We start from the raw sequence: 54,911 nt of genomic DNA, 5'->3' as shown, positions 1-54,911 counted from the left end.
AGCTATAAAAAAAGCGCCACGAATGGCCATGTTATCAGCTATTCGTGGCGTGTTACTGCTTTGTTGGTGCGCTCTAGTTAGCGTTGCTACGCTTTAATGCTCTAATCACAAAGCGATTAGGGTGAAGCTTGTTGATAATGCTTTGCTCTAGTGGTGATGGTGTATTGGTAATCAGGCTGGCGAGATACGCACCGCTCAACGGCGTTGAGACCAACCCCCGAGAACCATGTCCGATATTGATAAACAAGCCTTCTTGTTCAATGGCCACCTGATGGCATTTCCATTTGGCATTTTTGCTTAGTATGGCGTAATGGCTATGCAACTCTGCAGGCGATGCGATTGGCCCAATCATTGGCGTGTAGTCGGGAATGGCACAGCGAAAGGACACTCGTCCGCCACAATCTTCTTCATTAAGTGTGTTTTCTTTCAGATGCAGGAGGCTTTCTAGAATGCGTAAGTTACGACAATGACCTTCAGTTCTGACGGTTTCATCCTGATCTTTCGCATCGTATGTTGATCCGAAATGTAGGGTGTCCTGCAATGCTGGAGACACATAGCCTTTTTGGCAAAGGACATGCTCAGTCGTTAATTTTGCGCTGTCTTCATTGGCGTTAGAACAGGCTTTCTTGGCCGCCTCTAATGGCAAATACGACACTTGCCCACGAATGGGATAAGCAGGTGTCTTGGGTAAAAAGTCGAGTTCATGGGTATCGTTGGCGGTACAAATCACCACATGAGAGAAACTCTGTTGTTGCGCTTGGGTGCTGGCTTGCCAACTCAGCGGTACGCTTCCCGTTTTTGTTAAGGCGTCTAAACGGGTATTTAATTGGACATCAATGAGCGGATGGTCGAGCAGCTTATGGCACAGATCCGTTAGCACCACCCAGCCCGATAAAGGCAAAAATATACTGCCTTCTTCGCCATGTTTACAGGCGATGGATTCTGGGTAGAGTTTATTTTCTAGTAGGCTAGCAAAGCGCTGTTTTTCCTTTTCACTCGTAGGGCGTTGCTCTAGACCGCATTGCTGCCAAAAAACCGCATCATCATCGAGTTGTGAATACAGTTTGCTCGCGTATAAGTAAGCGCTGAGATAAAAGCGATTAACAGGCGTGTCTTGACTGGCAAGTTTAGGGTAAAGCATCCCCTGTGGGTTACCGGATGCTTTACAAGCAACGGATTCTCCTTGCTCCCACACGGTAACGTTAACGCCTTGCTTGGCGAGCGCGTAGGCGGTGGTGGCGCCTGCAAGCCCAGCGCCAACGACTAATACGTGTTTGTTTTGGTTTTCGTTGTTTGTGGGAAGAGGCGCAGGATTTTGTCGAACATTAAACCAAGCTTCGCCTTGGGACATGCGTTCTGTTAGAGAAAGCGTTTGCTCTGCCAGTTCACCGACGGCCATTTCTCGTTTATGACCAAAGCCTTTGACCTTCCTTACCTCAAAGCCTACTTCTTTTAAGCCTCGGCGAACAATACCTGCGGCGGTAAAGGTCGAAAAGCTTGTGCCTTGATGGCTGAGTCGGTGGATGTGCTTAAACAGCGTCGGTGACCACATCTCCGGATTTTTGCTAGGGGCAAAACCATCTAGAAACCAAGCGTCTACGTCGGCGTTTAAAGCAGAGAAGCCTTCTTCTGCTTCTCCAAACCATAGCGTCAATTGAATACGACCTTGGGCCAATTCTATGCGATGTAGGCCATGGCTCAGCTCTGGATAGTGGGCAATCAGTGCTTGGCTGTATGTCTCTAATGAAGGCCACATTTTCAGCGCATTGGTCAATGCACTCTTACTCAGTGGGAATTTTTCGACTGAAATAAAGTGCAAGGTCGTATCAGAGGGAGCGCTTGCTAAAAATGCCTGCCAAGCGCAGAGGAAATTGAGCCCTGTGCCGAAACCGGTTTCGGCAATTGTGAAATGACTCTTGTTGGATGAGTCTAAACTTTTCCAACGCTCATCGAGTTGGTTATGCTGAAGAAACACATAGCGTGTTTCTTCAAGTCCTGCGTCTTTATCAAAATAAACATCGTCAAATTGGGTTGAATGGGGGGCGCCGTCGTCTCCCCAGTTTAATTGGGGAGACGCTAAACAATAACTAGTTAACACGCTTGATGCTCTCGATCACGATAGGGGTAGAGGGAACGTTTTGGTATGGACCAACAGAATGTGTGGGTTGCTTAGACATGGTGTCGACGACGTCCATTCCTGACACTACTTGTCCAAAAACTGTATAACCTGCTGCGCCACGAGCGCCATCATTTAAGAAACTATTGTCTTTTTCATTGATGAAAAATTGAGACGTTGCGCTGTTAGGGTTTTGTGTTCGAGCCATGGCAATGGTGCCACGATTATTATCTAGCCCATTATCGCCTTCATAGGGAACAGGGGCGTGAGTTGCTTTTTGATTCATGTCGGCGGTAAAGCCACCGCCTTGAACCATAAAGCCTTGAATAACGCGGTGAAAAATGGTGCCGTTATAAAACCCTTCGTCGACATAGGTGAGAAAGTTTTTTACTGTTTTAGGCGCTACATTATCATTTAGGTCAATACGAATGGTGCCTTGGTTGGTGGTAATATCAACTTCTGTTGCATTGGCTTGACTGCAAAGGGCAGCAAACATAAGGCTAATGATGAAGGTTTTACGCATAATAGGCTTTCCTTAAATAATGAGTGCACCAATAATATTGGCAGCGTGGCGGCACGCCAAGTTATTTTGGGTTTTTAGTGGTAATAGTGGAGAGAAAGATGCGAACAGCCGTGATAGAAATTGAATATTGTACATTGTGTCGTTGGATGCTGCGTGCAGCCTGGTTATCTCAAGAATTATTAACCACCTTTGATGACGATGTGAAAAGCGTCACCTTGATTCCCACTCAAGGGGGGATTTTCAAAGTCAGAGTGAATGGCGAAGAAGTGTGGTGTCGTAAAGCGGAAAATGGCTTTCCTGAGGCAAAAGTACTGAAGCAAAGAGTGCGAGATGTGATCGACCCAGAGCGCGATCTTGGGCATTCCGATGTAAAAGAGGTCGATGTAAAAGAGAGTCATTAAAAAAGCCGCTCTGGTGCGGATGACACAGAGCGGCTTCTTGTGTTTGAGTCTTGGTTAGTTTGGAAAGACTTGTTTGAAAGGTTTTACCGTGACGCTGCTGTATACGCCCACTTCCATATATGGATCGGCATCAGCCCAAGCTTGCGCTTCATCCAGTGAAGCGAACTCAGCGACGACAACGCTGCCGGTGAAACCAGCATCGCCTGGGTTATCTGAATCTATGGCAGGGTTAGGGCCTGCTAACACAAGGCGACCTTCATCTAACAGCTGTTGAAGGCGGGCTAAGTGGGCTGGGCGAGCTTGTTGGCGACCCGCTAGGCTGTTTTCTATATCAGTACCAACGATTGAGTAAAGCATGATTATTCCTTGTTCTGAATGTGTGAAGATAGGTAGATGCCTTGCAAAATAATGAAGACAATGGTCATACCCAATAAACCAAACAACTTAAAGTCGACCCAGATGTCTTCACTGAAACTGAAGGCAACGTAAAGGTTTACGGCGCCTGATAACAGGAAGAAGGCCACCCAAGCAAGGTTTAAGGTACGCCAAACTTTGAAGGGAAGCTGAATTTTATCACCCATCATGCGTTCGATGATGTTTCGTTCGCCGATGAACTGGCTACCTAAAAATGCCATGGCAAATAAGCCATTGACGATAGTAGGCTTCCATTTAATGAATTCACCGTCGCCCAATAATACTGTTGCGCCACCTAATAAAACCACCAACACCAAAGACACTAGGTGCATCTTTTCCACTTTTTTGTAGCGTATCCAGTTATAACCTACTTGCAAAACGCTGGCAGGAATCAGCACCGCGGTGGCGAGAATGATGTTCCCTGAAAGCTTATAGACAACGAAAAAGACCAAGATAGGGAGAAAGTCGAATAATATTTTCATATAAAAACCAATTTATGTATGCTGAACCAATGATAACTACCATTCCATTTAAAGAACAGCCTATCTATGCCTGAAAACGCGAGTTACCGCAAAGTTGACCTTCATACCCATTCTACTTTTTCGGATGGTCGATTATCGCCAACGGAGCTGGTGGATTTGGCTGTAGAGCAAGGCGTGACACTTTTTTCCTTAACCGACCATGATACCTTGGATGGCTTGGTAGAGGCGCGCACTCGTGCGGAGTCGCATCAATTGTCTTTCTTAAATGGGGTTGAGCTTTCGACCCAATGGAAGGGCATTCCCCTGCATATGGTGGCACTTAACTTTGACCCAAATAACGCAGCTTTAAACGCTGTGGTAAAGGAGAATCAAGCGATTCGACTCGACAGAGCGCGCCGTATTGCCGACCTGTTAATCAAACAAGGTTTGCCTGATTTGTTTGATGAGGCCGTGGCTCTGGCCGGAAAAAGTCAGCTTGGTCGCCCGCATTTTGCCACCTTAATGATCGAAAAAGGCCTGGTGAAAGACGCGAATAAAGCGTTTGATCGTTACTTGGGAAACAAACGACTGGGCAGTCTTAGAGATGTTTGGCCAGAACTTGAGGTTGTTTTGGGACTGCTAAAGGATCAAGGCATGGCGTTAATTTTGGCACATCCGAAGCGTTACCCATTAACCGTCACCAAATTAAAACGCTTACTGGCAGATTTTAAAGCTTGGGGTGGGACTGGCATGGAAGTGGCTTCTGGTAATGAGCGTCCTGATCATGTTCGCCTTATGGAGCGCTTATCTCAGGAGTTTGCTTTGCATGCCTCGGTTGGAAGTGATTTCCATGGGCCGTTTGGTCCTTGGACACAAGTTGGCCGTTTCACTCAAATCCATGAAAGCGAAGTCGATCTAGTATGGCGTGATTGGGTTTAGCTTTGAGTTGAGTCTAATGGCTTTTATGGTCTAGTATGTGATTGATATGGCGAATTTTTAATCGCCATCATGTTATTAACGGAGTGCGTTTTGAGTCAGTTTTTTCAAATTCATCCAGAAAACCCACAAGCGCGTTTGATTAAACAAGCCGCCCAAGTTATTCGCGACGGTGGAGTGGTGGCGTATCCGACGGATTGTGGTTATTCGTTAGGGTGTTATTTGGGTGATAAAGCGGCGATGGATCGAATTAAAGCGATCCGTCGTTTGGATGATAAACACAACTTTACTTTAGTGTGCCGAGATCTGTCAGAGATATCCACCTATGCGCGCTTTGACAATCACTTATACCGATTGCTGAAGAACAATACACCTGGGCCTTACACCTTTATTTTTCATGCCACGTCGGTCGTACCAAGACGCCTAATGCATCCAAAGCGTAAGACCATAGGTATTCGTATTCCAGATAATCGTATTGTTTCTGCTTTGTTGAATGAGTTATCGGAACCCTTGATGAGTGTGTCGCTTATTTTACCGGGTGAGACCGATCCCATGACAGACCCTTATGACATTCGAGACACCCTAGAGCATGCATTGGATCTGGTGATTGATGGCGGTTTCTGTGGTTTAGAGCCGACGACGGTCGTGATGATGGATTCTGATAAGGTTGAGGTTGTGCGAGTAGGGGCTGGCGATCCAGCGCCTTTTATGTAAAAAGTTAGACATGTCGCTGTCAAGCGTCGCTATGTATGACTATAATGCCCAAAATTTTATGTTTAAAAAAATGGGTTGCTGAGAAGCATTCCCTCTAAGAGGTTCGTAATGGACGAAAAGTTACAAAAAGTATTAGCCAGAGCCGGTCAAGGTTCACGTCGTGAAATGGAAAACCGTATCCGTGAAGGCCGTGTCCTTGTCAACGGTGCTGTGGCGACGTTAGGTGATCGCGTAAGCGTCAGCGATGCTATCGAGTTGGATGGTTATTCTGTAAAAGTGACAGAAGCTGGCGAAGGCCGACGTGTCATTATTTACAATAAACCAGAAGGCGAAGTCTGTACTCGTAAAGACCCAGAAGGTCGACCAACGGTATTTGATAAGCTGCCTAAACTGCGCGGAGAGCGTTGGATTGCGGTCGGTCGTCTAGACATCAATACTTCTGGTCTACTGTTATTCACTACCGATGGTGAGTTAGCCAATCGCTTGATGCACCCTTCAACGGAAATTGATCGTGAATACTTAGTTCGCGTAATGGGTGAAGTGACAGAAGAGAGCATTGCAACACTTAAAAAAGGCGTTAATTTAGAAGATGGACAAGCGAAATTTACCGACATCGTTGATGGTGGTGGTGAAGGTATTAACCGTTGGTTCTATGTGTGTTTGATGGAAGGACGTAACCGAGAAGTGCGTCGTTTGTGGGAATCTCAAGGGGTAAAAGTAAACCGCTTGAAACGGGTTCGATTTGGCCCGATTTTCTTACCATCAAAGGCAAAAGTCGGCCGTTGGGTAGAAATGGAAGAAAGTGATGTGAATTCACTGTGCGCTATGGTGGATTTGAAAGTGTCTGCTATTGCTCAAAAAACTCAGCAGCAAAAGCTGGATGTTAAGCGCACTAAGAATAAGCAGACAGGTGGTGCACGCCGTCCTAAAGGGTTTGATTGGCAGGGCACTGATAAGCCAGAATTTAAACCTAAAAAGCCGGGTAAACGCACCTTTAGATAATAGAAACAGTTGTTAGGAGTCGTAGAAGCATGGTTCGCTGGATAAGCCTTTTTGTTGTTGTTTTAGTAATAGGTTTTTTTGTCTATATCAAGGTGAACAATCAGCCTCCGGAAGGTTTGGGAGTGACAGCTGGCTTATTTAAACCGTGCCCTACTACCCCTAACTGCGTTTCTAGCCAAGCAGAAAAAAGTGATGCTGCGCATTATATTGCGCCAATGATTTACCACGGTAGCCGCAAAGATACGCAACTAAATATAGAGTCGTATTTCTTAAATCAAGGCAACGCGCAAATTGTTGCCAGTGAATTAGGCTATGTACATATTGAAGTAAAAAGCTCGTGGTTTGGCTATATCGATGATGTGGAATTCTACTTGCCAGAAGCCGATAGTGTGATTCATGTGCGCTCAGGGTCGCGAGTAGGCTACTCAGATTTAGATGTTAATCGTCAGCGTATCGAAAAACTTGAAACTCATCTGAAAGGATGAGTTTGAGCGATTATCAATCGATTTATTAGAAAATATTTATCAGGATGAGGGTAAAGCATGAAAACGGATGAGAGCCAAACTATTTTAATAGTGGAAGATGATGAGCGTTTAGCGTCACTTACTCAAGAATACTTAATTAAAAATGGCTTTTTAGTTAATGTTGAATCAGATGGTCGAGCTGCCATTACTCGTATTGTAGAAGAGCAGCCTTCACTTGTTATTTTGGATCTAATGTTACCCGGAGCAGATGGTTTTACCATTTGCCGCAGTGTGCGCAACGACTATAAGGGACCTATCCTTATGTTAACGGCACGCAGTGACGATGTGGATCAAATTTTAGGTCTAGAAATTGGCGCTGATGATTATGTTTCCAAACCTGCTAAACCGCGTGTTTTATTAGCACGAGTTCAATCCTTGTTACGTCGTAGTACACAAGATGTTGATTTGTCAGCTGCACACAGCGCTAAAGCGGAGCAAACCTTGACGTTTGGTCCTTTGGTGATTGATAACTCTCGTCGCGAAGCATGGTTAGCGAGTGATGAAATAGAGCTGACCAGTGCAGAGTTTGATTTACTTTGGCTGTTGGCCAGCAATGCTGGTCGAATCCTCAGTCGAGAAGAAATTTTTGGCGAGTTACGTGGCATTGAATACGACGGTCAAGATCGTTCTGTTGATGTGCGCATTTCTCGAATTCGCTCCAAGATTGGTGATGATCCGATTCACCCTCGTCGTATTAAAACAATACGCAGTAAAGGCTACCTTTTTGTAAAAGAGGTTTAACCGCCTAATGCAAAAAGAAATGTGGCGGTTATATCGACACCTTATTATTGGTTGTCTAATTATATTAATGGGGTGTTATGCCGCGGTAGAGTTTGCCATGTTTCGCATCACTGAAGCGAAACATGAGCAGGTTTTATGTGTGGATGCAGAGCTGAGTCTTGCTTTGCTCGCCACTGGCATAAAACGAACTCTGCCTGAATCTCAATTCAAATGGCAAACGCTTGAAGCACCACAAAGTGTTGCTAACACAACCGCTTTGCTAGCCCAAAAAAAATGGTTACGTTTGCCAAATGGTGATTACCAATTATCTTTTGGCACTGATGCTGGCGCCAGTTTTGTTGGTGTGGCGGCGTCAGAAAGTAAGCGATTCCATCTCGAAGCCTTGCTTAAAGGGCTGCTTCTTTCCCCTCTTTCCTATGCGGATAAACGCTCTTTATTGCAGTCAATTTCCTGTTTAAGTGTAGAACCTGTTTCATCTGAAATGACCGGTTCTGTAGAAGGGGTGACCTTGACGTATGGTGTTCATAATAAGCACGGTTTTTTATGGAAGGGAGACGTAGAGGGCGATGAATATTTCATTTCCATTGATCATGCCGCGCCTTTCTCACTGACTTTTATTGTGGTTATGATTGTCGCCATTGCGATTGTTGCTATGTTGGCATTGATCTGGCGTGAACTGTTTTACTTGGATTTGAAGAGAAAAACGTTCGAGAACCTTACCCGTCAAATTGCCCGTGGACGCAGTGGTTTACCTAAAGAAATACCGGACAGTAGCGGAACGCTTAAAGAGCTTGCTTACTCATTTGACTCTATGTCCTCTCATATTCAGCGCTTGCTTAAAGTACAAAGAGAAATGATTAATGCCATTTCTCATGAGTTGCGCACCCCTATAGCACGACTCCGCTTTGGTCTAGAGGTAGTCAAAGACGAAGTGGATGACTCTGTGGTTCATACTGTGACCGCGTTGGAAGACGATGTCGAAGAGCTCAATACGCTCGTTGATGAAGTGCTAACGTATGGCAAGCTGGAAGAAGGGTCATTAGCGCTCAATTTCCAAGAAACCAGCATTAAGCAATTATTAGGCTCTATCTTGGATAACAATGAACCTTTGCTTAAGCACTTGCAGGTAACGATTGATATTCCAGAGCCAGATACCGTGGTTGCTGATGAACATCATCTTCACAGGGCGTTGCAGAATTTGATTTTAAACGCTTCTAAATACGCCAATAGCAAGATTGCCATTATCTTTTCTTACGATGAAGAGCGTTGGCAGTTGGATATCGAAGACGATGGTCCTGGGATTGCTATAGAAGACAGAGACAAGGTTTTTATTCCTTTTCAGCGATTGGATAATAGCCGGACTCGAGCGTCAGGGGGGTATGGTTTAGGGCTTGCCATTGTTCAGCGTATTGCATTTTGGCATGGTGGCGCTGTGCTGGTGGACGCCAGTGATCTTGGTGGGGCGAAGTTTAGTTTGATTTGGTCTCGTAATCAGCATCAGAACACCTTGTCCTGATGCTGAAAAAATGGTCGCCGGACTGCTATAGGTCTGGCGACAATATGCCTTTTAGATTTTTAAAACATGTCTTAGAGGCGGTATTAATTAAGTCTTCCATGTAAGCGTTTTGGCGCTGATCTTTTCTGATTGCAAGATAGAGCTTACACCAAACGCCTTCTTCCCCTAATGATTTTGTCAGCACGTATTGGCGGTTTGAGTATTCCGTTAATGCCCAGTTTGGAATACAACAAACACCACGTCCGCTGGCCACTAATTGCATCATCATCAAGGTTAATTCGCTGTGACGAATTTTGGCGGGTGCGACGCCCGCTGGGGTTAAGAAGTGCTTGAATATATCCAAGCGCTCTGGCTCAACCGGATAAGTGATGAGCGTTTCTTGGGCAAAATCTTCAGGGCTTAAAAATTCTTTTTTGGCCAGTCTGTGATGTCTTGAAAGTGCGACTTGAGCCTCATACTGAAAAAGTGGAATGTATTCTATATTAGGCAGATCCTGCGGGTCAGATGTGACCACTAAGTCCAGATCTCCTCGTGCCAATGCTGGCAAGGGCATAAAGCTGAACGCGGTCGACAGGTCGAGCTCGACGTCTGGCCAATGTTCCCTGAAATGATCAATGGTTGGCATTAACCACTCGTAGCAGCTGTGGCATTCAATCGCGATGTGTAAGCGACCACTTTCGCCTTCTGCAAAGCGCTGTATGTCTCTTTGTGCTGAGCGAAATGATAGTAGTACATCGTCGGCAAGTTGCAGTAATCGAAGTCCTGCGCTGGTAAAGCGAACGGGTTTAGTTTTGCGAATGAAGAGCGCGCAATCAAGTTTTTCTTCTAGGTCCTTTAGTTGGTGAGACAGTGCCGATTGGGTTAGATGAACCCGTTCAGCTGCTTCGACTAAGCTGCCTGTTTCCCGTAACGCTGTCAGCGTTTTTAAATGCCTAACTTCAATAATACTCATAATAACTTACAGTAAGTGAATGTGATTCAGTGAATAACAGAAAAAAAACCCATGGGCGAAAAACGTCTCATGGGTTTCGGTGTTGTGATTAATTACACAATAGAAATTCGAGTAGGGCTTTTTGAGCATGAAGACGGTTTTCAGCTTCGTCCCACACAACCGAGTCTGGATGATCTAACACTTCAGCAGAGACTTCTTCACCTCGGTGAGCAGGAAGGCAGTGCATGAATAAAGCGTCTTTGTTGGCTAAAGACATAAGATCAGTATTCACTTGGAAACCGTCAAAATCTTTGAGTCTTTGCTCTTGTTCGTCTTCTTGTCCCATAGAGGCGAATACGTCCGTCACAATCAGGTCTGCCCCTTTTGCTGCGTCTTTTGCATCGTGCAATACGGTAACTCGATCTTGGTGCTCTGCGACCAGTTCAGGATTAGGCTCGTAACCTTTAGGACAGGCGATAACCAATTGGAAATCCAGCAGAGACGCGGCATTGATGTAAGAGTTACACATATTGTTGCCATCGCCCACCCAGACAACTTTTTTACCTTCAATTGAGCCACGGTGCTCTTGGTAAGTCTGCATGTCAGCAAGCAGCTGGCAAGGGTGGTAATCGTCTGTTAGTGCGTTTATCACAGGCACAGAAGAATACTGAGCAAAGGTTTCGACAAGGCTGTGCTCAAAAGTACGAATCATCACAGCATCAACCATGCTGGAGATAACACGAGCGCTGTCTTCCACGGGTTCGCCGCGACCTAGTTGTGTGTCTCTGGAGGATAGAAACAAAGCATGTCCACCAAACTGAGCCATACCTGATTCAAATGATACGCGAGTTCGCGTCGAGGACTTTTCGAAAATCATCCCTAATACGCGGTTTTTAAGCGGTTCGTAGAGTGCGCCTTCACGATGAATTTTCTTAAGCTCTGAAGCTCGAGATAGTAGCTGTTTTAACTCTGCAGACGAAAGGTCTTTGAGAGTAAGAAAATGCCTTGGCGACACGCTAAACTCCTTAATTGTCTTTTTAAAAGGGGAATCGTCCAATTTAATACACTCAGGTAGGTGAGTAAAGGGCAATTCGCATTAGAAAGAACAAAGGAAACCACTGTCTTGGGGTTGTAAACACTAGGCGAGTCCCAATAAACTTGGACAAGTTAATGTATTTTGGCGTGATACTGCTTTTGATGGTGTTACGAAGAAACAAGGTGAATGAGGTTTTATAATGAGCAATACAATTGATACGATTAAAGAGCAGATTGAGAGCAACGACATTCTTCTATATATGAAGGGTAATCCTCGTGCACCACAATGTGGTTTTTCATCACAGGCAGTGCAAGCCTTGATGAGCTGTGGTGAGCGTTTTGCGTTTGTTAATATCTTAGACAATCCAGACATTCGCGCGGAATTGCCAAAGTTTGCGAACTGGCCAACATTCCCACAATTATGGGTAAAAGGCGAGTTGGTTGGTGGTTGTGACATCATTGTAGAAATGGCGTCGAATGGTGAATTACAAACTTTGATTAAAGAGGCGGTTGGCTCTACAGAAGAGTAAGCCATAGCCTTGAGTTAGACGCAAAGCACACATCCGTTTCTGATGTGTGCTTTTTTTATGTCTATGGTTTGGCCTGTCTTATTCTATTTCGTACAGTTCTAGCGGTAAGCCATCTGGGTCGGCAAAAAAAGTAAAGCGTCGCCCGGTGAGGTGATCAACGCGAATTTCTTCCACCGCCATCTTGTGTTCTTTAAGATGATTGATACAGGCATCTAGATCGGTAACGGCAAAAGCGAGGTGTCTTAGGCCTTGAGCTTCAGGGCGAGAAGGTCGCTTTGGCGGGTTAGGAAATGAGAAAAGCTCTATTTGTTCGAATTCACTGACTTTTAAATCTAATTTAAAAGACTGGCGCTCTTCTCTATAGGTTTCTCGAAGAATCTCGAAACCTAAAATGTCGTGATAAAAGCGTTTAGAGACCGAGTAGTTGGAGCAAATGATGGCCACGTGATGAAGGTGAGAAACCGAAAACATAGTTGCTTCCATGCTAAATTTGTTTTTTTAATTCATTGGCAAGCTCAATCACTTGTCTTCTGAACCAGATATGGCTGGCGTCATGGTGTAGCAAAGAGCTCCAGATCATTTTGAGTTCTATTTTAGGGATGACAAATGGTGGCTCAATAATCGCAAGGTCTGGATTGTTGCGATTGATCATGGCGACTTTTCTTGGCAAGGTCGCAATCAGGTCTTGCTCAAGGGCAAGGTGCATTGCTGTATGGTAGCTTCTGGTAAACACTCGAATGCTGCGTGTTTTATCAATGCTTTGTAATGCTTCGTCTACCCAGCCTAGTTTTTGTACGTCATTTGGGTCCATCCCGACGCCAACCCCAAACCCTGTTTTACTCACCCAGATATGTTGCGACTGCAAATAACTTTCTAAATTGAAGTTGTGCCTGAGAGGGTTGTCGGAGCTCATCATGCAGACAAAATCGTCTAGCCAAATGCTTTTTTGATGGAATGATTGAGGAAGCTCTTCAAAGCGATTGATGGCCATGTCAATTCTTCCAGCCTCCACATCATGAAAAGTCACATCGCTCGGTGTCATTATGTCTAGGGTGATTCCTGGGGCATTTTCTCGCAATCGATTTAACAGCCTTGGGATAACCGTTGAGGCGGCATAATCGCTGGCCATAATTCGAAACACACGTGTACTGGTGCGCTCGTTAAAGTCGGCTTCTGGCTGTAGTGCTTCTTCGAGCTCAAGCAAGACCTTTCTTACCACAGGTTGCAGGCGAAGTGCTTTTTCAGTGGGTTTCATGCCTTCGCTGGTTCGAACGAGGAGTGGGTCGTTTAGCAAATCTCTCAACCGTTTTAATCCATTGCTCATGGCTGGTTGGGTGATGTTTAATTTGCTTGCAGACCGTGTGACATTGCATTCTCGTAGCAAGACATCTAAATAAATGAGTAGATTCAGATCTATTTTGTTTATATTCATCTTTGTTATGGTAGCCAGCTGTTTTATTGCTTTAGTGAATTGATTGTATTGACCTTGTTACAAAGTACAACCGAGTATTGCTTTTTCTCTGAACTTTTTCACATGACAGTAAAAAGCCAAGGTCGTCGCTTGGTCGGTTTGGCAGCTTCTGGCATAATACAGCGGCTCGATAAGGCCTTAGGAATGCATGCGGTTACTTTACGCTAGATGCTTTTCCTTTCAGCCAGAGTTTCTTGTGTGTCTACATGGCTTTTAATGAGGTAATGATGAAAGCTTCCTGCTTATGTGGTTCTGTTGTGTTCAGAGTGACCTCTCCTTTTATCAGTGCAAGTATTTGTCATTGCACCCAGTGTCGTAAAACGCACGCAGGCACTGGCGCCGCTTACGGCACCTGTTTGAAAAAGGATGTTGAGTGGATATCGACGAAAAAAAGAGTTCGCCGTTTTGCGTCATCTGAACGTGTCAGACGGGGATTCTGCAAAGACTGTGGCAGTCCAATTTATTATTACCATAAAGACTTTCCTAACCACATTGAAATTTCGTTAGGCGTACTGGATGATGAGCCGAATTTAGCGCCAGACCATCACTTGTTTGTTTCGAGTAAACCCGATTGGTACGATATCAGCGACGATCTGTTGCAGTACCCTGCATTAAAATAAGCTGAGATGGGCTAAGCACTCAACGTATGGTTTTTCTTTTTGGCTGCTCTATAAAGAGGGAAGTGCATAGCATTGATCAAAGAAGCCTTGAGCATTTTTGGTGAGGGTGGTGTTCTTTGGGGTCACTATTAAAAGGTTTCGTGTCAACTCAAGAGGCGTCTCATAAAGCCTGATTAGGCCTGAACTTAGTTCCTGAGAAAGCGCCATGCGAGATAAGCAGCCAAGCCCCATTTTATGAATGACCGCTTGTTTAACGGCTTCCATATGGGCCAGTGATAACACCACGTTAAGTTGGGTGATGTTTTTTCCCATTGCTTGCTCAAGTATGTTTCTGGTTCCTGAGCCGACTTCTCGCATTACCCAATCTGCCTTTTGCAGATCATCCCAGGATAAGTTTTCCGGTCGGTTTTCTTGGGTAGAGCCAAACACCACTAATTCATCTTTCAGCCATACCTTGGTCATCAACTCTGCGTGCTGGCAATAGCCTTCAATAAAGCCGACTTCTGCTTTGCCTGTGAGGAGCTGCTGAATGACGTGTTGGGTATTGCCAATGTCGAGGTTGAAGCGAATATTAGGGTGCTTTTGCTTAAACACCGACATCTGTTCAGGAAGTAGATAGTTGCCAACACTGACGCTGGCAGCAATATGGAGTGAACCGCTAAGCTCGTCATCGCTTCCCATGCTTTCTATCTGTTCTATTTGGCTTAACACCGCGCGAGCTTGGGGCAATAAATGCCGAGCTTGGGGAGTAATTTGCAAGCGTTTACCGTGGCGCCGAAAAAGAGGTTGGCCTAGTAAGGCTTCTAATTCTCGTAACGCTTGGCTTGCCGCCGGCTGACTAATGGCAACCATATCGGCAGCGGCGGTGACGGAGCCAGTGTGAACAACGGCTTCAAATATTTGTAATTGTCTTAAGGTGATTCTCATGAGCTCATTGTATCCGCATTTGGATTTTAATGAGTAGCCATTTAAGGATTTAATAATCGTAAGCAGGGTTTTTCTTCTGCATGGGCGATTAGGTTGTCCAATGTTGTGGTGGCGATGTGATCGAGTGCCTCTTGAGTAAAGTAGCCCTGATGACCTGTAACCACCACATTGGGGAAGGTCAGCATGAGCTGAAAAACACTGTCCTGAATAATGTGTGATGACATGTCTTCAAAGAAAATCGAATTTTCTTGCTCGTAGACGTCTAATCCTAAATAGCCGATTTTTCCTGTGTAAAGAGCGTCTATGGCTTCTTGTGCATTGACTAAAGCGCCGCGACTGGTGTTGATGATCATCACCCCATCTTTCATTTTAGATAGGCTGTTTTTATTGATTAGGTGGTGGGTGGACGCGTTGAGAGGGCAGTGCAAGCTAAGAATGTCGCTGTCTGAATACAGGGTTTCTAAATCTGTGTATTCGCATCCAATATCAACAAGATCGTTATTAGGGGAAATGTCGTAGCAGAGGACGCGACAACCAAAGCCCCTCATAATGCGACAAAAAGCTTGGCCTATGCGCCCTGTACCAATGCAGCCTACCGTCCTGCTTTGCACGTTAAACCCCAGTAACCCTTCCAGAGCAAAGTTCCCTTCTTTGACTCTATGGTAAGCGCGATGGGTTTTTCTGTTTAAAGTCATGATGAGAGCGACGGCATGTTCAGCCACGGAAGTGGGGCTGTAATCTGGTACGTGGTAGACCTTTATGTTTGCCGCTTTTGCAGCAGACAGGTCTACGTTATTAAAGCCGGCGCAACGCAAAGCGATCGCTGTAATGCCGTGATCCGCTAAGTATTGGATTACGTGTCGGTCGATATTGTCGTTAACGAAGCAAGAGACAGCATCAAAGCCGTTCGTTAATGTCATGGTTTCTGAGCTGAGTCGGCTTTCGAAATAGCTCAATTCAATCGAAGGGGTTTCAGCAACGGCCTTAGATAGGGTTCTTTGGTCATAAGGTTTGCATGAAAAAACAGCCACTTTCATCATTTCTTGCTCCAATGGTTTATTCTGGTCGTTCAAAAAGCATACTATGGGCCGCGAAGAAAAAACTATTTTGATCGTTGTTTTTATATAGAGTGTTGATTTGACTCAAGATAATTTTTCTTCTTGGCTTTACCAATTAATTTTTATGAAAACTTGATTGACCCGGCGACAAGAAGCAGTCTACAATCAGTTTCGTTTAAAAGAGTTGGCAATATTTATGTCCAGAGTTGCGAATACTACGTCAAGTATGTTCGGTCCTGTTAAGTCATAAGTAATACCGAGTTTTTTTAGCACAACAACGCATGATGATGACATCTGCGTGTAAATTAACTTACCTACAGGAAAAACAGACATGTCTGACGTAGTAACTGGTACAGTAAAGTTCTTCAACGAAACTAAAGGTTTCGGTTTCATTACTCAGGATTCAGGTCCTGATGTTTTTGTTCACTTCTCTGCAATCAACACTTCTGGTTTCAAAACTTTGGCTGAAGGCCAAAAAGTTGAATTCCAAGTAGCTCAAGGCAAAAAAGGCCCTGAAGCTCAAAACGTTACTCCTTTATAAGGAAACGTTGCTGAGGTAACCTCAGCAGTGCGAATGCTAAAAAGCGACTTTTAAGTCGCTTTTTTTGTTTTTATACTAAGTGAAATATCGCCAGCCTATGTTGAGCGGTGATGTATTATTTCGTTTAACCTGGTGCTCAGTAGAGTGCTGAAGATAGAGCAGAGGGTGATCTAATGGCGGCTAAATCATTGCAAGAGCAGCTTTTGGGAGCGGGGCTCGTTGATAAAAAGAAAGCCAAAAAGCTAAAAGCAGAACAGTTGCAGCACAAGCAAAAAGTTAAAAAAGGCAAAGCGGTTGCTGAAGATGACAGTGGACGCCAAGCTGAGCTAAAGGCGCAGCGTGAAGAGAAAATCGCAAAAGACCGTTTGCTTAATTTAGAAAAACAGAAAGAACTTGAGTTAAAAGCGGTGCAAGGGCAGATTCGCCAAATGATCTCCCAGAATAGAGTGCGCAAACAAGATGGTGACATCGCTTATCACTTTACCGATGAGAAAAAGGTTAAGAAGCTCTATGTAAGCTCGGAGATGCACGAGGATCTAACTAAGGGACGCTTGGCTATTGCTAAGCTAGAAGCGGCCTATGAGCTTATCCCTGAGCCTGTTGCGCTCAAGATTATTGAAAGAGATGAGAGTTTTATTCTTGTTTGCAATAGTCGCACTGAAAGAGTGGAGGATGAAGAAGATCCTTACGCAGACTTTCAGATCCCTGATGACCTTATGTGGTAGTCAGTTTTTTTCACGACGCTTGTGGTAAAGAACGCCGCAGCGTCTGTGCCCTATAACGCCCTCTCATTGCCTTTCGACACTACCGCGAGTCTCATGACACAGCTCTTTCCCTCCATTTATGGAAGGCCCATAGTACAAAGCGTCTTTTTTTGCCATCACACTCCTTTCTTATTTTTTGCTAGATCTCCTTGTTAAGTCGAGTTATGCTCCCTATTATTGTGCAAAAAATGATTACAAATAGCTGATTTTTATTGCAATTGTATTAATTCGAGAAAAATCTTTTGTTTTTTTATTAATCATGCATATAATAATTACGAAATAGGGATAAACTGTGCAAGTCGCTGACTTGTTGTTGCCTATTTCGTGAGAATGTTTAGATTGTTTGATTGTTGCTTGCACATATCAAGCGCTCATAAAAAGAACGCAATACATCATCTATAAGGGAAACGAGAATGAAAAAATCAATTGTCGCTCTTGCAGTATCTAGCGCTGCTCTTGCCTCTGTCTCTGCTTATGCTGCAGAAGATACGTCTGTAGACTTCTACGGTAACATTCAATACGCATACTCTAGCTCTACCTCAGATGGCACTAACTTCCAAGATAACGGTTCTACCCTTGGTGTGAAAGGTGAGTCAAAAGTTAATGACGACATCACGGCTTTCTTCAAGTACGAACTAGAATTTAAAGCTGATGAGCAAGCTGACCGTGATAGTACTGGTTATAATGAATCCAAACTTGACCAAGCTTATGTTGGTTTGAAAGGTAATTTTGGTAAAGTAACTGTTGGTACCCACGATACTATTTACAACAACGCTATCCAAGATGGCATTGACCAAATGGAATACCTAGGTATTTCTAGTGCATCTGGTTCATCTCAGGGTGATACCATTACTTATTTCTCGCCTTCTATGAGCGGTTTTGAAGTACAGGTAGCGCTGCAAACTAAAGGAACTGATGATAGTTCAACTGATAATGGTGACTTCACAGGCAATGCAGGTATGGCGGTGTTGAAATACACCAACGACCTTATGTCTGTTGCTGTAGGTTACGATTCTCGTGATAACACAGCAGAAGATGATGCTAAATCCACTTCTGGTATTGCAGTAACCGTTACTCCTATGGATAACCTATCCCTTACAGCAAAATACGAAACAACAGAAGATACTGCAGATTACCTAGGTCTTGCTGCTCGTTACGGTTACGGCATGGGTGATGTATACGGTTCTTACGCTAATGTTAATCCTGATGAGTCTCAGGATGACAATGAAACTTACAATGAGTATGCACTTGGTGTGACTTATAGTATCAATAGCGCTATGTATACTTACTTCGAAATCGGTAACTTCGGTAGCGATGTAAAAGACGAAGGTTCTAGCACTACTTCTGTAGTAGGTGTAACTTACGTTTTCTAAGATCATTTTTACCTAGTTAGGTGATGTGATATCTTATTGCTAATAAGGCTCCTTAGGGGGCCTTATTTATAGATAAGATATAGATGATTTTATAAAAGCATTAGTCTTTACTAATGCTTTTGTTTTTTATGGAATAGTTGTTCTTTCTTGTTTTCCTTTTCTTCACTTTAATTTCTTCTTGGTTAGCCAGTCTTTATTTTTGCTTCTTGCCTTTCCTGTTTTAATACTGACTATTTTTCAAAACACCTTTCATTACTTATAATCTGCTTTACTAATCTGCTTGCTATTCATATCCTCATAAAGGTATTTACTCGTTAACAGTATGAGGAATGAAATGAAGTATATTGTCGAAAAGCAGCCATCTGTCTCCTTGCCAATCAATGATAGTGATGCGTTTTTCCCTGTTGGTCGGGTGTATTGCGTTGGGCGTAACTACGCTGCCCATTCACGAGAAATGGGCGATGACCCTGATCGAGATCCGCCGTTCTTCTTTTGCAAAGATGCGACGTGCGTAACGCCTGTTTCCTATGATACTAATAATGCCATTGCTTACCCTATGGCCACTTCTCAGTTTGAATATGAGGCTGAGTTAGTGGTGGCTATTGGTAAAGGCGGTACGAACTTGTCTCTTGCTCAGGCGAAAGACGCTGTGTTGGGTTATGCCATTGGTTTGGATATGACTCGCCGTGACTTGCAGGGGCAGGCAAAGAAAAAAGGCCGCCCTTGGGAAGTGGGGAAATCCTTCGATCAATCGGCGCCAATAGGCCCGATTACGCTCTACTCCACTGATTTAGCTAACAATATTGCTTCCAGCGACATTTCCCTTTTGGTCAATGGGGAGGTGAAGCAAAGCAGTAATATTGCAAATTTGACTTGGTCTATTGAAGAGGTGATCGTTAAGCTGTCTGAGGTTTTCGAGCTGCGCCCTGGGGATCTTATTATGACGGGTACCCCGGAGAATGTTGGGCCGGTTGTTGTTGGCGATGAAATGCTAGTGAGTATTCCTGCGCTGGGGAATATCACGGTTAAGGTGACAGATTAAAGTCTGTAAAGCGTGCTTGAAGCTTTTTAGTTTGAAGGTCGTTCGCTTCTTTTAGTAGGTGAATGGCCACTTCTGCAGTGCAAAGCCCGGCTTCTTTTTGATTTCTGCGTTTAGTGTAAGCAGAGCTTTCTCCTTGGATTTCATAGTGTGGAAAGCGCGCTAAGTAAGGGGATTGGTTGTACATTTTTCTGGCCTGCTGCCAGGTTCCATCCAGTATGATAATGTTTTGCAGGTGGCAAATTTCTTCTTTTTCTAGGGTTAATGAGGTAGGGCTTTTTAAATACACAATGGCGGTATTTAGAGGGTCGAGTGCTAATAAATCTTGATTAGGTTCTTTTCTCGCCCATATGATTATGTGACATTGATCGGTTAATATTTCCTTTACTAGTTTTCCTGTGCCACTTTCTTTTTTTAATTCTTCATTGTGTGTTAATAGCCAAATTTTCATCAGTTCTTCTTGTGTGATCTATATTGGAGACATGTTTTTTGGTTATAAAAGATAGTCCAAATAGGGCATCTTTTCTGCTTCTGGTCAGTCTATTTTATATTATTTACGTTTTTTAACAAAGATGCTCTTGATGGGCTTCACATTTGTTTTTCTACGACATATTATCGAAGGGTCAGTATGTTTTTAAAACCATATATATGGAAATATATTGAGTACTTCAGAGGACGACTAAAAGAATTTGATCTTTTAGTGTTTTAATCGATTGCTGTATGAATAGCAGTATAAAAAGAAATGAGGTTTGTATGTCAGGTCAATTAGTATCCGGAATTGTGAAATGGTTTAATGATGAAAAAGGTTTTGGTTTCATTGAGCGTGAAGGTGGCCCAGATGTTTTTGTTCATTTTCGTGCAATTAACGGTACTGGTCGTAAAACACTAGCAGAAGGTCAAAAAGTCTCTTTTGAAGTGACTCAAGGTCAAAAAGGCCCTCAAGCCGAAAATGTTACCGTCATCTAAGCAAATTGCTTAAGTGAAAAATGGGTCTTTATGACCTTTAAAAGCCATGCTCTTGCGTGGTTTTTTTATGCCTGTCTTTTGCTGTATATTCAAACCTTAATCTTGTTTATTGGTTTGAGAGTAAGTTTTGTTCCCTATTTTATATTCTTTTCGCCGTTGTCCTTATGCAATAAGGGCGAGATATTGTTTGGCTATTCTCGGTGTGCGAGTGCAGCTAAGAGAAGTGGTGTTAAAAGCAAAACCTAACGCTCTGTTGTCTTTAGGTGGTTCTTCCACTGTGCCCCAGTTGCTCACTCAAAATGGAGAGCGTTTACCACAAAGCCTGGATGTTATATTTTGGTCGCTGGCGCAAACTGAAAATCATTCCTTAGCGGCTTCACTGTGGCCATTACAAAAAACAGCTCAGCAGAAGATAGTATCTTGGTTGAATTACAACGACCGTTTTTTTAAGTATTGGTTGGATCGTTATAAATACGCAGATCGCCATCCTGATTTTCCAGAGCAATATTATCGAATGCGAGGAGAGGTTTTTTTAGCTCGTTTAGAGGCGCGGCTTAGTGCTCGGGCTTTTATAATGGGGGATCAGATGTCTTTGGCGGACATTTGTCTTTTTCCTTTTATACGTCAATTTGCGGCAGTGGATTCAGACTGGTTTAACGCCAGTAAGTACGAAAAAGTTAAGGGGTGGTTATCAGGCTTCTTGATGTCTGAATCTTTTTCTGAAGTGATGAAAAAGTACCCAGCGTGGGAGGAGGGGCAAGAGGTTGTGTATTTTCCGCGTTAATCTAAAGCACCCACAACATGGATTTGCACGCTGTGGGTGTTTGGTTTTTTTAAGTTAGTCGATTAACCCAAAGCTAACCCAGTACCAAAAACTCGGATCGGCGTCGCTTGGCAATGGTAGCGGAATGAAGTCGCCTTCAGCGTTAATATGAGGCGAATCTGGGTAGGTCTTCTGTAATACTGATAGGTTGAGCAGTGCTAAGTTAGTTAGCTTCAGGTCATTGTAAGACTGGATGCTAATGGCAAGCGCTTCTTCAACAGACGTTGAGCTTGGGTAGTGTTCGATTACCGCTTGGCTGCGGCGTAAAGCGGAAAGAGGGGCTTTACGTTTCAAGTAGTATCGAGCAACCTGCAATTCATGACGTGCTATGGTGTTACGCAAGAAAATCATTCTGGCTTTTGCATCTGGTGCATAATCGCTGGTTGGGTAGCGGTATAAGAAATCGCTCATTTCTCTAAAGGCTTTTTGCAGCTCTTTGGAGTCTGTTTTACTTGGGTCAATATCTAGATAGCGTTGAATCAAGCTTTGTGAGCCGACGTAGGTCGATAGCGCTCGCATATAGTATGCATAATCAATGGCATCGTGATCAGGGTGGTTTTTGATAAAGCGCTCTGCAGTGGCGTGAGCAGAAATATAATCGCCCGATTCATATTGCGCATAAATTAGGTCAAGCTCAGCGCGCGTGCTAAATTCACCGAATGGGTAGCGCGTGTCCAAATCTTGTAAGTTTTTTGCGGCGGTAGCCGGCAAACCTTCTGCAAACGCTTGTTGCGCTTTTTCGTAATAAGCATGTTCTGGAAGGTCAGGTTCTTGAACCTGTGAACTTGAACATGCGGCGAGAAGTAAAGAAAAACTGGCGATTCCTGCGAATCGGAGCAGCGAGTGATTAAATCCCATGTATAATCAAAACCTTGAAGTGGTAAATTAGCCTCTATCGGCATTTTGTAGCGTTCTATTGCGAAATCAAAGTAAAAGGCAAGATGCTACACGTTTTTTCACATTCAGATCTTATGATAAAATCACAGGTCTGAAAACAACAGATTAAAGTACATTGTATGGCAGAGCGCATAGTAAAAGAAGCCCAGGTCCCTTTTGATTTAGGTGGTAACCGATTTGACCAAGTAGCTACTGAGCTATTTAGTGATTATTCCCGTTCCAGAATCAAGACATGGATCAAAGAAGGAACCTTGCTCGTTGATGGCAAAATCACCAAGCCAAAAGAAAAGCTGTTTGGTGGCGAAGTGGTGACTCTGAACGTGGTTCTTGAAGCTCAGGCGGATCATGAGGCACAAGAAATGCCGCTGGATATCGTTTATGAAGACGACGATATTATTGTTGTGAATAAGCCAGCAGGCTTAGTGGTTCACCCAGCAGTGGGAAACCGAGATGGCACCTTGATGAATGCTATTTTGCACCATGCACCAGAAACGGCTCATGTCCCTAGAGCAGGTATTGTTCACCGTCTCGATAAAGAGACAACCGGCCTGATGGTGGTTGCAAAAACGTTGGCAGCGCAAACAGACTTAGTGGCTCAGTTGCAAGAGCGCAGCATGGGCCGTGAGTACGAAGCGATTGCGATTGGTGAGATGACAGGCGGTGGTATCGTGGATGAACCAATTGGTCGTCACCCTCATAATCGTCAAAAAATGGCGGTTGAGCCAGTTAATGGTAAGGATGCGGTAACGCATTATCGTTTGGTGAAGCGTTATAAAAACCACACGCATATACGTCTTAAGCTTGAGACTGGGCGAACGCATCAAATCCGTGTTCATATGTCGTTTATTCAATACCCATTGGTAGGGGACCCGCAATACGGTGGGCGCCTTAAAATGCCAAAAGCTTGCTCGCCAGAGTTGCAGGATTCGTTGAGGCATTTTCGTCGTCAAGCATTGCACGCGAAACGATTAGAGCTAGCGCATCCTATTACTGGTGATTGGATGGAGTGGGAAATAGACCTTCCCAAAGACATGCAGTCACTACTGGATGCCTTGAAAAAGGATATGGTAGAGTCAGGCAGTGACGATTCCGAATATTTTTAATAAAGAAGCAGCGAAAGCTGCTTTTTTATTGTCTGTTGATTGTTGGAGGTTAAGTTAGTGGATACATCGACACCAGCCCATATTGTGGCTTCTTGGCCTGCGCCAGCCAATGTGAAGGCATACACTTCAACGCGTCAGGGTGGCGTGAGCCAGGGGGAATTTGCGTCGCTTAATTTAGGTGCGCATGTTGGCGATAGTGAGGCTGATGTGCTGGCGAATCGACGCTTATTCTCTTCTCGTGTTGATATGCCTGATAACTTGGTTTGGTTGAATCAAGTGCACGGTACTCATGTGCTCGCCTTGCCGAGTGTTCAGCCGCTCATAGAAGCAGATGGCGCAGTGACGCAGCAGGAAAACCAGGTGTGTGCGGTATTAACAGCGGATTGCTTGCCGGTTTTTTTCTGTAATAAGCAAGGCTCTCAAGTGGCGGTTGCCCATGCGGGCTGGCGTAGCTTGTGTTTTGGTGTGCTGGAGGAAACGCTCACGCACTTTAATGATTCTGATGAGATTTTAGTCTGGCTAGGACCTGCTATTGGGCCGGCCGCTTTTGAAGTGGGCGGCGAAGTAAGACAAGCATTCATTGAGCAGCAAGCTGAAGCAGAAGCGGCTTTTGTGTCGAAGGGAAATGGAAAGTGGCTAGGAAACCTTTATTTGCTGGCAAAGCAAAGACTGGCGGCTCACGGAGTAACGGAAGTGTATGGTGGGGATTTTTGTACCTATCAAAACGATGACGATTTCTTCTCTTATCGTCGCTCTGGAAAAACGGGAAGAATGGCTTCTGTTATTTGGTTTGAGAAAAGAATTGAAGAGGAGGAAGGGGAGTAGATTGTGGTTTTATTGATGGGTGTCAATAAAATGACACTCGTCCATTGAAAAGGGGATAAGTGGACATATTAAATGAGTAACAAGAGATATTTCCCTTTTTCAAGGAGGTCAAAATGCGAATCGAGCGTTTAACAAGTAAGCTTCAGATGGCTCTGTCTGATGCGCAGTCAATCGCGCTGGGTCAGGATCATTCTTATATCGAGTCCCTTCATTTACTCATGGCTTTGCTGGATCAGCAAGGTGGCAGTACTCGTCCTATTCTACAGCAAGCTGGGGTTCAGGTTGCTAAATTCCGTGACAGTCTAGACGCGCTCTTAGATCGCTTGCCTAAGGTTAATGACCATGATGGTAATGTTCAAATGTCGCCTGAATTAGGGCGCCTAATGAACCTTGCAGATAAAGAAGCGCAAAAGCGTAAAGATCAATTTATTTCATCTGAACTGGTTCTGATGGCCATGTTTGATGGCAAAGACGATGTGGCCAAGACGCTAAAGGCGACGGGTGTTACCAAGGCGGACATCGCTTCTGTGATTGACAGTGTGCGTGGTGGTGAGTCGGTTAATGATCCAAATGCCGAGGAAAATCGACAAGCGTTGGATAAATATACGGTTGATCTGACGACCAAGGCAGCCGAAGGTAAGCTTGATCCTGTGATTGGTCGAGACGATGAAATTCGCCGTACGATTCAAGTTTTACAACGTCGTCGTAAAAATAACCCTGTGTTAATTGGTGAGCCTGGTGTCGGTAAAACCGCCATTGTAGAAGGTTTAGCGCAACGGATTATCAATGGTGAAGTGCCTGAGGGCCTTAAGAATAAGCGAGTGCTTTCGCTTGATATGGGCTCCTTGATTGCTGGCGCTAAATATCGTGGTGAATTTGAAGAGCGCCTCAAGGCGGTGTTGAGTGAATTGTCTAAGCAAGAAGGGCAAATTATTCTGTTTATTGATGAGATCCATACCATGGTAGGGGCGGGCAAGTCTGAAGGCTCTATGGATGCGGGCAACATGCTGAAACCTGCGCTGGCACGTGGTGAGCTTCATTGTGTCGGGGCAACCACATTAGATGAGTATCGTCAGTACATTGAGAAAGACGCTGCATTAGAGCGTCGCTTCCAGAAAGTATTGGTCGAAGAACCTAGTGTGTTGGATTCGATTGCCATATTACGTGGTTTAAAAGAGCGCTACGAGGTCCACCATGGGGTAGATATTACTGATTCGGCCATTATCGCCGCGGCTAAGTTGTCGCAGCGCTATATTACCGATCGTCAATTGCCGGATAAGGCGATTGATTTGATTGATGAGGCAGCCAGTCGTATTCGCATGGAGATGGACTCTAAGCCTGAAAATATGGACCGTCTAGAGCGACGTCTAATTCAGCTCAAAATTGAAAAAGAAGCGCTTAAGAAAGAAACAGATCGAGCATCCAAGGTGCGTTTGGGTGAGCTAGAGAGCGAAATTGACGACTTGCAAAAGCAGTATTCTGATTTCGAGGAAATTTGGAATGCGGAAAAAGCCGCTTTGCAAGGCGCTCAAAAGTTAAAAGAAGAGTTGGAATCGGTTAAGCAAGAGATGGAAGAAGCGCGTCGTAATGGTAATTTAGCCAAAATGTCAGAGTTGCAATATGGGGTCATTCCTATGTTGGAAGCTGAGATTGAAAAAGCGGGTAAAGCGGAAGAAGAAACGCAGATGACGCTGTTAAAGAATCGTGTGACCGAAGAAGAAATAGCGACTGTGGTGGCTCGCTGGACCGGCATTCCAATGGAAAAAATGCTGGAAGGGGATCGCGATCGATTGTTGCGCATGGAAGACGCCTTGCATGAGTCTGTTATTGGTCAAGACGAAGCGGTTCAGGCGGTCTCTAATGCAGTAAGACGCTCTCGTTCAGGGTTGGCTGATCCTAACCGCCCTAATGGCTCATTTCTCTTCTTAGGCCCTACAGGTGTCGGTAAGACTGAGTTGTGTAAGTCATTGGCTAGGTTCTTGTTTGATACCGACCAGGCGATGGTGAGAATCGACATGTCTGAGTTTATGGAGAAGCACTCTGTTGCGCGTTTGATTGGTGCGCCTCCAGGTTATGTTGGCTATGAAGAAGGCGGTTATTTAACGGAAGCGGTTAGACGACGTCCTTACTCTGTGTTGTTGTTGGATGAAATAGAGAAGGCTCACCCTGATGTGTTTAATATTTTGCTGCAAGTGCTTGATGATGGTCGTTTAACCGACGGACAGGGGCGCACAGTCGATTTTAGAAACACTGTGATAGTGATGACCTCAAACCTAGGGTCTGACGTGATACAAGAGTACCGTTCGAACGATCAATACGAAGACATTAAAGCTAAGGTGATGGAAGTGGTGGGTATGCACTTTAGACCTGAGTTTATTAACCGTATTGATGAAACCGTGGTCTTCCACCCATTAATGCAGTCACAAATAAAAGGCATTGCTAAGATCCAGCTTGCGCATTTGAATGATCGTTTGGCTGAGCTTGGCATGACATTGAGCTTGAGTGAGGCCGCATCGGATCAATTGGCTGAGGTGGGTTATGATCCTGTGTATGGGGCGCGCCCATTGAAACGTGCTATACAGCAATGGATTGAAAACCCATTGGCCAATCAGCTGCTGTCCGGTGGTTTTGTGTCGGGCGACAATATTCTTGCTGAGGTGGAGGATGAGCAAATAGTGTTTAAAAAAGCCCTGTGATCTCAGTGCTTGTTGTGGCGTATAAAAAACTCACCCTAGCGGTGAGTTTTTTATAGGGGCTTATTGCTTACTGTAAGGGCGAACGAAAAAAGCCAGTATGACGATGTGTCATACTGGCTTTTTTGTTTTCTTGTTCTCTTAATGGCGAATTAGAAGTCGATAAAGGCACCGACAAACACACCAGAGAAATCACTTTTGATGTCTTTTCCATCAATGTCGTCTAGGTCTAGGTCGATTTTGCGGTAACCGCCTTCAAGACCAACCAAGAAAGGACTTTGGTATTTTACTTTAAGCGTGGTGTCCGTGATGCTGGAGCCATCAAAGCCGCCTGCTTTAACTTCGCCACCAAAAGATAAGCGCGTGCCTGGTACGGTTACGTAGCCAGCGACATAGCCTAATGGGTAGAAGTCAGATAGGTTGGATTTATCACCATCAAGGGATACTGAGCCGTCAAATTTTCGTACGGTAAGACCTGCGTCTAGATCGATCCAAAGTAAGCCATCAAGAAATTCGTAGTAAAGCGTGTAGTCTTGGTGGGAAAGGTCAAGTTTGGCTGATTTTCCATCAGAGCTGCCGTTTGCCTTCAGATCAAGGGTTTGAAAGCGAACATTTGGAATCAGTGGTAATGGGTGCTCAAAAGCAATACCAAAATAGGTGCCGCTCTTACCGTCTAGGTCGGCTGATTTTTTGCTGCTGCCACTGTCTGAAATATAGCTATCATCGGCGCTGGGTGAGTAAGAACCAACCTCGGCAGTCAGGCCTAAAATATCGGCTTGTGCTGTGCCTGCTAATAGGGCGGTGGTAAGAAGTAGGGCTGGCTTCATCATAACGTACATCCATAAATCAGAAATTGACAAATTTCTTCCATTATAGGTCTTCGTGTAACAAAATCCAGAGAAATAAGGAGGAAAATGGATGTAATGTGGCGTGAGATATTGCTGGAAAATGATGGCTGGGGTAGCAGGATTCGAACCTACGCATGACAGGATCAAAACCTGTTGCCTTACCGCTTGGCGATACCCCAAAGAATCATTTTTTTCGAGTGGTGGCTATGACTAGATTCGAACTAGTGACCCCATCATTATGAGTGATGTGCTCTAACCAACTGAGCTACATAGCCTAAATTGTATCTATAACGTGTGACGATGGCTGGGGTAGCAGGATTCGAACCTACGCATGACAGGATCAAAACCTGTTGCCTTACCGCTTGGCGATACCCCATTATCGAGTTGTTGGTGGCTATGACTAGATTCGAACTAGTGACCCCATCATTATGAGTGATGTGCTCTAACCAACTGAGCTACATAGCCGTTGTCTATTGGCTGGGGTAGCAGGATTCGAACCTACGCATGACAGGATCAAAACCTGTTGCCTTACCGCTTGGCGATACCCCAATAGACTGTCACAGAGCCAGTTATCGCAGAACGATCTGCTGTCTCTGTGGCGCGATATTATTCATATAACCCGTTAACGGGTCAAGTGTTTTCTTTAATGTTTTATAAAAAATCAAACATTAAAACGGAAATGCATGACGTCGCCGTCTTTCACAATGTAGTCTTTTCCTTCTAGACGCCATTTCCCAGCTTCTTTTGCGCCACTTTCACCCTGGTATTGAATAAAATCGTCGTAGGCAACAACTTCTGCGCGGATAAAGCCTTTTTCAAAGTCCGTGTGGATCACACCAGCGGCCTGTGGGCCGGTTGCGCCTTGTTTGACTGTCCATGCACGCACTTCTTTTACGCCCGCTGTAAAGTAGGTCTGAAGGCCGAGAAGCTCATAGCCTGCGCGAATGACGCGATCAAGACCTGGCTCTGTCATGCCCATCTCATCAAGGAATTCTTGCATTTCTTCTGCGTCTAGCTCAGAAATTTCTGCTTCAAGCTGATTACAGATAGGCACCACCATGGCGCCTTCTGCCGCGGCGATTTCACGCACTTGATCTAGGTGAGGGTTATTTTCAAAACCGTCTTCTGCCACGTTCGCAATGTACATGGTGGGTTTGGTTGTCAACAGGTGAAAAGATCTGACTTCTTTTTGTTGATCGTCAGACAATTTCATAGCACGCACAGGCAAGCCGTTTTCTAGGTGCTCTTTAATGCTTTCAAGAAAGGCTTTGTGGGCAATGGCGTCTTTGTTGCCGCTTTTGGCGTTTTTCGCGGTGCGGAATAATTGTTTCTCGATGGACTCTATATCAGCAAAGATAAGCTCTAGGTTAATGACTTCGATGTCTGATTTAGGGTCTACTTTATTTGATACATGGATGACGTTTTCGTCTTCAAAGCAACGAACAACATGAGCAATGGCATCTGTTTCGCGAATGTTAGCAAGGAATTTATTGCCCAGTCCTTCGCCTTTTGACGCGCCTTCTACAAGACCTGCAATATCAACGAATTCCATCGTGGTTGCTAGTGTGCGTTCAGGCTTCACGATTGCTGCGAGCGCATCTAAGCGAGGGTCGGGCATAGCAACGACGCCGGCATTGGGCTCGATGGTGCAAAAAGGGAAGTTTTCTGCGCCGATACCAGCTTTGGTAAGGGCGTTAAAAAGAGTGGATTTACCAACGTTAGGTAAGCCTACGATGCCGCAATTAAAACCCATAGTGAGATTCCTGAATGATTAAATGATTATGCTTTGAAGCTGTGTAATTGGTTCATAACAGCGTTTAGGTTGCCGCGTACGATGTCATCAACGTAGCGTAATGATTCGTCGATTGTCTGTTCTATTTTGCTGTAGTCATCTGGCGATGCTTTTTTAAGAACATAATTTGCGACTTGGCTGGCGTGTCCCGGGTGTCCGATACCGATGCGCAAACGACCAAACTCTCGGTTGTTTGCAAGCTTCGCTATGATGTCTTTTAGACCGTTATGGCCACCGTGACCGCCACCTTTTTTAAGTTTGACAGTACCAGGAGGGATGTCCAGTTCGTCATGGATGACAAGAACTTCTTCTGGAGGGATTTTGTAAAACTGACAAACCGCTTGAACGGCTTTGCCACTTAAATTCATATAGGTGGTGGGAATAAGCAAATAGCATTCTTCACCAGCTATAGAAACTTTGCCAAATTGGCCTGAGAACTTCTTTTCAGAACGCAAAAGGCACTGGCTCTGACGAGCCAATGCCTCAACCCATTGGGCGCCTGCATTGTGACGAGTGTTCTCGTATTCGTTACCTGGATTACCCAGACCGACTAATAATTTGAAACCTGCCACAATGCTACCTTCAATGATCTTAACGTTTAGATTTGTCGATACGACCGATTGGTTGGTTGTGATCTTCGCCTTTAAGCAAAGCAATCAACTCAACGCCTTCTGGTAGTGTTGCATCAGATAGGTGGAAGATCTGACCAAGTTGGCCATTGATAGTATCAACGATCAATTCAGCAGGTAGGTTAGCTGGTAGACAGCGAACTTCAGCCAGTTTCGCTTCAACAGTCAAACGACCGCCTTGGCTCTTAACGCCTTCACTTTTCGCAGCGTTGATGAAACTTAAAGGAACACGAGTTGTGATCACAGTGTTTTCAGCGATGCGCAATAGGTCCATGTGCATTACTGCACCAGTTGCTGGGTGGCGTTGAAGTGCTTTAACAAGTACTTTTTCAGCTTGGCCATCAACAGATACTTCAACAACACTAGTTAAGAAACCAGGTGTAGAAACAGCTTTAAGAACTTCGTTATCTTTTAGAGTAACGGATTTTGGTTCAACGTCGCCACCGTAGATGACAGCAGGCACTAGGCCTTCTTTACGAAGGCGGCGGCTCGCACCTTTACCTTCTTCAGTACGTGCAACGGCATTAATTGATAATGTCATGGTATTTTCCTAATTAATAATAAGTGGTGCCCAGAACTGCGACCCGTTCCGAGCGAAAGTGTTTGGCTTAGGCCCCAAACATGGCACTGATAGACTCTTCGTTGCAAACGCGACGAACAGCCTCCGCCATAATGTCAGACATCGACAATTGGCGTATTTGAGGGCAATTTTGCGCCTCTTGTGTCAATGGGATGGTATCAGTCACGACCAACTCATCAAGCACGGAATTTTTTACGTTTTCAATGGCTTTGCCAGAGAGAACAGGGTGTGTGCAATAAGCTAATACTTTTGCCGCGCCGTGTTCTTTTAGTGCTTTTGCCGCGGCACACAATGTACCTCCGGTGTCACACATATCATCGATAAGAACGCAGGTCTTGCCTGCAACATCGCCAATCAAATGCATAATTTGCGCTTCATTAGCGCGTGGACGACGTTTGTCGATGATCGCAAGATCGGCGTCATCTAATAGTTTCGCAAAAGCACGAGCACGGACAACACCACCAACATCTGGAGAAACCACGGCAATGTTTTCATGGCCTTGGCGCTGAAGATCATCCAGTAGTAGTGGGGTGGCATAGACGTTGTCGACTGGAATGTCGAAAAAGCCTTGGATCTGATCCGCGTGAAGGTCAACCGTTAATACTCGGTTAATGCCAACTGCAGAAATCATATCGGCAACCACTTTTGCGGTAATCGGTACGCGAGCAGAACGAACTCGACGGTCTTGGCGAGCGTAACCGAAATATGGAATCACCGCGGTAACTCGGGAAGCGGATGCTCGACGTAGCGCATCTGCCATCACGATTAATTCCATTAAATTATCATTACTAGGGGCGCACGTGGATTGGATAATAAAAACGTCTTTACCGCGGACATTTTCATTGATCTCGACCGCAATTTCTCCGTCGCTAAATTTACCTACGGTTGCATTGCCAATAGGTAGCCCTAAGCGGCGAACCACCCTGCGAGCGAGTTCAGGGTTTGCATTACCGGTAAAAACCATCAACTTGGACACTGTGTATACCCTTTGTATTTTATAACTATGAACATAGGTGGCTGACGTAGTGCGCTAATAACATGCGAATTACGCTTTGTTTTTCTCGATCCACTGATTTAATGCAGTATGAGTCGGGGAAAGGTTACAGCCTTGGCAAACCCAAGCTTGCCATTTTTCAGGTGTAGACGCTCTTAGTCGCTCAGCGTCTTGACGATTATGAAACGTTAAAAAGAGGCAGGCACCGGTCCCGGTCAGTTTGGCGTCACCGTGATTTTTAAGCCACAAATACGCGTCATTTACTTCAGGATTGTGCTTTATTACCACGTTTAAACAATCATTACGCCCGCCCAGCGTTAAGGCGTGCGATATTTTGATGGGAGGGGTGTCTCTTGTCAAATGTTTATCGGTAAATATTTGACCAGTTGAGACGTGGCAATCGGGTTTTATGATTAAAAAATACGGGGTCTCTAGCTCGACGGGTTGGAGTTGCTCACCCACACCTTGAGCAAACGCCGATGTACCCATGACAAAAACAGGCACATCGGCTCCTAACTGAAGCCCTAAATTGGCTAGCGTTTGTAAAGAAAGGCCGCATTGCCATAAGGTGTTTAGGGCGAGTAAAGTCGTGGCCGCGTTGGAGCTTCCTCCGCCAATGCCTCCACCCATAGGTAATTGTTTTTCTAGAACAATATTGACACCATGATAAGCATGTTTGCGATAAGGTTTGAGCAGTTCTGCCGCTTTAAAAATCAGATTGTCAGATGTCGGCAGAGTAGGAATATCAGGTGATATGCTCACACTATCTTGTTCGTTTATATCAAAGGTTAAGGTGTCGCAAAAATCAGTCAGTTGAAAAAGCGTTTGCAGGTCATGGTAGCCGTCACTACGCTGACCGGTAATGTGCAAAAAAAGGTTCAATTTCGCCGGTGAAGGGAGTTTCATAGAATTTACTGAATAGTCCATTGGGTGATTATTAAATTAACACGATAGGGTGGGCGAGAAACTTGCATTTTTTGTGGCAAAGACAAGCCGCGGATGTTGGAAAATTTCTGATAAGAAATGGTCCAGCCATCTTGTGTGATTTCTTCCGGCAATTCACTGTTTTGTGATTTTTTTACTGTGCTTGGGGTGTTGGGGTAGGGTAATCCTCGGATCCAATAGGTTACTTGGCGGACTGGAAATTGCCACCCCAAGCGTTGCTTAAGAAGTTGTTCGGCATCATAACCTTCTGCTTTTTGGTCTTCGTAGGCCAATACCACTTTACCGTCTTTGCTTTTGCTTAATTCTGTACTGCCCTGCCCAAATGGACCGTAAATGCGTAAATCAAATGTGTTAGGGCTGTGCTGCCAGTTAAAATTCCCAGACACGGCATCGTGTTCTGTTCGAATCCCAACACGGCCTTCGGCTTCCCATTGTTTGATGGTGCTAACGCTAGAAGGCGGCGGTGTTTGTACCTGTGGTTGACTGGTACAAGCCGCCAATAGCGTTGTCAGCAATGCCAATAAGGTAACGCGAAAAAACATCATTGATTGTCCTTAATAGTGTTGTCTAGAAGAGAGGGGGAAAGTCTCTTTATGGTTTCTAATAATAAACTGTTCTGAGGGCTTTCTTTAAGCGCTTTTTCCCAGATATAGGCGGCTTGGTTATGGGCCTTTTGTTGCCATAAAACCTCGCCGTAATGGGCTCCGATTTCAGCGTCTTGTAATGTGTTCCATGCTTTTTTTAGATAAAAAGAAGCGCTGGTTAATTTGCCTTGTAAAAATAACCCCCACCCTAAGCTGTCAATAATAGCAGGATCTTCTGGGTCTTGTTGGTAGGCTTCTTCGATATAGTGCATCGCTTCATCGATGTTTTTAGTGCGCGTTAATAGGGTATAACCTAAAGCGTTAAGGTATTGAGCGTCTTGCGGCTTTTTGTCTAATAAATGCTTTAAATCTGTGATGGTGTTTTGCCAATTGCCCATGCTGTCTTCAAGCAGTGCTTTACGATAACGCAAGGCGTCAGAGTGTGGATACGCTGTTAGCGCATCGTTTAACAGCGCTAATGATAAATCATTGTGCTGTTTCTCTTCGTGTAAGCGGCAAATGCTCGTGACGACTTCAGGGATGTGCTCTCTGTGCGTTCGATTGAGCACCATGCTATTGATTTCGTTTTCCCTATGCTCGTCATAAAGCCACAAGGCTATTTGGCTGGTGGCGTGAGTGTTGAGGACGCCAGACACCGTTTTCATTTCTTTAATGGCTTGGGGCTTTTCTCCCATATCAGAAAGGGCGGTTGCGATTAAATAACCGACTTGGTTCTCAAGGCCGTATTTATTTTCCGGTAATGCTCTCAACGTCGTTAAGGCTGTCTTTGGGTGCCCAGTGGCAATGAGTAGGTTGCTAAAGGTAATGCCAGCTTGGGTGTGATCTGAGTGTGTGAGAGCGGTGTTTTGGTAACTTTTTACGGCCTTTTTAATTTCCCCAGAATGTACTAAAAACTCCAATAATGGTGTGAGTAGGCGAGTGCTTCGAGGGAAGTGAGACAATCCTTTTTCCAGCGTGGATATGGCGCTTTTTTGGTTTCCTAATTGATCTTGGCTATAGGCAAGAAGGAGGTATAAAGGCTCTGTGTCGGTTGTTTTTTTGTTGGCTAATAGTGCTTTGGTGGTCTGGATTGTGGCTTTGTAATCGCCAGCACTGAATTGCACCCGTGCATCGCTTGCCTTAACTGAAAGGTTATTGTGGTAGCTGTCTGGCAATTGCGCCAAAGTGCGGGTGACGGTATTGATCAAATCCGTGTTGCGAATGTTTTTATCAATATAAAGAGGTAAAAAATGAGCCGAAACGCCCTTATCAATGATTGAGCTTAGTAGTGCGGTCGCTTCGTCAGGGCGATGAGATTGCAACAGCATCTGTAATTTCAGTGCATAGGCTTGTTCGTTAAAAGGATCAATGGAAATAAGCAAGTTAGTGCTTTTTTCGATGTTTATATTGCTCTGACTGGCGGCTGAAATCTGCATAAGTCGCTCAGCTAGATGTTCATCACGTGTTTTCTTAACGAGCTGATAAAATGGCTGAAACGCTTTGCTTGGTCCCTCTCTTTGCAGTGTGAACTCCGCTTCTAAGAGAGCCTCAATTTGATCGTTTGGGTTCTTTGTTGCGCTTGTGTTTGGTGCTGTTTTTTGTGGTTGGGTTGGGGTGTCTGCGGGTTGAGGTGTTGAACTGCAGCCAAATAAAGCAGCCGAGCTTAAAATAAGGAAAAGTGTGGCGGCCGATCTCATCGTAGGCGATTTTTTGTGTGCATAGGCAAAGGTGTGCAAATAAGATGGCATGTGCTTTCTCGATGCTAAATTCATATAAGCCTTATGATATCGTTAGCAGATAGGTTGTGTCAGTCATAACTATAAACTAATCCTATTACTTTTATTGATCCTATGGGGTGCGAAAATAAGCTAATTCCTCGTATAATGTGTCCTCTTTATGTAAAGGGCTGTACTGGAATGCTTATTCCTCTTACCCATGTCTTGAGATACCGATCCTTGAAAAGAGTTTCTTAATGTCGCTAATTACCGTGGGAGTCAACCACAAAACAGCCCCAGTATCGATTCGTGAGCGCTTAGCCTTTGCCCCAGAAAAAATGGTGGAGGCTCTGTCTTCTTTGGTGTCTGAGAAAAAAGCCAATGAAGCCGTAATTGTCTCTACGTGCAATCGGACTGAGTTATATTGCGCAATTGAAGATGGTCGCGATGTGGATGACGTTATCCGCTGGTTAGGGCATTATCATCAATTGGATTTCGATGATCTTAAGCAATATTGTTATACGCACTTTAATGATGACAGTGTTCGTCATGTGATGCGTGTGGCGTCAGGATTGGATTCTCTTATTTTAGGTGAGCCGCAAATTTTAGGGCAGGTTAAGTCTGCTTATGCGGTTTCTCAAGAAGGCGAGTGCATAGGCCCTGAATTGCGCGCCTTGTTTCAGCGTACCTTCTCGATCGCCAAGCGCGTCCGCACAGACACCGCGATTGGTGAAAACCCTGTCTCGATTGCGTTTGCCGCCGTGAGCTTAGCGCAACGCATTTTTGCCGATATTCGACAAAATACAGCCTTGTTGATTGGCGCAGGGCAAACCATAGAATTGGTTGCTCGTCATTTAAAAGAGCAAGGTGTTAAGCGAATCATAGTGGCCAACAGAACCTTAATGCGTGCAGAAACCTTAGCCAATGATTTAGGCGCCGAAGCCATCATGCTGGGTGATATCGGCGATTATCTTGCTCAGGCAGACATTGTTATTTCATCGACAGCGAGCCAGTTACCTATCATAGGCAAAGGAATGGTTGAGCGTGCAACCTCTAAGCGCCGCCATAATCCTATGTTGCTAATCGACATCGCGGTGCCTAGGGATATTGAACCAGAAGTAGAGGAAGTGAAAGACGCTTACCTTTATACCGTTGACGATTTGCATTCAGTGATTGAAGAAAATGTGCGAGCAAGGCAAGATGCCGCCAAAGCCGCAGAGTTAATTATTGAAGAAGGGGTCGACTCTTATCGTCGCACCCTAGAATCCCGTAAAATGTCTGACCTAATAGTCACTTACCGACATTCTGCAGAAGACATAAAAGACATTGAGTTGGCGAAAGCGATGAAAAGCTTAGAGTCCGGCCAATCCCCTGAGCAAGTGATCAATAAACTCGCGCATGGGCTGATGAATAAATTGATCCACGCTCCCACTCGTTATCTCAGAGAGGCGGGTGCGGATGCGGATCAACACGGATTAACCATTGCCGCAACTGTATTGGGCATTAATGAAGATAAAGATAATTAAAAATGAAAGATTCGATAAAGTTTAAATTAGAGAGTTTGTCTGATCGTTATGATGAATTAGCGGCACAGTTAAGTGAAGCTGAGGTCATCATGGATCAGGATTTATTTCGTGCTTACTCAAAAGAGTACGCAGAATTAGAGCCAGTGGTTAAGTGCTTCAATGAATATCAGCAAGTTGTTGAAAATATCGAAGAAGCCGAGTTGATGATGACGGATTCCGACCCGGATATTAAAGAGATGGGTGTGGAAGAAATGAAAGCAGGTCAGCAGCAACAAGAAGCGCTGCAGCTTGTTTTGCAGAAGCTATTGTTGCCTAAAGACCCTAACGATTCACGTAACGTGTTCTTAGAAGTTCGAGCCGGAACCGGCGGTGATGAAGCGTCTATTTTCTCTGGTGATTTGTTCCGCATGTATTCGCGTTACGCGGAAACTCAACGCTGGAAAGTAGAAATTGTCAGTGCCAGCGATGGCGAACATGGCGGTTACAAAGAAGTCATTGCGCGTATTGTTGGTGAAGGTGCTTATTCTAAGCTTAAGTTTGAATCGGGTGCACACCGCGTGCAACGTGTTCCTGCAACGGAATCTCAAGGCCGTATTCATACCTCGGCTTGTACTGTCGCTGTGATGCCAGAAATGGACGAAGTGGCGGATATTGCGATAAACAAAAGCGATTTACGAGTCGATACTTTCCGTGCCTCTGGGGCGGGTGGTCAGCACGTAAACAAAACCGATTCTGCGATTCGTTTGACGCATATTCCAACCGGTGTTGTGGTTGAGTGTCAGGAAGAGCGTTCACAGCATAAGAACCGCGCGAAAGCGATGTCTTTGCTTGCGTCTCGCTTATTAGCAGCGGAGCAAGATAAAGCCGCTAGCGAGCAATCTGAAGCGCGTAAATCATTGGTGGGTAGTGGTGATCGTTCTGAGCGAATCCGTACTTATAATTACCCGCAAGGCCGTGTAACCGACCACCGTATTAATTTGACCTTATACAAACTGGACGAAATTGTTGCTGGGGATTTAGATGTATTGATCAATCCTCTAGTGAATGAGTTCCAAGCAGAGCAACTTGCAGCGTTGAGTTCAGACAATTAATTTTGTGTAAATGGCTGACATCATAGGGTTATGATCGCATATGCGAATTGACGAATTACTAAAAGGCGCTTACGAGCGCCTTACTTTTGTGTCGGATACGGCTCAGTTGGATGCGCAGCTTTTGTTGGCGCATGTGTTAGGAGTAACAACGGCGTATTTTTATACCTGGCCGGATAAAATATTAGAGCACTCATCGATTGCTGAGTTTGAGGCGCTGCTCCAGAGGCGTGAGCAAGGTGAACCGATCGCTTATATTATCCGCCATCAGGCTTTTTGGACGCTGGAGCTGGAGGTGGCGGAATGCACCTTGATTCCCCGTGCAGACACTGAGCGTTTGGTTGAGGTGGCTTTGGCGTTAATTGATCCAATGGCCGCCAATTGTGTGCTGGACTTAGGGACTGGCACTGGCGCCATTGCGCTCGCTTTAGCGGCAGAAAGTCCTTCATCCTCTGTGACAGGCATTGATTTTAATGAAGAGGCGGTGACTTTAGCTAGGCGTAATGCAAAGCGAAATCAGCTGGATGTTGAGTTCATACAGAGCAGTTGGTTTGATCAATTAGACGCCTCTAATCAGTTTAATTTGATCGTCTCCAATCCGCCTTATATTGACCCTGATGATGAGCATTTAGCACAAGGTGATGTCCGCTTTGAGCCAAGGAGTGCCTTGGTTGCGGAGCAGCAAGGGTTAGCGGATATTCTGCATATTATTGCTTGTGCGCCGAGCTATTTAAGCGAAGCCGGTTACCTTGTTTTTGAGCATGGTTATGATCAAGGTGCTGCGGTGCGTTCTGCGTTTTTAGCACAAGGTTATACGGACGTGAAAACCCACCAAGATTTGGGCGTTAATGACCGTGTTACTCAAGGTCGTAAGCCTGTAAAGGGGTAAGTTAGCGAGGAATAAAATGCGTGATGCAAAGAGCATCACGCAACCTGAAGGTGTTATTTTTGCGGCTGTGCGCTTTCGGGACGAACAAAAATAGGTTCATTTTTGGTTGAGCGCTCAGCATCATAGCGATAGCCCGCCAAATCAAAGCGTTTTAGCTCTTCTAAGGTTTCGCAGCGATTCTCAATCAGGTAGCGAGACATTAAGCCACGCGCTTTTTTAGCATAAAAACTAATCACTTTGAATTGACCGTTTTTTTCATCTAGGAAATTTGGGCTAATCAATGTGCTCTTGAGGCGCTTGGTATTTACGGCCTTAAAGTATTCATTTGACGCTAGGTTAACCAACAGTTCGCCTTCACTTAATTCACTGTTTAGAGAATCCACAATGGTGTCTCCCCAAAACTGATACAAGTTGCTGCCGTTTGCATTTTCCAGTCTGGTTCCCATTTCTAAGCGGTAGGCTTGCATTAGATCTAGGGGTTTTAGCAGGCCATATAAGCCACTCAAAATTCTTAAATGCCCTTGTGCATAGGCGATATTGTCAGCGCTTAAAGAATAAGCGTCGAGACCCGTATATACATCGCCCATGAAGGTGTAGATCGCAGGGCGACTATTGTGTGTTGAGTGTGATTTTTCCCAGGCGTGATAACGCTCCACATTGAGTGTGGCTAACTTGTCGCTGAGTTTCATTAGTGATGCAATTTGCGCAGGTGTGTACGGCTTTATCGTGTCAATCAGTTGTTGAGACTGTTCTAAGAAGCGCGGTTGACTAAATTCATTTACGCTCGGCGTGGACGTTGTATCCAGTGTTTTTGCTGGTGATATTAAGAATTTCATAAGGCTTCCATCGGCTCAATTGTTGCGTTTGTTAAAGATTATCCATAGAGTGTCGATAGATATCTAGAGGATGCTGCAATAGAGATAGGTTATGAATGATAATCTGATACCTTTTCCGAACATTAAGCGAGTGATAAACGTCCCTTCAGAGGAAGCTGTTTGTAACAGTGAACTTGTTGAATTGAGGGAGGCTTTTGATCGTGCCCGAGCACAGTGGCCGATTGAAATCGCAGAATTGCCCGAAGAAAATAAGATTTACTCCCATAATAAAAAATAATCATGTGACAAGCTTTGTTTAGCGCTTGTCTGCCAAGGATGTCTTTTACATGTTCGCTTTTCTTATTCGCCACTCGTTGTTGTGTATGTTTTTGGCGGCCATTTTAGGTTTTGTGTTCCCTTCATTATCACTTAGTGTGTTTCCTTTTCTTCCCTTAGTGTTGTTTTTCCTGATGACGCTGACCTTGCTTGGTATTAAACAAGCGGAGTTAATCATTAGGCTCCGAAATAGAAAAATTTGGTTGTATTCCAGCTTACATGCGATCTTTTACATGCTTTTTATTGGTCTTATCGGCTGGTTGTTCTCGGCAAATGCCTCATTGCAATTGGCCATGGTGGCTGTGGCTGCAACGGGGTCGCTGTTTGCGACGCCAGCGATTGTAAGAGCGCTAGGGTTTGACAGTGTAGAAGCCATGGCGATGACCATTGCAACAACCTTATTGCTGCCATTGGTGATTTTTGTGACCTTGCTGATTTACCAAGGCGATAGTGTTCACCTTGATCTAGTGGCGTATTTTTTACGATTAATTATTTTTGTCTTTGGTCCGATGGCCTTTTCGTTTCTGGTGCATGCGATTGCGCCACGAGAAGCGCTTGACCGAATGTTGGTGAAAATCTCTCCTTATACGATTTTGTTGGTGTTTGCTTTTCCTTTTGGTTTGATCGGAAGCTTTAGAGTGCTGTTTGATCAGGACCCAATGGCAGCGCTAAACTATTTACTGGTCGCGATGGGCTTATGCGCCCTGTTCTTTAGTGTGTCTTTGCTGGTCTATTGGCGATCAGGAAAAGAAATCGCCTTAACAGCAGCGATAACATCAGGCAACCGAAATGTCTTGTTAACTTACAGTATTGCTGGCGCGCTATTAGGGCCAGCATTCCTTCCCTTGGCAGGCGCGTTGCAATTGCCAACCTCCCTTTTACCGGTGATTACCCGCTGGTTAAACAAAAAACTATAGTGTTTCTTTTTTTGATTGGCTGGCATTCATCACACGCCAATATGGCGCTTTGGTGAGTGGTGCAATCATGTCCAGTGACAGCATCCGAGAGCTGCAAGTTGTCTCGCTAGAATTGCATGAACTTGTGGTGCGTTTTAAATAGCGTTTAAAGACAAAAAAGGCCGTTTACTTGGGAGAGTAAACGGCCTTTTTATTGAGTGAACGTTATTGAATGAACGCGTTAGTGCTCTTGTGGTAAGGGCAGTGCTTTTAGTCTATCGCTGGCTTGGTTAAGGCTAACCATCATAATGTCTTGGCTGGCTTTTATGTCGCCCATGGCTTTGAGTAAACGACTAAGTTCAGCAAGGGCTTCACTTTGGCTGTCCAAGGAGAAAGCGTGTTCGTAATAGTCTTTGGCTTTTCCCCAAAGGCGAAGGGACTGACTCAAGCGGCCACACACCAGTAATAGGTTAGCGCTGTGGGGCTCTTTTTTCAGCCAGCCTTCACAATTGGCTAACAGTTTCTTAGGCGCCAATTCGCGTAGATTGCCGTATTCATAAATCAACGCCTCTGACCACTTGTTGTTTAGGCTGTGGCGAATGAAATGCTCCGCTTTCTCTTCGTCATTAAAACTAATGAGCGTTTGGGCGTAAAGCTGACGCATGTGATCGTCTTGAGATAAAGTGTCCAATTTGTTCCAGAGTGCTTCTACGTCTGCAACCAAGTCTTTGTTGCTTTCCCCTAACTTATTGCGGAAATTGATTTTGTTTAACAGAGCCCAAAAGGCATTACGTTCGATTTCGAGCATGTTGTCGTTATCAAAAATCCCTTCTTTCTTAAGTGTTGGAGTTAGCTCGAACAAGGCGTCCCAATCTTTTAATTTGGTGTAAACCGAAACCAGCATTTTAAGAATCTGTCGGTGTTTCGGCTTGAGCTTTTGCAAACGAAGCAAGGAGGCGAGTGCGCCTTCGTAGTGACCTTGTCTCATTTGTATTTGGCTTTGCGCAAAGCCAATGGCAAATTCGGCTTCAGGCGTTGACTGATGAGCGGTTCTTAGCAGTGTTTTAGAGCGCTCATGTTCGTCTTGCTCACTGGCCGCGTAAGCGGCACCAATGTAGTTAATTAATGGATAAGACACGTTGTTCGCGCTGTTTGTGAGCAGTTTTTCGGCTTTTCGCCAGTTTCCGCCCACCAGTTCGAGCATGCCTCGAATGGTGTTTTTGGTGGCGCGTTTTGTGGCAAGGCTATCGGTGAGTTTAGACAGTGAATTGCTAGGGCGTAATAATACAAAGAGAATACGCTTAACCCAGCTAAGCACAAAGAGGGTGATGATAATGGCGACAACCAAAACCCATAGGCTTGTTTCGAGTGTCACACCATTATAGGCGATCAGGACATAGCCGCTGTCTTGGCGCATCAATAGACCTAATACGCCGCCAATGGCCATCATGATCACCAGTACGAAGAGGAGTTTTCTCATGCTCCTGCTCCTTGCACTGGACTTTCAGTGCTGTTTTGTTCTGTTTCATTAGAAGGCGCAGCAGCCTCGCTCGATTCACTGGGTTGAACTTGCTCTTCTTGATGTTCCGATGTCGGACGAGCATTCCACTCTTTCATCATTTCCTTCATGGCATTCAGTGAGGCTCTTGGCTGTGGTAGCTCAGGCGCTGGGTTAACTTGCTGCAATGAGGTCAGGCTGGTCATAAATGCAATGACGTTTTGAGAGCGTGTATCAAAGTGTGCGGTAATGGCGTCTGCGACTCGAGACAAGGCTTTTTGATAAATTGACGATTCGCCTTTTACTAAAGCCACTTGCGCGACGTCAATTTGTAACTGTAAGCCTGTGACTAACTCTTGATACTCGGCTGGTGGCAGTAAGGTTTTAATGGGTTTGTGGTTGTAGTTAATAACAACCAGTGACTTGATGGAGTCCCATAAGCTTGCCAGTGTGCTAGTGACTTTTGAAGAGGCTTGATCCAGTTTGCCTTGCGGGGCTTCTTGTGTGCTTTCTTGCCATTTTTTAGAAGGTTCTCTTTGTGGCAATTGGCCAACTTGATCGTACAAGGCGCCCAATTGTAGGTAGCGGCCTTCAACGTCAAAATGGCTGGTGGATTTTAGCGCTTGAATGTCTTTTGCAATGGCTTTACGTGCGTTAAAAAAGAGAGGGTCTTCAAGTGCAGAAAGAATATCATCGGCATTGGAAAGCAGTGTTTCTGCCCCTGTAAGGTCGGCCTCTAGTAGGACTCTTTGGTTGGCTAGACGTACTAGGTATTCCGCTTCAGCCAGTTTCCAGTCCTCTTTATTCGCGCTGTTTATTTTACGTACGCGGTTCTCAAGTGCCTGCAGTTGCGTTTGCTGCTTGGTTTGTTGTGCTTGCAATGAGGCGGCTTGTTCGCGAGTGTTTTGCTCTGCTTGGGTGACTTGGTCGGATAATTGTACGAGTTGGCTGTGTGTTTGATTGCGAGCCTTAAACTCTGTATTTACCTTGTCTTGCTGGCTTTTTAAAAGCGCAAGCTGAGCTTGAGTGTTGCTTTGTTGGCTCTGGTAAAACAGCCATCCGCTTGTCCCTAATGCAATAATAGAAATGACCAGAGAGGCGGCTATTAGCGTTCGATGCATAGTGACGGGCGCTTGATTTTGGGTGTTGTGATTGTTTGACGGTTCCGTTGTCATTGTTGGAGAATCTTCGCTATTAGCTACATCGTGTTCTGAAGTGTGCTTATTAGTCTCTATCATTCTGTTGTCCTGTGTGAAGTTCCGTCGCCGTTATTAGACTAGCGTCATCTGCACCGTTTGCGCAAATAGCATTATGCCAGCCCATGGTCTTCGCCAAAGCGTTCACTCGTTCGCTTGGCGTTAGAAGTAATAGTGATTTAAAGCTGGGTTTGAATTGCTCAATGTAGCTGTTAAGGTTTATCAAGCTTTCACCACTGGTTGCCCATATTAAATGAATATCGGGTAATAAGGCGAAAGTTTGGGCGTGGTAAACAGGCTTTTTTCTTTCATAGAGAGAAAGGTACTGTACGTGAGCGCCTCTTTTCTCTAGTTGTTCTCCGAGTTCTGGTCGTCCGCCTTCCCCTCTTACTATGAGTACTTTCTGATGGCGCATTTTTACCGGTTTAAGCCATTCTAATAGCGCTTCCGTAGTGTGCCCTGGATTGGTTATCGCGGGAATGTTTTCAGCTCGCAATGTTTCTGTTGTGCCTTTTCCTATGCCTATCCAATGAGTATTCACGGGTAACATAGGCCAGCAGTCATCCAGCCATTGTGCGGCGGCTCTTGCTGCATTTTTACTGACAAAAATAACATACTGAAATTCATCAATGTTAAAAATTTGTGAGCGAATGGCCGCCACTTTATTTGCTTCACTTATCGGAACAATCTCTAGCATAGGCAGAGACACGCCATGAAATCCTTGTTCAGTTGCGCGTTCACAACTGAGGGTGTTTTCTGGCTCAGGCCGAGTGATTAGTATGTTTAATTTACTCACCGGTGTTATTTGCCTTTCATCGCGTGTGGGTTGTTATTGATAAATAGAAGCAAGAATGCGATCAGCGCCTTGTTGTAACAAGTCGTCAGCGAGTTGAACGCCTAATGATTTAGCGTCGTGTTTGTGTCCTGTGATCTCACTGGTGATCATGGTTTTTCCATCAGGGCTGCCAACCAAGCCACGGACAAATAACTGATCGTCATTGAGCGTTGCAAAACAAGCGATTGGGGCTTGGCATCCGCCATTTAAACGTTCGTTAATGGCGCGTTCAGCCGTCACTCGAATGGCGGTTTCTTCATGTTGCAATGGTGCGAGTAACGCCACTGTGTCCTGGTCGTCAGAGCGACATTCAATACCCATAGCGCCTTGGCCACCGGCTGGCAAGCTGACTGTGTCGGGAATTCTTTGCTGGATGCGGTCTTGCATCTCTAGGCGTATTAGCCCTGCCGTGGCCAAAATAATGGCATCGTATTCGCCTGCGTCTAGTTTTCTTAGGCGAGTGTTTACATTGCCTCTAAGGTCTTTTACGACTATGTCTGGTCTGTGCATACGCAGTTGGCAAGAGCGTCGTAAGCTGGAGGTACCGACAACACTGCCAGCAGGCAAGTCTGCTGCAGAGGCAAAGTGGTTGGAGACAAAAGCATCGGTTGGGTCTTCGCGTTCACAAATAACAGCAAGACCTAAGCCATCTGGAAAAGCCATAGGCACGTCTTTCATGGAGTGCACAGCAATGTCCGCACGGCCATCCAATAACGCCGTTTCTAACTCTTTAACGAAGAGTCCTTTGCCACCAATTTTTGAGAGCGGTGAATCTAAAATTTGATCGCCTTTGGTTGTCATGCCAAGCAATTCGACTTTGAGGTTTGGGTAGAGCGATTCTAATTGAGCTTTTACCGTATTGGCTTGCCATAAAGCGAGTTGGCTTTCGCGGGTAGCGATCACGATTTTATCTTTCACATTATCTCCTAGTAAGGCGTCGGAAGAAAAAGCATTCTTCGTTGAGATTTATGGCCTTAATCATACTCGTTAAGCGGTGGGTCGTCATCCTTCCACGCTTTATAAGTGGCGGCGCTTAAGGTACTCTTGGCAGCTGTTTGAATTTGTGTGGGAACTGATTGAATGACTGATACTACTAAAACCACGAACCAGCAATGGGGTGGTCGCTTTTCCGAACCTGTAGATGCTTTTGTTGCTCGTTTTACAGCGTCTGTTGAGTTTGATCAACGAATGGCGAAACAAGACATCCAAGGCTCTATTGCGCACGGCACCATGCTCGCAAGCGTAGGGGTTTTGACAGACGATGAGCGTGATCAGATTATTCAAGGTTTGACCGAGATAGAAGAAGAAATCGCACGTGGTGAGTTTCAATGGTCGATCGAGCTAGAAGACGTTCATATGAACATCGAAGCGCGTTTGACTCAAAAAATTGGCATTACCGGCAAAAAACTTCATACCGGTCGTTCTCGAAATGATCAAGTGGCGACAGACATTCGTCTTTACATGCGCGATGAAGTGGATTTCTTGCTAGAAGAAGTCACTCGCCTGCAGCAAGGCATTTTGAGTCTTGCTGAAAAAGAAGCGGCGACTATTATGCCTGGCTTTACGCACTTGCAAACGGCTCAGCCAGTTACGTTTGGTCACCACCTAATGGCGTGGTATGAAATGATGCAACGTGATTACGAGCGTTTAGTTGATTGCCGTAAGCGTATTAATATTCTGCCATTGGGTGCTGCGGCACTTGCTGGTACCACGTACCCAATCGATCGTAACATGACGGCAGAATTGCTGGGCTTTGAACGTCCAACTTACAACTCTTTAGACTCTGTTAGTGATCGTGATTTTGCCATCGAATTTACTTCTGCTGCCTCTATTATCATGATGCACATGTCTCGCTGGGCTGAAGAAATGGTGATGTGGGCGTCTGCGCAATTTAACTTCATCTACTTACCTGATCGTTTTTGTACAGGTTCGTCGATTATGCCGCAAAAGAAAAACCCAGATGTACCTGAACTAGTTCGCGGTAAAACGGGTCGTGTTTATGGGCACCTAATGGGGTTGTTAACCCTAATGAAGTCTCAATGTCTGGCATACAACAAAGACAACCAAGAAGACAAAGAGCCCTTATTTGATACGGTCGATACTTTAAAAGGTTCGTTGCGTGCCTTTGCAGACATGATTCCAGCGATCGAATCTCGTAAAGAGCACATGTATGAAGCTGCTCGTCGTGGCTTTTCTACCGCAACAGACTTGGCCGATTATTTGGTTCGCCAAGGCGTGGCGTTTCGTGATGCCCATGAAGTTGTTGGTAAAGCAGTGGGGTATGGCGTTAAAGAAGGTAAGGACTTATCAGAAATGACGCTTGAAGAGTTGCAGTCATTCGGCGACATGATTAAAGCGGACGTATTTGATGTGTTGACCCTAGAAGGCTCCGTTGCTGCGCGTGATCACATTGGTGGTACTGCGCCAGCGCAAGTTCTTAAAGCGGTCGCTCGAGCAAAGCAAGAGTTAGCAGCGCGTTAAGCGATAGAGTAGATAAACCCAATAAAAACGGCGCATTGAATGCGCCGTTTTTTTTATTTCTCTAAGGTAAAAGGAGACTCTGGTCCGAGCAATTCATTGGTGAGCATACTTGGGCTAATATTGAGCTCAAAATGGAAGGATTTATCTTTGAGTCCGCAGCCATCAAATACGATTGCCCAGCTGTCTTTGCTCGGATCTTTCGGCATTCTCCAGCAAACCCCTTTGATGTTTACATAGCGGGTGCCATCAGCGTCTTCTGTTATTGGGTAGCTTATTTCTCGCTTGGTGCCTTTCAAATAGTCTTTTTGAGCTTGCTTAGAAGCGGCGATTTTCTTTTGCAATTCTGCAGAAAAAATTTCTCTGGTCGCGTTAGAGTCTGCCGCAGGGGACAAGGAAAAATGAGACAGATCCAGTAATGAGGATTTGGTCGATATGTCGCCTGTTTTTTCTGTGTCTGCGTCTTGATCTGTTTTGATATCGTCCGCTGACGGGGCGACTTGAGCGGTGATATTTCCTTCGCTATTAATGTGCGGTCGATTCGGGGCCGGGTTTTCGCCTGTCACCTTGTCAGTCGCGTTAGGGTTTGAAGAAGTGGTAGGGACGGTAGGCGCTGTCTCCTTGGCGGTTTCATCTCTCACAGAGGTGTCTTTTTGTGTTGTCTCATCACTTGTCTGGTTTGGTTTGTGGACAAATGTCACTTCAAGTGGCGGCTGAGCAGGCGTTTCTTTGGCTTGCCAGAGGGTGAACCCTCCGTAAATGTTGAGCAAAGTGATGATAATGATATGAAGGGCAAGGGCGCTGACGAGTGCGATCACCCACGGTGGTATGTATGGTTTGCTTTTCATAATCAAAGCGTAAGTTCGCTGACCCTTTAAATAATGAGGTTTATTTAAATCATTACCTATCTACCTTGATGTGATTATCGAAAATTCAAGGTGGGAGGGATTCTTTTATTGGTAAAGAATATTATTTTAAATGCCGCTCTAGGGTTGGGAAACACCTAGCCTACAAGTATACTGTAAGCATCAAAAATTGAAGAGATTAAGACGATGTTTAAATGGTTTTCAGTACTTATTTTGGTTGTGTTCCTAACGGCCTGTGGCAACAAAGGTCCTCTTTACTTGCCAACTGATAAGGCTGCACCACAACAAGAATCGTCTGCTAACTGAGGATCCCCTTTTGGACTTTTTTAACTATAAAAATCAGGTTTTGCAGGCAGAGAACGTTGCTTTAACAGACCTAGCGCAAGAATATGGCACGCCTTGTTATGTTTACTCGCGAGCGACGTTAGAGCGTCATTACTCAGCGTATGCTGATGCCTTTGCTTCTCACCCAACATTAATTTGTTATGCCGTAAAAGCCTGTTCAAACATTGCAATTTTGAATGTGCTTGCGCGCTTAGGGTCTGGCTTCGATATTGTTTCCGTTGGTGAATTGGAGCGCGTACTGAAAGCGGGCGGCGACCCTGCCAAAGTAATGTTTTCAGGGTTAGGCAAGCAAGCGGTAGAGATGCGTAGAGCGCTTGAAGTGGGAATACATTGCTTCAATGTAGAATCTGAAGCGGAATTGTACCGACTTGATCAAGTGGCTGGCGAGATGGGGAAAATTGCCCCTGTGTCGTTACGTGTAAACCCAGACGTGGACGCAAAAACACACCCGTATATTTCGACAGGCTTGAAAGAAAACAAGTTTGGCATTGATATCAAAGACGCCGTTCGCATTTACCAAATAGCGCACAAGCTGCCAAATCTAAATGTGATGGGTGTGGATTGCCATATCGGCTCTCAATTGACAGAGCTAAAACCTTTCCTAGATACCTTCGATCGTTTGATTGGTTTGGTAGACGAGCTTTCTGCTGTTGGCATCGAAATCAAGCACCTTGATTTAGGAGGTGGTTTAGGGGTTCGTTACCGTGATGAAGTGCCGCCAGAACCTGCTGAATACGCTCAACTTGTGTTGGAAAAAGTGAAAGGTCGCAATGTGACGCTGGCATTTGAACCTGGCCGCTCAATTGCCGCTAATGCTGGCCTATTAGTAACTCAAGTTGAGTTTCTAAAGTGCACGGCACACAAAAACTTTGCCATCATTGACGGTGCCATGAACGATTTGATTCGCCCGTCTTTGTACAGTGCTTGGATGGATATTGTGCCAGTGTCATTGGCGCCAACGCCAGAAGGTAGCCGCAGTTATGACTTGGTGGGGCCTATTTGTGAAACAGGAGATTTCCTGGGTAAAGATCGCGAATTAGACATTCAGGCAGGGGATTTATTGGCAGTTCGTTCCGCGGGCGCTTACGGCTTTACTATGTCTTCTAACTACAATAGCCGAAATAGAGCGGCTGAAGTCATGGTGGATGGTGATAAAACGTATCTTATACGCGCTCGTGAAACAATAGAGCATCAATTAGCCGGCGAGCAAGTATTGCCCGACTAAGGAGTCTATTGTGTTATTGAAATTTACTAAAATGCACGGTTTGGGTAACGATTTTATTGTTGTCGATGCGGTGTCACGCAAAGTGTTTTTTAATCAAAAACAAATTCAGCGTTTAAGTGATCGCAACTTTGGTATCGGCTTTGATCAATTATTGATGGTTGAGCCGCCGACAAATCCAGACATGGATTTTCGCTACCGTATTTACAATGCGGACGGCTCTGAAGTTGAGCACTGTGGTAACGGTGCGCGCTGCTTTGCTAAATTTGTATTGGACCGAGAGTTAACCAATAAGCACATTATCAACGTGGAAACGAAAGGTGGCCAAATCCAGCTTCGTGTTGTTGATGGTGGCTTAGTAACGGTCGACATGGGAATGCCAAGCTTCGAGCCTAAGACATTGCCCTTTATCGCAGAGTCCTCTGAGTCATTGTATACGCTTGATGCTGGTGGCCAAGATTATGAGATCACGCCGGTATCGGTTGGCAACCCGCACGCGGTTTTACGTGTTGACGCTTTGCGTGACGAAGAAGTCTCAACAGTTGGTGCCCTGATAGAGTGTCATGAACGTTTCCCACAGAAGGTCAATGTTGGCTTTATGCAGGTGCTAAATAAAGAGGAAATTAATCTTCGTGTTTATGAGCGTGGTGCTGGTGAAACACAAGCGTGTGGCACAGGTGCTTGCGCCGCGGTCGTTGCAGGTATTAAGCAAGGTTGGTTAGGGCCTAAAGTGACCGCGCATTTACGCGGTGGAGACTTACATATTGAATGGCAAGGTGAAGGCCACCCTATTCTTATGACAGGTCCTGCAGAAAAAGTCTTTGAAGGACAGATCTACCTATAGAGGTGTTATGAACGAAGCGGAAGTTATTCAGTATCTATCAGATAAACCGGATTTTTTTGTTAAGAATCCCGAGTTGTTGGAAAGCTTAACGCTTCCGCACCCCGTTCATGGGCGTGTTGTTTCTTTGCTTGAATATCAGGTCGATTTATTAAGAAAATCCACGTCGGATTATCGTCGTGAATTTGATCGCCTGATTGATGTGGCTCGTGAAAATGAAGCCATCATGCAGAAGACACGTCGTTTCATTTTGGCTGGACTAGAATGCCACACATTGGATGAGTTTGCGGTCGTCATCGATGACATGGTACGAGATGACTTTGCGGCGTCTCGGCATGCATTTGTGTTGTTTGGCGATGCTCAAGATTCCGCGATTCGTTGTTGCTCTGCTGAAGAGGTTGTTACTCACCTTGCGACTATCCCAAAAATGAAGCAGTCCGCTTGTGGGGGCTTGTCTAAAAAAGAGCTTGCCTATTTATTTCAAGAAGACGCTTCTGACATCCAGTCTCATGCTGTAATGCCGATTATGTCTATTGATAAGGGGAAAAAGCACGCGATTGGCGTTTTGGTGCTTGGAGCCTCGTCCAAAAATACCTTTGCTAAAAAGAAAGAAAACTTGTTTCTAGAGCACATAGCCGAGTTATTAAATGTCTTAATTCAAAGGCTTTCCTCATGAAAAAAGTCGTCGCGTTTGATCTGGATAACACATTGTGGGATGTCGATCCTGTTATTGTGAGAGCAGAGTATGCAATGGAGTCTTGGTTTGAGGAGCGTTTTCCTGGCTTTGATGCGCGCTACCCTTTTGCGGTGCGACAAGAAATACGCAAAGCGTTAATTGTCGAGCAACCTTCTTTGCTGGCGAATATTTCAGCGGCTCGCTATGAAGTTTATAAGACGGCATTAAAGCAATTTGGTTTGCCAACGGAAGAGGCAGATTCTGTGGCGCAAGCTGCTCTATCGTATTTTTCTGAGTGGCGCCAAAAAGTCGATTTATACCCGCACGTAAAAGAAGTGTTAGAAGGTCTCCAGTCTGATTACTCATTGATCGCGATTACTAACGGCAATGCCGATGTATTTCATCCTTATGTTGGTATTGGGCATTATTTTGATTTTGCGATTCGTGCCGATCAAGTGGGCGTTGCCAAGCCAGACAGCAAGTTGTTTGAACTGGCTGCAGACAAAGCTGGCGTTTCAGTAGAGCGTATTGTGCATATCGGTGACCATCCTATTGATGATGTTGCAGGAGCGGCTAGAGCGGGAATCAAAAGTATTTGGTTTAACCGACATGGGGCTCGACGCTGGGACGATCAGTGGTCTTTGCGCTCTGATATAGAGGTGCATTCTATATTGGAGTTGCCGGAAGCGGTCCGTTTACTGCTTCCATAGTGTTTTTCTATTACCTTAGTAGGTGGAACTCATTTTTACCCAAATAGTTTAGTGTTACACTAGGCTCATTCATTAGTTAAAACTGATTTTAAGGAAAATTTTATGGGTGATAATACTGTTCACATTACCGACGCTCAATTTTCAGAAGAAGTACTGAATTCTGATGTGCCTGTTATTGTTGATTTCTGGGCTCCTTGGTGTGGTCCTTGTAAAATGATTGCGCCAGTGTTGGAAGATGTTGCTGCTGAATTTGCAGGCAGAGTGAAAGTGGTTAAGTTGAACGTTGACGAAAACACTGAAACAGCACCTAAGTACAATGTTCGTGGTATTCCAACTTTATTGGTTGTGAAGGGCGGTGAAGTGGTTGCTACTAAAGTAGGCGCTGTTTCTAAGTCTCAATTGGTTGAATTCGTAAACGGCGCTATCTAATACTAGTTGTTCTGTTTATCTAAAAAAGCAGCCGGATGGCTGCTTTTTTTATGCCTGTTGTTTTTAACGGGCAATGTCTTTTCTTTAGATATGCTCAGTCTTTAAGCAGTGCCAACCTTTGTGAAAACTCGGCAGAATTGGAGTTGGTTAGAGCGGCAACCACACCTTGTGCGTACGGTAAATATTTCTTTAAATCTGCTTTAGGCATAGGATCGTCATTAGGCAGTTTTACGGTCACTGGGTTTTTGTGGACACCATTCACCCTGAATTCGTAATGTAGATGTGGCCCTGTTGCCCAGCCTGTTTGGCCGACATAAGCGATGATGTTCCCTTGCTTTACTTTTTTACCTTTGCGCATGCCACGGGCAAAGCCTCGTAGATGAGCGTACAGTGTCTGGTAACCTTTTCCATGATTGATGATGACGACATTGCCATAGCCTTTTTGCTTGCCTGCAAAAGACACTTTTCCGTCTCCAGCTGCCTTGACTGGGGTGCCACTGGCGGCAGCATAATCTACCCCGCGGTGAGGGCGGCTGGTCTTGAAGATCGGGTGCAGTCGGTTTGGATTGAACTTGGATGAAATTCGAGTGAAGTCAACGGGCGTTCGGATAAAGGCTTTGCGCATCGCTAACCCGTCGGGGGTGTAATAGCTTGCCCCTTTATTTGTCTCATAGCGAATGGCTTGAAAGGTGCGTCCGTTATTGATGAACTGCGCGGCCAGAATGTTGCCATTAGCAATTTTTTCGCCGTCTAAAAACTTCTCTTCATATAGCAGGCTAAAACGATCGCCTTTTCGAATGTCGAGGGCAAAATCAATGTCCCAGCCAAAAATATTCGCCAGCTCAATGAGTAGCGGTTGGTCGATGTTCGCGTTCATTCCGTCTACGAATAATGAGTTATTAATAACCGCTTCTTTGTAGGTTTGAGATATGTCTGGGGTTCTGTTGGTTTCACCGCGTTCGAACTGATCATTTTTACGTTCGAAATCGATGCTTTGTAGTCGATTTAGCACCAGCTTAATGTGTTTGAGTGAACCAGATGGCTGTTCAATTGCAAATTCCAGGTGTTGTCCGGGTCTCATGCGCAATAAGCTTTTTTGCTTCTTGTCAGCGCTGGAGACTTTGTAAATATCGTTCGCAGATACCTGGTAACTGGACAATACCTTGGACAATGAGTCGCCTTCTTTTATTTGTACTGAGTGCTTTTCAATAGTGAACTTGGGTCTAGGATTGGCAGTGAGAGAGGAGGTTGACGGTTTTGCGTTTGAATTATTTGATTGCTCATTTTCTCCTCCTTTATCAATAAGATAAGGCAGGCTATTATGAGTGGCTTGATTGCTAATCACTTGAGTCTTAACGTTATTTAATGAGGAGGATCCACTTTCAAATAATGACAGCTCAGATTCTTTAATAACTTGCGGCGTTATGGTTAAAGAAATGTTTTGTGTGTCTTTTGATGCGCCTGTTGGAAAAGCAAAAAATACAATTGCAAGAAAGGCGCAGACAATGCCGATCAGTAAAAGATGCTTCGCTGGTATAAGTTTAGCCAAAATGAGTACCCAAAATTCTTTATTAAAGCCTTATAATCGTACCAACATTACTTTTATAATTGAATGCTTTAATAAAACTAACTTTCAGGAAATGGATCTAACAAATGACCGTAAGCAGTAACGACCTTTTAAACGACTTGCAAGCTCGTGGGCTTATCGCCCAAATGACGGCAGAAGAAGAGCTTAAATCTCATCTGGCTAGTGGCAGTCGTACGCTTTATTGTGGTTTTGATCCAACCGCGGATAGCCTACATCTAGGTCATCTTGTTCCGTTGCTTGTTTTGAAGCGCTTTCAAGATGCTGGCCACAATCCGATTGCCTTGGTTGGTGGTGCAACCGGGTTGATTGGTGATCCAAGCTTTAAAGCAGCAGAGCGCCAGTTGAATACTTCTGATGTTGTCGCCGATTGGGCAGAGAAGATTCGTGGCCAAGTAAGTCAATTTGTAAAATTTGATGATGTGCCAAACCCTGCGAAGGTTGTTAATAACCTCGACTGGGCAGGCGAAATGAGCATGTTGGATTTCTTGCGAGACATTGGCAAACATTTTTCTGTTAATGCCATGATCAATAAAGAGTCGGTACAACAGCGTCTTAATAGAGAAGGTGCTGGTATTTCATTCACTGAATTCTCATATGCTTTATTACAAGGTATGGACTTCGCTGAGCTTAACCGCACTTATGATTGCACCATCCAAGTGGGGGGCAGTGATCAGTGGGGTAATATAGTCGGAGGTATTGATTTATCTCGTCGTCAAAACCAGTCTCAAGCCTTTGGTTTAACCGTTCCCCTGGTAACAAAATCGGATGGCACGAAATTCGGAAAAACAGAGTCTGGTGCGGTTTGGTTAGACCCTGCTAAAACCAGTCAATATGCTTTTTATCAATTCTGGATGAATACGGCTGACGCTGATGTTTATAAATTTTTGAAATTTTTCACTTTCTTAAGTCTTGAAGAAATTGATGCGATTGAAAAAGCAGACCAAGAAAGTACCAGCAAGCCTGAAGCTCAGTCTATTTTGGCTCGTGAAGCGACTAAATTGGTTCATGGTGAAGAAGGGTTGCAAGCGGCAGAGCGTATTACAAAAGCCTTGTTTAGTGGCCAAGCAGATGATCTAAGTGAGCAAGACCTAGAGCAAATTCAGTTAGATGGTTTACCGAGCAGTTCATTGCAAGGTATTGACCTAGCTGCCACGCCATTAACCTCTTTATTGGCTGATGCGGGATTGGCGGCAAGTGGTAAACAGGTAAAGGACGCATTGCAACGTAATTCTGTTGTGGTAAATGGCAAGGCCCAGGGCTTAGATAACAATATGGACGCGGCTAGTATTTTTGCTGCTGAAGACGGTTACTACAACAAGTACTTCCTAGTGAAATTAGGTAAGAAGAAGCATCACCTGTTCGTTCTGTAAGGTGACAAATGGGTTGTTTGATACAAAGGCGCTTCGGCGCCTTTTTAATTAATTTAAGAAAGTGTTAAAAAGTGCTTGCGCTAATTTTTTCAGAATGTATTATACGCACCCACTGACACGGACAACGACGCAAACAAGAGTTTGCCACTTAGCTTGCTAAGTAAGTCGACCGACATGTCAGACGCTCTTTAAAATAGATAATCAGATAATTTGTGTGGGCGCTCGCTGGAGTCTTCAGAAGATCATCGCCGTTCGGTTTACCGGAAGGTAGTTGAT

Annotated in this window: 59 protein-coding genes and 5 tRNA genes (1 of these 64 running past the window's edge); 32 read left to right on the top strand and 32 right to left on the bottom strand. The window is 44.8% G+C overall.

The features are described 5' to 3' along the window. Positions 1-8, top strand: partial view of a hypothetical protein gene (locus ACIGBN_RS13405; RefSeq protein ID WP_133004133.1) — the 3' end only. Its footprint begins 322 nt before the window's first position; 8 of the gene's 330 nt are visible here — the last part of the coding sequence; its start codon lies beyond the left edge, outside the window; the stop codon is at positions 6-8. A 65-nt stretch (positions 9-73) separates the two neighbouring features. Here the strand turns inward: ACIGBN_RS13405 and mnmC are convergent, their stop codons facing one another. Further along, complete coding sequence (gene mnmC, locus ACIGBN_RS13400; protein WP_396666000.1) at positions 74-2,098, bottom strand: bifunctional tRNA (5-methylaminomethyl-2-thiouridine)(34)-methyltransferase MnmD/FAD-dependent 5-carboxymethylaminomethyl-2-thiouridine(34) oxidoreductase MnmC; 2,025 nt, start codon at positions 2,096-2,098, stop codon at positions 74-76. After that, positions 2,088-2,639, bottom strand: coding sequence for a peptidylprolyl isomerase (locus tag ACIGBN_RS13395; RefSeq protein ID WP_396665998.1), 552 nt, complete (start codon positions 2,637-2,639; stop codon positions 2,088-2,090). The genes mnmC and ACIGBN_RS13395 overlap by 11 nt, the downstream gene beginning before the upstream one ends. Before the next feature lie 98 nt (positions 2,640-2,737). Here ACIGBN_RS13395 and ACIGBN_RS13390 point away from each other — a divergent pair, with 98 nt between their 5' ends. Then, a complete protein-coding gene (locus ACIGBN_RS13390; RefSeq protein WP_133004130.1) occupies positions 2,738-3,040 on the top strand; it encodes a SelT/SelW/SelH family protein in 303 nt (100 codons plus the stop codon). 54 nt (positions 3,041-3,094) lie between these two features. On the opposite strand, the gene ACIGBN_RS13385 is transcribed toward ACIGBN_RS13390, so the two are convergent. Both ACIGBN_RS13385 and ACIGBN_RS13380 read right to left on the bottom strand, forming a co-directional pair. Further along, a complete protein-coding gene (locus tag ACIGBN_RS13385) occupies positions 3,095-3,397 on the bottom strand; it encodes a YciI family protein (RefSeq protein ID WP_133004129.1) in 303 nt (100 codons plus the stop codon). Positions 3,398-3,399: 2 nt separating this feature from the next. Further along, a complete protein-coding gene (locus ACIGBN_RS13380) occupies positions 3,400-3,936 on the bottom strand; it encodes a septation protein A (protein ID WP_133004128.1) in 537 nt (178 codons plus the stop codon). A 66-nt stretch (positions 3,937-4,002) separates the two neighbouring features. Here ACIGBN_RS13380 and ACIGBN_RS13375 point away from each other — a divergent pair, with 66 nt between their 5' ends. From ACIGBN_RS13375 to ACIGBN_RS13350, 6 genes are all read left to right on the top strand, one after another. Continuing rightward, positions 4,003-4,854, top strand: a complete 852-nt coding sequence (locus ACIGBN_RS13375; RefSeq protein WP_396665995.1) for a PHP domain-containing protein — start codon at positions 4,003-4,005, stop codon at positions 4,852-4,854. Positions 4,855-4,944: 90 nt separating this feature from the next. Then, entirely contained in the window at positions 4,945-5,565 is a 621-nt protein-coding gene (locus tag ACIGBN_RS13370) for an L-threonylcarbamoyladenylate synthase (protein WP_133004126.1), read from the top strand. 108 nt (positions 5,566-5,673) lie between these two features. After that, complete coding sequence (rluB, locus tag ACIGBN_RS13365) at positions 5,674-6,567, top strand: 23S rRNA pseudouridine(2605) synthase RluB (protein WP_133004125.1); 894 nt, start codon at positions 5,674-5,676, stop codon at positions 6,565-6,567. Between the two features lie 29 nt (positions 6,568-6,596). Next, entirely contained in the window at positions 6,597-7,052 is a 456-nt protein-coding gene (locus tag ACIGBN_RS13360) for a DUF1499 domain-containing protein (protein WP_396665992.1), read from the top strand. 57 nt (positions 7,053-7,109) lie between these two features. Further along, positions 7,110-7,832: a winged helix-turn-helix domain-containing protein gene (locus ACIGBN_RS13355; RefSeq protein WP_341565152.1), complete on the top strand. Its 723-nt coding sequence runs from the start codon at positions 7,110-7,112 to the stop codon at positions 7,830-7,832. Positions 7,833-7,839: 7 nt separating this feature from the next. Beyond that, positions 7,840-9,348: an ATP-binding protein gene (locus tag ACIGBN_RS13350; protein ID WP_396665990.1), complete on the top strand. Its 1,509-nt coding sequence runs from the start codon at positions 7,840-7,842 to the stop codon at positions 9,346-9,348. A gap of 25 nt (positions 9,349-9,373) precedes the next feature. Here ACIGBN_RS13350 and ACIGBN_RS13345 read toward each other — a convergent pair whose 3' ends face one another. Together ACIGBN_RS13345 and argF are read right to left on the bottom strand one after the other, a co-directional pair. Further along, entirely contained in the window at positions 9,374-10,294 is a 921-nt protein-coding gene (locus ACIGBN_RS13345; RefSeq protein ID WP_207923422.1) for a LysR family transcriptional regulator, read from the bottom strand. 94 nt (positions 10,295-10,388) lie between these two features. Then, positions 10,389-11,294, bottom strand: coding sequence for an ornithine carbamoyltransferase (gene argF / locus ACIGBN_RS13340; RefSeq protein WP_133004120.1), 906 nt, complete (start codon positions 11,292-11,294; stop codon positions 10,389-10,391). Positions 11,295-11,514: 220 nt separating this feature from the next. Between argF and grxD the strand changes: the two genes are divergently transcribed. Beyond that, the gene (grxD, locus tag ACIGBN_RS13335) at positions 11,515-11,844 is read left to right on the top strand and encodes a Grx4 family monothiol glutaredoxin (protein WP_133004119.1); all 330 of its coding nucleotides are present in this window, start codon (positions 11,515-11,517) and stop codon (positions 11,842-11,844) included. Positions 11,845-11,922: 78 nt separating this feature from the next. On the opposite strand, the gene ACIGBN_RS13330 is transcribed toward grxD, so the two are convergent. After that, complete coding sequence (locus tag ACIGBN_RS13330) at positions 11,923-12,315, bottom strand: VOC family protein (protein WP_396665987.1); 393 nt, start codon at positions 12,313-12,315, stop codon at positions 11,923-11,925. Between the two features lie 13 nt (positions 12,316-12,328). Further along, complete coding sequence (locus tag ACIGBN_RS13325) at positions 12,329-13,276, bottom strand: LysR family transcriptional regulator (RefSeq protein WP_133004117.1); 948 nt, start codon at positions 13,274-13,276, stop codon at positions 12,329-12,331. Between the two features lie 263 nt (positions 13,277-13,539). Here ACIGBN_RS13325 and ACIGBN_RS13320 point away from each other — a divergent pair, with 263 nt between their 5' ends. Then, positions 13,540-13,935: a GFA family protein gene (locus ACIGBN_RS13320; protein WP_165943014.1), complete on the top strand. Its 396-nt coding sequence runs from the start codon at positions 13,540-13,542 to the stop codon at positions 13,933-13,935. A 48-nt stretch (positions 13,936-13,983) separates the two neighbouring features. Here ACIGBN_RS13320 and ACIGBN_RS13315 read toward each other — a convergent pair whose 3' ends face one another. Beyond that, positions 13,984-14,862, bottom strand: a complete 879-nt coding sequence (locus ACIGBN_RS13315; RefSeq protein ID WP_133004115.1) for a LysR substrate-binding domain-containing protein — start codon at positions 14,860-14,862, stop codon at positions 13,984-13,986. Between the two features lie 41 nt (positions 14,863-14,903). Further along, entirely contained in the window at positions 14,904-15,899 is a 996-nt protein-coding gene (locus ACIGBN_RS13310) for a 2-hydroxyacid dehydrogenase (RefSeq protein ID WP_341567864.1), read from the bottom strand. A 352-nt stretch (positions 15,900-16,251) separates the two neighbouring features. Between ACIGBN_RS13310 and ACIGBN_RS13305 the strand changes: the two genes are divergently transcribed. From ACIGBN_RS13305 to ACIGBN_RS13290, 4 genes are all read left to right on the top strand, one after another. Further along, positions 16,252-16,461, top strand: coding sequence for a cold-shock protein (locus ACIGBN_RS13305; RefSeq protein WP_024024079.1), 210 nt, complete (start codon positions 16,252-16,254; stop codon positions 16,459-16,461). A gap of 173 nt (positions 16,462-16,634) precedes the next feature. After that, complete coding sequence (locus ACIGBN_RS13300; protein WP_133004114.1) at positions 16,635-17,186, top strand: DUF2058 domain-containing protein; 552 nt, start codon at positions 16,635-16,637, stop codon at positions 17,184-17,186. Positions 17,187-17,638: 452 nt separating this feature from the next. Next, on the top strand, positions 17,639-18,598 hold the full coding sequence (locus ACIGBN_RS13295; protein ID WP_396665984.1) for a porin: 960 nt from the start codon (positions 17,639-17,641) through the stop codon (positions 18,596-18,598). Between the two features lie 334 nt (positions 18,599-18,932). Beyond that, positions 18,933-19,640: a fumarylacetoacetate hydrolase family protein gene (locus ACIGBN_RS13290; RefSeq protein ID WP_396665982.1), complete on the top strand. Its 708-nt coding sequence runs from the start codon at positions 18,933-18,935 to the stop codon at positions 19,638-19,640. Here ACIGBN_RS13290 and ACIGBN_RS13285 read toward each other — a convergent pair. Further along, positions 19,624-20,088, bottom strand: coding sequence for a DTW domain-containing protein (locus ACIGBN_RS13285; protein ID WP_396665980.1), 465 nt, complete (start codon positions 20,086-20,088; stop codon positions 19,624-19,626). The two genes, ACIGBN_RS13290 and ACIGBN_RS13285, sit on opposite strands and share 17 nt — an antisense overlap. Before the next feature lie 302 nt (positions 20,089-20,390). Between ACIGBN_RS13285 and ACIGBN_RS13280 the strand changes: the two genes are divergently transcribed. Both ACIGBN_RS13280 and ACIGBN_RS13275 read left to right on the top strand, forming a co-directional pair. Next, entirely contained in the window at positions 20,391-20,603 is a 213-nt protein-coding gene (locus ACIGBN_RS13280; protein ID WP_133004110.1) for a cold-shock protein, read from the top strand. Between the two features lie 127 nt (positions 20,604-20,730). Next, positions 20,731-21,387, top strand: a complete 657-nt coding sequence (locus tag ACIGBN_RS13275; RefSeq protein WP_396665978.1) for a glutathione S-transferase — start codon at positions 20,731-20,733, stop codon at positions 21,385-21,387. 54 nt (positions 21,388-21,441) lie between these two features. Here ACIGBN_RS13275 and ACIGBN_RS13270 read toward each other — a convergent pair whose 3' ends face one another. After that, positions 21,442-22,284 carry an outer membrane protein assembly factor BamD gene (locus tag ACIGBN_RS13270; RefSeq protein WP_396665976.1) on the bottom strand — a complete coding sequence of 281 codons (843 nt, stop codon included), beginning with the start codon at positions 22,282-22,284 and terminating at the stop codon, positions 21,442-21,444. Positions 22,285-22,442: 158 nt separating this feature from the next. Here ACIGBN_RS13270 and rluD point away from each other — a divergent pair, with 158 nt between their 5' ends. From rluD to clpB, 3 genes are all read left to right on the top strand, one after another. Continuing rightward, positions 22,443-23,426: a 23S rRNA pseudouridine(1911/1915/1917) synthase RluD gene (rluD, locus tag ACIGBN_RS13265; protein ID WP_396665974.1), complete on the top strand. Its 984-nt coding sequence runs from the start codon at positions 22,443-22,445 to the stop codon at positions 23,424-23,426. A 57-nt stretch (positions 23,427-23,483) separates the two neighbouring features. After that, positions 23,484-24,251 carry a peptidoglycan editing factor PgeF gene (gene pgeF / locus ACIGBN_RS13260; protein WP_396665972.1) on the top strand — a complete coding sequence of 256 codons (768 nt, stop codon included), beginning with the start codon at positions 23,484-23,486 and terminating at the stop codon, positions 24,249-24,251. Positions 24,252-24,364: 113 nt separating this feature from the next. Beyond that, complete coding sequence (gene clpB, locus ACIGBN_RS13255; RefSeq protein ID WP_396665970.1) at positions 24,365-26,947, top strand: ATP-dependent chaperone ClpB; 2,583 nt, start codon at positions 24,365-24,367, stop codon at positions 26,945-26,947. A 149-nt stretch (positions 26,948-27,096) separates the two neighbouring features. On the opposite strand, the gene ACIGBN_RS13250 is transcribed toward clpB, so the two are convergent. The 13 genes from ACIGBN_RS13250 to ACIGBN_RS13190 all read right to left on the bottom strand — a co-directional run bounded on the left by ACIGBN_RS13250 (position 27,097) and on the right by ACIGBN_RS13190 (position 35,064). Then, entirely contained in the window at positions 27,097-27,774 is a 678-nt protein-coding gene (locus ACIGBN_RS13250; RefSeq protein ID WP_396665968.1) for a TIGR04219 family outer membrane beta-barrel protein, read from the bottom strand. A 122-nt stretch (positions 27,775-27,896) separates the two neighbouring features. Next, positions 27,897-27,971, bottom strand: a tRNA-Gln gene (locus ACIGBN_RS13245). 19 nt (positions 27,972-27,990) lie between these two features. After that, positions 27,991-28,067: transfer RNA gene (locus tag ACIGBN_RS13240), tRNA-Met, on the bottom strand. Positions 28,068-28,093: 26 nt separating this feature from the next. Beyond that, positions 28,094-28,168, bottom strand: a tRNA-Gln gene (locus tag ACIGBN_RS13235). Between the two features lie 12 nt (positions 28,169-28,180). Continuing rightward, positions 28,181-28,257: transfer RNA gene (locus ACIGBN_RS13230), tRNA-Met, on the bottom strand. A 9-nt stretch (positions 28,258-28,266) separates the two neighbouring features. Next, positions 28,267-28,341: transfer RNA gene (locus ACIGBN_RS13225), tRNA-Gln, on the bottom strand. Between the two features lie 112 nt (positions 28,342-28,453). After that, entirely contained in the window at positions 28,454-29,545 is a 1,092-nt protein-coding gene (gene ychF / locus ACIGBN_RS13220; protein WP_396665966.1) for a redox-regulated ATPase YchF, read from the bottom strand. 26 nt (positions 29,546-29,571) lie between these two features. Further along, on the bottom strand, positions 29,572-30,156 hold the full coding sequence (gene pth, locus ACIGBN_RS13215; RefSeq protein WP_133004104.1) for an aminoacyl-tRNA hydrolase: 585 nt from the start codon (positions 30,154-30,156) through the stop codon (positions 29,572-29,574). A 19-nt stretch (positions 30,157-30,175) separates the two neighbouring features. Next, the gene (locus tag ACIGBN_RS13210) at positions 30,176-30,754 is read right to left on the bottom strand and encodes a 50S ribosomal protein L25/general stress protein Ctc (protein ID WP_133004103.1); all 579 of its coding nucleotides are present in this window, start codon (positions 30,752-30,754) and stop codon (positions 30,176-30,178) included. Between the two features lie 67 nt (positions 30,755-30,821). Further along, positions 30,822-31,769 carry a ribose-phosphate diphosphokinase gene (locus tag ACIGBN_RS13205; protein WP_133004102.1) on the bottom strand — a complete coding sequence of 316 codons (948 nt, stop codon included), beginning with the start codon at positions 31,767-31,769 and terminating at the stop codon, positions 30,822-30,824. A gap of 69 nt (positions 31,770-31,838) precedes the next feature. Then, positions 31,839-32,693 (bottom strand): 4-(cytidine 5'-diphospho)-2-C-methyl-D-erythritol kinase, encoded by an 855-nt coding sequence (gene ispE, locus ACIGBN_RS13200; RefSeq protein ID WP_396665963.1) that lies wholly within the window; start codon positions 32,691-32,693, stop codon positions 31,839-31,841. 5 nt (positions 32,694-32,698) lie between these two features. Next, positions 32,699-33,277 carry a lipoprotein insertase outer membrane protein LolB gene (gene lolB / locus ACIGBN_RS13195; RefSeq protein WP_243712041.1) on the bottom strand — a complete coding sequence of 193 codons (579 nt, stop codon included), beginning with the start codon at positions 33,275-33,277 and terminating at the stop codon, positions 32,699-32,701. Further along, complete coding sequence (locus ACIGBN_RS13190; protein WP_396665961.1) at positions 33,274-35,064, bottom strand: tetratricopeptide repeat protein; 1,791 nt, start codon at positions 35,062-35,064, stop codon at positions 33,274-33,276. The genes lolB and ACIGBN_RS13190 overlap by 4 nt, the downstream gene beginning before the upstream one ends. Before the next feature lie 224 nt (positions 35,065-35,288). On the opposite strand from ACIGBN_RS13190, the gene hemA reads away from it, so the two are divergent. Genes hemA through prmC form a run of 3 tightly spaced genes read left to right on the top strand, consistent with a single transcriptional unit; the run spans position 35,289 to position 38,534 of the window. Continuing rightward, positions 35,289-36,557: a glutamyl-tRNA reductase gene (gene hemA, locus ACIGBN_RS13185; protein ID WP_133004099.1), complete on the top strand. Its 1,269-nt coding sequence runs from the start codon at positions 35,289-35,291 to the stop codon at positions 36,555-36,557. Between the two features lie 2 nt (positions 36,558-36,559). Next, positions 36,560-37,648: a peptide chain release factor 1 gene (gene prfA, locus ACIGBN_RS13180; protein ID WP_133004098.1), complete on the top strand. Its 1,089-nt coding sequence runs from the start codon at positions 36,560-36,562 to the stop codon at positions 37,646-37,648. A 40-nt stretch (positions 37,649-37,688) separates the two neighbouring features. Further along, entirely contained in the window at positions 37,689-38,534 is an 846-nt protein-coding gene (gene prmC / locus ACIGBN_RS13175; RefSeq protein ID WP_396665958.1) for a peptide chain release factor N(5)-glutamine methyltransferase, read from the top strand. Between the two features lie 53 nt (positions 38,535-38,587). Here the strand turns inward: prmC and yaaA are convergent, their stop codons facing one another. After that, positions 38,588-39,370 carry a peroxide stress protein YaaA gene (gene yaaA / locus ACIGBN_RS13170; RefSeq protein ID WP_396665956.1) on the bottom strand — a complete coding sequence of 261 codons (783 nt, stop codon included), beginning with the start codon at positions 39,368-39,370 and terminating at the stop codon, positions 38,588-38,590. A gap of 91 nt (positions 39,371-39,461) precedes the next feature. Between yaaA and ACIGBN_RS13165 the strand changes: the two genes are divergently transcribed. Both ACIGBN_RS13165 and ACIGBN_RS13160 read left to right on the top strand, forming a co-directional pair. Beyond that, positions 39,462-39,647 (top strand): hypothetical protein, encoded by a 186-nt coding sequence (locus ACIGBN_RS13165; protein ID WP_133004095.1) that lies wholly within the window; start codon positions 39,462-39,464, stop codon positions 39,645-39,647. A gap of 49 nt (positions 39,648-39,696) precedes the next feature. After that, positions 39,697-40,602, top strand: coding sequence for a hypothetical protein (locus tag ACIGBN_RS13160; protein WP_133004094.1), 906 nt, complete (start codon positions 39,697-39,699; stop codon positions 40,600-40,602). 220 nt (positions 40,603-40,822) lie between these two features. Here ACIGBN_RS13160 and ACIGBN_RS13155 read toward each other — a convergent pair whose 3' ends face one another. From ACIGBN_RS13155 to hemC, 4 genes are read right to left on the bottom strand one after another with little or no spacing between them, the layout of a single operon-like run. Beyond that, positions 40,823-42,061: a heme biosynthesis HemY N-terminal domain-containing protein gene (locus ACIGBN_RS13155; RefSeq protein WP_133004093.1), complete on the bottom strand. Its 1,239-nt coding sequence runs from the start codon at positions 42,059-42,061 to the stop codon at positions 40,823-40,825. Beyond that, positions 42,058-43,317 carry a uroporphyrinogen-III C-methyltransferase gene (locus tag ACIGBN_RS13150; protein WP_396665953.1) on the bottom strand — a complete coding sequence of 420 codons (1,260 nt, stop codon included), beginning with the start codon at positions 43,315-43,317 and terminating at the stop codon, positions 42,058-42,060. The genes ACIGBN_RS13155 and ACIGBN_RS13150 overlap by 4 nt, the downstream gene beginning before the upstream one ends. Continuing rightward, complete coding sequence (locus ACIGBN_RS13145) at positions 43,304-44,071, bottom strand: uroporphyrinogen-III synthase (RefSeq protein WP_133004091.1); 768 nt, start codon at positions 44,069-44,071, stop codon at positions 43,304-43,306. Before ACIGBN_RS13145 ends, ACIGBN_RS13150 begins: the two co-directional genes overlap by 14 nt. A 33-nt stretch (positions 44,072-44,104) precedes the next feature. After that, positions 44,105-45,028: a hydroxymethylbilane synthase gene (gene hemC / locus ACIGBN_RS13140; RefSeq protein WP_341565186.1), complete on the bottom strand. Its 924-nt coding sequence runs from the start codon at positions 45,026-45,028 to the stop codon at positions 44,105-44,107. Between the two features lie 162 nt (positions 45,029-45,190). Here hemC and argH point away from each other — a divergent pair, with 162 nt between their 5' ends. Beyond that, complete coding sequence (gene argH, locus ACIGBN_RS13135) at positions 45,191-46,591, top strand: argininosuccinate lyase (protein WP_133004089.1); 1,401 nt, start codon at positions 45,191-45,193, stop codon at positions 46,589-46,591. Between the two features lie 53 nt (positions 46,592-46,644). On the opposite strand, the gene ACIGBN_RS13130 is transcribed toward argH, so the two are convergent. After that, positions 46,645-47,436, bottom strand: a complete 792-nt coding sequence (locus ACIGBN_RS13130; RefSeq protein WP_396665950.1) for a hypothetical protein — start codon at positions 47,434-47,436, stop codon at positions 46,645-46,647. Between the two features lie 204 nt (positions 47,437-47,640). Between ACIGBN_RS13130 and ACIGBN_RS13125 the strand changes: the two genes are divergently transcribed. The 6 genes from ACIGBN_RS13125 (at position 47,641) to trxA (ending at position 51,677) form a co-directional block, all read left to right on the top strand. Beyond that, positions 47,641-47,760 (top strand): lipoprotein, encoded by a 120-nt coding sequence (locus tag ACIGBN_RS13125; RefSeq protein WP_133004087.1) that lies wholly within the window; start codon positions 47,641-47,643, stop codon positions 47,758-47,760. Between the two features lie 10 nt (positions 47,761-47,770). Further along, positions 47,771-49,024 (top strand): diaminopimelate decarboxylase, encoded by a 1,254-nt coding sequence (gene lysA, locus ACIGBN_RS13120; RefSeq protein ID WP_341568148.1) that lies wholly within the window; start codon positions 47,771-47,773, stop codon positions 49,022-49,024. 10 nt (positions 49,025-49,034) lie between these two features. After that, complete coding sequence (dapF, locus tag ACIGBN_RS13115) at positions 49,035-49,865, top strand: diaminopimelate epimerase (protein WP_396665947.1); 831 nt, start codon at positions 49,035-49,037, stop codon at positions 49,863-49,865. Positions 49,866-49,872: 7 nt separating this feature from the next. After that, on the top strand, positions 49,873-50,538 hold the full coding sequence (locus ACIGBN_RS13110) for a DUF484 family protein (protein WP_396665945.1): 666 nt from the start codon (positions 49,873-49,875) through the stop codon (positions 50,536-50,538). Further along, positions 50,535-51,248: an HAD family hydrolase gene (locus ACIGBN_RS13105; protein ID WP_396665943.1), complete on the top strand. Its 714-nt coding sequence runs from the start codon at positions 50,535-50,537 to the stop codon at positions 51,246-51,248. Before ACIGBN_RS13110 ends, ACIGBN_RS13105 begins: the two co-directional genes overlap by 4 nt. A gap of 102 nt (positions 51,249-51,350) precedes the next feature. Next, positions 51,351-51,677 carry a thioredoxin TrxA gene (gene trxA / locus ACIGBN_RS13100; protein WP_133004082.1) on the top strand — a complete coding sequence of 109 codons (327 nt, stop codon included), beginning with the start codon at positions 51,351-51,353 and terminating at the stop codon, positions 51,675-51,677. 94 nt (positions 51,678-51,771) lie between these two features. Here the strand turns inward: trxA and ACIGBN_RS13095 are convergent, their stop codons facing one another. Then, positions 51,772-53,226, bottom strand: a complete 1,455-nt coding sequence (locus ACIGBN_RS13095; RefSeq protein WP_396665941.1) for a peptidoglycan DD-metalloendopeptidase family protein — start codon at positions 53,224-53,226, stop codon at positions 51,772-51,774. A 104-nt stretch (positions 53,227-53,330) separates the two neighbouring features. On the opposite strand from ACIGBN_RS13095, the gene tyrS reads away from it, so the two are divergent. Beyond that, positions 53,331-54,635, top strand: coding sequence for a tyrosine--tRNA ligase (gene tyrS / locus ACIGBN_RS13090; protein WP_396665939.1), 1,305 nt, complete (start codon positions 53,331-53,333; stop codon positions 54,633-54,635). Positions 54,636-54,911 lie beyond the last annotated feature (276 nt).

Source organism: Marinomonas sp. NPDC078689 (assembly GCF_044542435.1).
Classification (GTDB): Bacteria; Pseudomonadota; Gammaproteobacteria; order Pseudomonadales; family Marinomonadaceae; genus Marinomonas; species Marinomonas arenicola.
The sequence above is the reverse complement of the archived record's forward strand: the minus strand, read 5'-3'. Positions and strand labels throughout refer to the sequence as shown.

What these genes read in the sequence shown, in the direction of transcription:
- ACIGBN_RS13380 (WP_133004128.1), bottom strand. Translation starts at nt 3,936, where the DNA reads ATGAAAATATTATTCGACTTTCTCCCTATCTTGGTCTTTTTCGTTGTC.
- ACIGBN_RS13325 (WP_133004117.1), bottom strand. Translation starts at nt 13,276, where the DNA reads ATGAATATAAACAAAATAGATCTGAATCTACTCATTTATTTAGATGTC.
- rluD (WP_396665974.1), top strand. Translation starts at nt 22,443, where the DNA reads ATGGCAGAGCGCATAGTAAAAGAAGCCCAGGTCCCTTTTGATTTAGGT.
- ACIGBN_RS13295 (WP_396665984.1), top strand. Translation starts at nt 17,639, where the DNA reads ATGAAAAAATCAATTGTCGCTCTTGCAGTATCTAGCGCTGCTCTTGCC.
- clpB (WP_396665970.1), top strand. Translation starts at nt 24,365, where the DNA reads ATGCGAATCGAGCGTTTAACAAGTAAGCTTCAGATGGCTCTGTCTGAT.
- tyrS (WP_396665939.1), top strand. Translation starts at nt 53,331, where the DNA reads ATGACCGTAAGCAGTAACGACCTTTTAAACGACTTGCAAGCTCGTGGG.
- rluB (WP_133004125.1), top strand. Translation starts at nt 5,674, where the DNA reads ATGGACGAAAAGTTACAAAAAGTATTAGCCAGAGCCGGTCAAGGTTCA.
- lolB (WP_243712041.1), bottom strand. Translation starts at nt 33,277, where the DNA reads ATGATGTTTTTTCGCGTTACCTTATTGGCATTGCTGACAACGCTATTG.
- ACIGBN_RS13130 (WP_396665950.1), bottom strand. Translation starts at nt 47,436, where the DNA reads ATGAAAAGCAAACCATACATACCACCGTGGGTGATCGCACTCGTCAGC.
- ACIGBN_RS13270 (WP_396665976.1), bottom strand. Translation starts at nt 22,284, where the DNA reads ATGGGATTTAATCACTCGCTGCTCCGATTCGCAGGAATCGCCAGTTTT.
- ACIGBN_RS13165 (WP_133004095.1), top strand. Translation starts at nt 39,462, where the DNA reads ATGAATGATAATCTGATACCTTTTCCGAACATTAAGCGAGTGATAAAC.
- ACIGBN_RS13310 (WP_341567864.1), bottom strand. Translation starts at nt 15,899, where the DNA reads ATGAAAGTGGCTGTTTTTTCATGCAAACCTTATGACCAAAGAACCCTA.
- ACIGBN_RS13210 (WP_133004103.1), bottom strand. Translation starts at nt 30,754, where the DNA reads ATGACATTATCAATTAATGCCGTTGCACGTACTGAAGAAGGTAAAGGT.
- ACIGBN_RS13105 (WP_396665943.1), top strand. Translation starts at nt 50,535, where the DNA reads ATGAAAAAAGTCGTCGCGTTTGATCTGGATAACACATTGTGGGATGTC.
- prfA (WP_133004098.1), top strand. Translation starts at nt 36,560, where the DNA reads ATGAAAGATTCGATAAAGTTTAAATTAGAGAGTTTGTCTGATCGTTAT.
- ACIGBN_RS13155 (WP_133004093.1), bottom strand. Translation starts at nt 42,061, where the DNA reads ATGAGAAAACTCCTCTTCGTACTGGTGATCATGATGGCCATTGGCGGC.
- prmC (WP_396665958.1), top strand. Translation starts at nt 37,689, where the DNA reads ATGCGAATTGACGAATTACTAAAAGGCGCTTACGAGCGCCTTACTTTT.
- ACIGBN_RS13350 (WP_396665990.1), top strand. Translation starts at nt 7,840, where the DNA reads ATGCAAAAAGAAATGTGGCGGTTATATCGACACCTTATTATTGGTTGT.
- ACIGBN_RS13375 (WP_396665995.1), top strand. Translation starts at nt 4,003, where the DNA reads ATGCCTGAAAACGCGAGTTACCGCAAAGTTGACCTTCATACCCATTCT.
- grxD (WP_133004119.1), top strand. Translation starts at nt 11,515, where the DNA reads ATGAGCAATACAATTGATACGATTAAAGAGCAGATTGAGAGCAACGAC.
- argH (WP_133004089.1), top strand. Translation starts at nt 45,191, where the DNA reads ATGACTGATACTACTAAAACCACGAACCAGCAATGGGGTGGTCGCTTT.
- ACIGBN_RS13330 (WP_396665987.1), bottom strand. Translation starts at nt 12,315, where the DNA reads ATGTTTTCGGTTTCTCACCTTCATCACGTGGCCATCATTTGCTCCAAC.
- trxA (WP_133004082.1), top strand. Translation starts at nt 51,351, where the DNA reads ATGGGTGATAATACTGTTCACATTACCGACGCTCAATTTTCAGAAGAA.
- ispE (WP_396665963.1), bottom strand. Translation starts at nt 32,693, where the DNA reads ATGAAACTCCCTTCACCGGCGAAATTGAACCTTTTTTTGCACATTACC.
- ACIGBN_RS13315 (WP_133004115.1), bottom strand. Translation starts at nt 14,862, where the DNA reads ATGAGAATCACCTTAAGACAATTACAAATATTTGAAGCCGTTGTTCAC.
- ACIGBN_RS13125 (WP_133004087.1), top strand. Translation starts at nt 47,641, where the DNA reads ATGTTTAAATGGTTTTCAGTACTTATTTTGGTTGTGTTCCTAACGGCC.
- yaaA (WP_396665956.1), bottom strand. Translation starts at nt 39,370, where the DNA reads ATGAAATTCTTAATATCACCAGCAAAAACACTGGATACAACGTCCACG.
- ACIGBN_RS13190 (WP_396665961.1), bottom strand. Translation starts at nt 35,064, where the DNA reads ATGCCATCTTATTTGCACACCTTTGCCTATGCACACAAAAAATCGCCT.
- ACIGBN_RS13160 (WP_133004094.1), top strand. Translation starts at nt 39,697, where the DNA reads ATGTTCGCTTTTCTTATTCGCCACTCGTTGTTGTGTATGTTTTTGGCG.
- ACIGBN_RS13305 (WP_024024079.1), top strand. Translation starts at nt 16,252, where the DNA reads ATGTCTGACGTAGTAACTGGTACAGTAAAGTTCTTCAACGAAACTAAA.
- ACIGBN_RS13290 (WP_396665982.1), top strand. Translation starts at nt 18,933, where the DNA reads ATGAAGTATATTGTCGAAAAGCAGCCATCTGTCTCCTTGCCAATCAAT.
- ACIGBN_RS13280 (WP_133004110.1), top strand. Translation starts at nt 20,391, where the DNA reads ATGTCAGGTCAATTAGTATCCGGAATTGTGAAATGGTTTAATGATGAA.
- ACIGBN_RS13285 (WP_396665980.1), bottom strand. Translation starts at nt 20,088, where the DNA reads ATGAAAATTTGGCTATTAACACACAATGAAGAATTAAAAAAAGAAAGT.
- ACIGBN_RS13395 (WP_396665998.1), bottom strand. Translation starts at nt 2,639, where the DNA reads ATGCGTAAAACCTTCATCATTAGCCTTATGTTTGCTGCCCTTTGCAGT.
- ACIGBN_RS13150 (WP_396665953.1), bottom strand. Translation starts at nt 43,317, where the DNA reads ATGATAGAGACTAATAAGCACACTTCAGAACACGATGTAGCTAATAGC.
- ACIGBN_RS13250 (WP_396665968.1), bottom strand. Translation starts at nt 27,774, where the DNA reads ATGATGAAGCCAGCCCTACTTCTTACCACCGCCCTATTAGCAGGCACA.
- ACIGBN_RS13360 (WP_396665992.1), top strand. Translation starts at nt 6,597, where the DNA reads ATGGTTCGCTGGATAAGCCTTTTTGTTGTTGTTTTAGTAATAGGTTTT.
- ACIGBN_RS13390 (WP_133004130.1), top strand. Translation starts at nt 2,738, where the DNA reads ATGCGAACAGCCGTGATAGAAATTGAATATTGTACATTGTGTCGTTGG.
- ACIGBN_RS13355 (WP_341565152.1), top strand. Translation starts at nt 7,110, where the DNA reads ATGAAAACGGATGAGAGCCAAACTATTTTAATAGTGGAAGATGATGAG.
- ACIGBN_RS13320 (WP_165943014.1), top strand. Translation starts at nt 13,540, where the DNA reads ATGATGAAAGCTTCCTGCTTATGTGGTTCTGTTGTGTTCAGAGTGACC.
- ACIGBN_RS13385 (WP_133004129.1), bottom strand. Translation starts at nt 3,397, where the DNA reads ATGCTTTACTCAATCGTTGGTACTGATATAGAAAACAGCCTAGCGGGT.
- hemA (WP_133004099.1), top strand. Translation starts at nt 35,289, where the DNA reads ATGTCGCTAATTACCGTGGGAGTCAACCACAAAACAGCCCCAGTATCG.
- ACIGBN_RS13110 (WP_396665945.1), top strand. Translation starts at nt 49,873, where the DNA reads ATGAACGAAGCGGAAGTTATTCAGTATCTATCAGATAAACCGGATTTT.
- ACIGBN_RS13300 (WP_133004114.1), top strand. Translation starts at nt 16,635, where the DNA reads ATGGCGGCTAAATCATTGCAAGAGCAGCTTTTGGGAGCGGGGCTCGTT.
- ychF (WP_396665966.1), bottom strand. Translation starts at nt 29,545, where the DNA reads ATGGGTTTTAATTGCGGCATCGTAGGCTTACCTAACGTTGGTAAATCC.